The organism is Caulobacter sp. D5, assembly GCF_003185805.1.
In the GTDB taxonomy this organism is placed as follows: domain Bacteria; phylum Pseudomonadota; class Alphaproteobacteria; order Caulobacterales; family Caulobacteraceae; genus Caulobacter.
This window is the reverse complement of the sequence record NZ_QHJY01000183.1, coordinates 1-55,180: the sequence shown is the minus strand read 5'-3', so window position 1 is coordinate 55,180 and position 55,180 is coordinate 1. Positions and strand designations below refer to the sequence as shown.

Genomic DNA, 55,180 nt, shown 5'->3' with positions numbered 1-55,180 from the left:
GGGGCAGGGGCGCGGGCGCACGGACCAGCAGCGACAGCAGGCGGGCGTCGGCCTCGACCATGCCGCCCACGTCGCCCAGCTTGGCGCACAGCGGCTGGTAGTCCTCGGGCACCAGGCCCGAGCGGATCAGCGACTTCTGCAGCGCCGCCAGGGCGGCCAGCTTCACCGACGGGGTGTCGGGACCCTGGCGCATCTCCTTCTCGAAGCGCATCGCCTGGATGTTGGCCGACAGCCAGCGGGCGGCGTGGCGCTTGTTGACCGCGCCCATGACGTTCTCGGCCAGGCGGATCAGCATGACGATCTCTTCGCGCGCCGAGCGGTCGCGGCCCAGCAGGCTTTCGATGAAGTCGCCGTTGAGCAGGGTCTTGGAACGGGTGGTGAAGGCCGCGGTGATGTCTTCGGCCGGCAGGATGCGGCCGGCGGCGGCCGTCAGGCCCATGGCCAGGGCCCGCAGGTGCTCGATCTCGCTTTCGGCGTCGGTCGGCTTCAGGCGGCGCACGCCGTTCAGCTCCTTGAGCACCCGGCGGGCGATCGAGGCGCGGACGGTGGGGAAGGTGTCGCCGGTCAGCCACTGGCCCAGGCGCTTGGCCGTGCCGGACAGCTCGGGCATGCAGGCCCGGACGCTGGCCTCGATCCGGATCAGCGCCTCGACCTGCGCCCCGCCGGCCAGGCGGGTCATGGCGGCCAGGGTGGCGCCCAGGTCGTCGGCGGTGTTGAGCAGGTCGGCCATGCCGGCCTTGGAGCCGATGATCTCGGCCAGAGGGGTCTCGATGGCGGCCAGGGCGGCGGCGCGGGCCTTGGGCTCGGCCGGCGCGGCGTCGGCCAGGTCGAGCAGGCGGGCGATCTTCTCGCTCCAGTCCTTGGCCGGGGCGATCGAGGCGGCGACGCCGGCCCCCAGCAGGAAGGCGCGGTCGGGGTCGGCGGCCAGGCGCTCGGCGGCTTTGGCGAAGCCTTCCTTGTCGAGGTCCGGCAGCTGGCCCTTCTTGAAGGCCTTCATCAGGTTGGCGACCGAGCGCTCGACCAGGCCCTGGAAATTGCGGATCAGCTCGTGGACCGACATGCCCCGGGCCTCGGCCTCGGGAATGGCGATCTTCTGCAGGGCGTGCTGCAGGTCGGTGCCGGAGGCTTCCAGCTTCTCGACCAGGTCGGGCCGGTGCAGCAGCTCGAAGGGCGTGGCCTTGTGGCGGTGCAGCCAGCTTTCCAGCAGGCGGCCGATGCGGTCGCGGGCGTGGGCCGTGTAGAGGTCGGCCGGCTGCACGCACAGCGGCTCCATCTCTTCCACCGGCTTCTTCGGCTTGCCGCCGTCGACCATGCCCTTGGTGAAGATCGAGATGGAGCGATATTCGCGGGTTTCGGGGTCCAGGGTCTCTTTCGAAACCCGCACGGCGACGGCGCGCCCCGAGTTCAGAACCTCCTCGGCCTGGGCCAGGGCGTGGCTGCGGACCTCGGTGGCCATGTCCAGAGTCCATTGCGCGCCGACCTTGCGGCGCACGAATAGCTCGTAATGGACCTGGTCGCTCATGGGCTGATGGGGCTCCTGAGACTCGACTATGGCGTACGAGACCTTAAGGCGAGGTTGAGGGGCCAAGACCGGTGTTTTGCGCTTTCTTCGTATTGGGCTTCGTATCGGGCTTGGTATCGGCGCGGCGGATCGACGCCTCATGTGTGTCCAAGCCCGCCACGCCCCGGCCGCAATAGGGTTAGAAAAGGCCGGATGGAAAGCTTGGCTGCTCCGTGCGTTGTAGCGGAGCGCCAGGGTCGATAGGATCGGCCCACGGATTTTCGGAGGATTACACGGCTTGGCCGAGATCACGCTCATCGACGACGACGAAAACATCGTTGCTTCGGTCTCTCTGGCCCTGGAGAGCCATGGCCACACGGTGAAGGCCTATTACGACGGCGTCTCCGGGCTCGAGGCGGTGGAAAGCAATCCGCCCGACCTCGTCATCCTGGACGTCAAGATGCCGCGCATGGACGGCATGGAAGTGCTGCGCCGCCTGCGCCAGTCGTCCGAGACGCCTGTCATCATGCTGACCTCGAAGGACGACGAGATCGACGAGATCCTCGGCTTCAACCTCGGCGCCGACGACTACATGCACAAGCCGTTCAGCCAGCGCCTGCTGCTGGAACGGGTGAAGGCCGTGCTGCGTCGCGCCCGTCCCGAGGAGGAGGATCCCGCGGCCCCGGCCGCCGGCGCCGCCGGCTCGAAGATGATGAAGCGCGGCAAGCTGACGCTCGACCCGGCCCGCCACGACAGCCTGTGGGACGGCAAGCCGGTGCGCCTGACGGTCACCGAGTTCCTGCTGCTGCAATCGCTGGCCCAGCGTCCCGGCTTCGTGAAGAGCCGCGACAACCTGATGGACGCCGCCTACGACGATCAGGTCTATGTCGACGACCGCACCATCGACAGCCACATCAAGCGGATGCGCAAGAAGTTCCGCCAGGTGGACCCCGAGTTCGATTCCATCGAAACCCTGTATGGCGTCGGCTACCGCTACCGCGAGGCCTGAGCCGGGTCCCGAACCGGCGCCGCGCGAACGGCGCCGGCTGGCCTGGCCGCGCGCTTCGCGGCTGGGGCGGCTGATCATCGGCCTGAACCTGCTGGCCCTGGCCATCCTGGTGGTCGGGGCCCTGGTGCTCAACGAGCTGCGCAACGGCCTGATCAACGCGCGGATCGACAGCCTCAGCACCCAGGGCGAGCTGATCGCCAACATCATCGAACGGGCCGCCACCGTGGGCGAGCCCGAGCCGGCGCTCGACGTGGCGGCGGCCAACGACATCCTGCAATCCTTCTTCGCCGGCCATTCGCAGCGCGCCCGCCTCTATGACGGCCAGGGCCGTCTGCTGGCCGACTCCTACCTCGTCGAGGACCGCGTCGAGTGGAAGGTGCTGCCGCCCGCCCGCAAGGCCGGCGACAACGGCTTCCGGCTGTCGTTGCAGGACAAGGACGCCAAGCCCCGCGCCCTGGAGCGCGCCCGCGCCGAGTTCGAGCAGGAGATCGCCCGCGCCCGCATGGGCGAGACGGTCAAGCAGCAGCGCGTGGCCGAGAACGGCGAGCGGGTGGTGTCGGTGTCGATCCCGATCCAGCACGTCCGCGCGGTTCTGGGCGTCCTGACCGTCGAGGCCGGCGACGTCGACGAGATCATCACCGCCGAGCGCAAGGCCCTGCTGCCCTTCGTGCTGGTGGCCGTGGGCGCGGTGCTGGTCTCCAGCGTGCTGCTGCACCGCCTGGTGGCCCAGCCGGTGTTGCGCATGGCGCGGGCCGCCGACCACGTGCGCCTGGAGGGCGCGCGAGCCATCAGCCTGCCCGACATCTCGCGCCGCAACGACGAGATCGGCGACCTTTCTCGATCTCTTGAAGAAATGACCGAGGCCCTGTCCGAGCGGATGGGGGCCATCGAGCGGTTCGCCGCCGACGTGGCCCACGAGATCAAGAACCCCCTGACCTCGATCCGTTCGGCCATCGAGACCCTGGACCTCGTCACCGAGCCCAAGGCCCGCCAGCGCCTGCTCGGCATCCTGCAGCAGGACGTCGGGCGACTGGATCGCCTGGTCACTGACATCTCCAACGCCTCCAGGCTCGATGCGGAGCTGTCGCGCGAGGCGCCGCGGCCGATCGACCTGGCCCGCCTGCTGACCGAGACGACGGCCATCTATCAGGGCCAGGTGCGCGGCGAGGAGCCGCCGTTCAGCGTCCGCGTCGTGCTGGCTGGCCTGCCGACCGGTCCGGTCCGGGTGCTGGCGCGGGAGATCCCCGTGGGCCAGGTGTTCCGCAACCTGATCGACAACGCCCGCTCGTTCAGCGCCGGCGACGGCGAGGTGCGGGTCGGTCTGGTCCGCCAGAACGGCCGACTGACCACGACGGTCGAGGACGACGGCCCGGGCATCCCGGCCGACAATCTGGAGACCATCTTCGAGCGCTTCTACACCTCGCGGCCCAAGGGCCGGGCGTTCGGCGGCAATTCGGGCCTGGGCCTGTCGATCGCCCGCCAGATCGTCGAGGCGCACGGCGGCAGGATCCACGCCGAGAACCGCCAGGACGAGACCGGCAAGGTGATCGGCGCGCGGTTCGTGGTCGAGCTGCCCGAGCATCGCGACGGCCATCACAATCACGGCCACGGTCATGGAGGCCGCGAGTGATCCGCCACGCCGGGCTGGTGGCCCGCCTGGTCGGCGGCCGCTGGCGCGGGGCGCTGATCGAAGGGGCCTCGGGCGCGGGAAAGAGCGATCTGGCCCTGCGGACCCTGGAGGCGGGCTTTCGCCTGGTGGCCGATGATCGGGTCGTGACCTTCGCTTCCGACGGCCGGCTCTACGGCCGCGCGCCCGATCCTCTGGCCGGTCTGGTCGAGATCCGGGGCTTCGGCGTGGTCTCCGAGCCGGCTTTGCGCCTGGCCGAGATCACGCTGGTGGTGCGCTGCGTCGAGGCCCCCGAACGCGTCGAACGCCTGCCCGAGCCCCGGTTTGAAGTGGTTTTGGGCGTTTCCGTACCCGTCTTCGACCTGTGGCCGCTCGAACCCGCCGCTCCGACGAAGATCGCACGCATGCTGGAGCATCTTGGAGTCGCTCCCTAACAAGCGTATCAAGGCGGCCCGCGCGGCGCCTCCCTGCCGTTTCGGGCGAAGGGGATCCCGTTTGAGAGACCAGGCATGATCGGGCTCGTGATCGTCACGCACGGGCGATTGGCGGAGGAATTCGTTTCCGCCATGGAGCATGTGGTGGGGCCGCAGACCGCGGTGAAGGCCATCTGCATCGGGCCGGAAGACGACATGGAGCGTCGCCGGTCGGACATTCTGAAGGCCTGCGCCGCCGTCGACGACGGCGCCGGGGTCATTCTGCTGACCGACATGTTCGGCGGCACGCCCAGCAACCTGGCCATCTCGGTCATGGAGCAGACCAAGGCCGAGGTCATCGCCGGGCTGAACCTGCCGATGCTGATCAAGCTGGCCAGCGTCCGCACCCGCGACGACCTCGACGCCTGCGTCGCCCATGCCCAGGAGGCTGGACGGAAATACATCTCCGTGGCCTCCTACGTGCTGGCGGGAGAAAAATGAGTCGAACGGCGACAGCCACGGTCGAGATCGTCAACGAGCGCGGGCTGCACGCCCGGGCTTCGGCCAAGTTCGTCAAGCTGGCCTCGGGCTTCGACGCCGAGGTCAAGGTCGCCCGCGAGGGCTCCAGCGTCGACGCCCGCTCGATCATGGGCCTGATGATGCTGGCCGCCGGCATCGGCTCGACCATCGACATCGCCGCCGAAGGTCCCGAGGCCGAAGCCGCCGTGGATGCGCTGGTGGAGCTGGTGGGAAACCGGTTCGACGAGGAGCGCTGAGCTTTCCCTTCTCCCCTTGCGGGAGAAGGTGTCGGCGATAGCCGACGGATGAGGGGTCTCCCGGACATCAAAAACGCCGCGAAAGCTGATCGGCTTTCGCGGCGTTTTGCGTTGGTGCGACCCCTCACCCGACCTCCCTCTGGGAGGCCACCCTCTCCCGCAAGGGGAGAGGGGGTCACGGCAGCTATTTCACCGGCTTGCCGTCGGCGTCGATCACCTGGATGTCGAGCTTCAGGGCCTTGAGCTTGGGCTCGATGACGGCGCGGTCGCCGATGATCACCCAGACCAGTTCGTCCGGCTTGATCGCCTTCCTGGCCGCCGCCGTGACGCTGTCGACGGTCACCGCCCGCACATCGGCCGGATAGTCGTCGAAATAGCTGTCGGGCAGGTCGTAATTGACCAGCTCGCCGATCGAGTCCGAGACGGCCTGGCCGGTTTCCCAGCTGCCGGGCATCGACAGGGTCAGGCTGTTCTGGGCCTTGGCCAGCTCGGCCGGGGTCGCCGGACGCGGGCCGATGATGTCGGTCAGCTCCTTGCGGGCCTCGGCGAAGGACTCGGCGGTCTTGTCGGTCTGCACCGGCGCGCGGATCAGGAACAGCCGCGAGCCGCGAGCGTCGCGCACGCCCGAGACGGCGCCGTAGGACCAGTGCTTGTCCTCGCGCAGGTTCATGTTCAGGCGCGAGACGAAGTCGCCGCCGAACAGGGTGTTGAAGGCGTCCAGGGCGGCCTGGTCCTTCGGATCGCGCGGCGGCACGAGGTTGCCGGCGGTGATCACCGACTGCTGGGCGCCGGGCTTGTCGATCAGATAGACCGCCGCCTTGCTGGGCGCGGCCTGCACCGGCGGCTTCGACTTGGTCTGGGCGCCCTTCCAGCCGCCCAGCTGGGCTTCCAGCTTCGGCAGCAGCTGGGCCAGGGTGGTGTCGCCGACCACGACCAGGGTGGCGCCCTGCGGCTGCAGCCAGGTCTTCTGGAAGCGCACGACGTCGTCGCGGGAGATCGAGGCGATCGAGGCCTCGGTCGTCAGCTGGCCGTAGGGCGAACCGGCGCCGTAGGCCAGGACCGGCAGGATGCGGCCCGACAGCGCCTGCGGGTTCTGCTTGGCCTGCTGGATGGCGGCGATGTTCTGCTTCTTGAACCGGTCCAGGTCCTCGGGCTTGAAGGCCGGGTTCTGCAGCACGTCGGCATAGATCGCCAGGGCCGGGTCGAGCGTCGTGGTCAGGGTGTTGAGCGACACCTGGGTGAAGTCCAGGCCGCTGCCCGAGCCGATGCCCGCGCCCAGTTGGGCCAGTTCGCGGCTGATGGTCAGGCCGTCGCGATGCGTCGTGCCTTCGGTCAGCATGCTGGTGGCCACGCCCGTCAGGCCCGCCTTGTCGCCGGCGCTGGCGGCGAGGCCGGCGTCGAACAGCAGGCCCATGCGGATCTGCGGGGTCTCGTGGCGTTCGGCCAGGATCACCTTGATCCCGTTCGACAGGGTGGCGCGCTCCAGCTTGGCGAAGGCCGGGGCCTTGGTCGCGCCGACCTCGGGCATCGTCTTGCGATCGACGCCGGCGGTGGTCGTGTAGGTCGGGAACGGCGTCACCGTCAGGGTGAAGTCGCCGTCGGTCAGCCAGGCCTTGCCGGCCGCCTGCAGCTGGCCCGCCGTGGCCCCGCGAATGCGCTCCAGGCTCTCCTTGTAGGCGTCGGGCGAGCCCAGATAGACTTGGCTTTCGGCCAGGATGTCGGACTTGCCGCCGAAGCCGCCGATCCGTTCGACCCCGCGCACGAAGTTCGACAGGCTCAGCGTGCGGACCTTGGCCACTTCCTCGGGGGTGGGGCCGTCGCGCAGCAGGCGCTGGAATTCCTCGTCGAAGGCCTTTTCCACCGCCGCCGGGTCGCCGCCCGGCTTGACGGTGATGGTGACCATGAACTGGCTGCCGATCTCGCTGTCATTGACGCCGGCGCCGACATTGACGGCGGTCTGGTCGGTGTAGACGAGGCGCTTGTAGAGCCGCGAGGTCTTGTCCGAGACCAGCACGTCGCCCAGCAGGTTCAGGTAGTCGGACTCGGCCGAGCCGTACTGCGGGATGTTCCAGATCTTGTAGATCCGGGCCTGGGGCACGCGGTCCTGCATTTCGGCGCGCTGGCTGCCGGTGCGCTTGGCCACCCAGGCCTTCTGGCGGGTGACGGGCGGGCCCGAGGGGATGTCGCCGAAGTACTTCTCGACCTTCGCCCTGGCCTCGGCGGGCGTGATGTCGCCGGCCAGAACGAGGGTGGCGTTGGCCGGGCCGTAGTAGTTCTTGAACCAGTCCTTGACGTCGTCCAGCGAGGCCGCGTCGAGGTCTTCCATCTCGCCGATGACCGTGTGCCCATAAGGGTGGTCGGCGTCGTAGGTGCTGGCGGTGATCACGTCCCAGACCTGGCCGTAGGGCTGGTTCTGGCCCTGGCGCTTCTCGTTCTGGACGACGCCGCGCTGCTCGTCGAGGCGGGCCTTGTCGATGGCCCCGACGAGGTGGCCCATGCGGTCGCTTTCCAGCCACAGAACCTGGTCCAGGGCCGCGGTCGGCACGTTCTGGAAGTAGTTGGTGCGGTCCTCGTTGGTGGTGCCGTTCATGTCGGTGGCGCCGAGCTTCTCCAGCGCCTTGAACCAGTCGTCGTTGAAGTTCTCCGAACCGTTGAACATCAGGTGCTCGAAGAGGTGGGCGAAGCCCGTGCGGCCCTTGGGCTCGTTCTTGGAGCCGACGTGGTACCAGACGTTCACCGCCACGATCGGGGCCTTGTGGTCCTCGTGGACGATCACCGTCAGGCCGTTTGGCAGGGTGAACTTGGTGTAGGCGATGTCGACTTCGGGCAGCTGCGCCAGCTGGCCGGTGACCTTGGCGGCCGGCTTTGGCGCGGCTTGGGCCAGCACGGGATTGGCGAGGAGCAACGCCGCGACGGCGGCGGAGGCGAACAGCTTCATGAAAGGCCCCGAATAGGTTCGCGTAAAAGCGAAGATGCCCCGCACCATAGGTTGCGGGGCCTCCGGGACAAGCGAGCGGCGTGCGCCGCCGGATTAAATTTCGTCCAGAAATGCTCGAGCTTGGGGGTGGGCTTGTCGCTCACCCTCACCCGTAAAATCACCGCGAAAGCGGGGACCCAGGCTTTTTCTGAAACCCACAGCGCTCGACGATAAAACACCTGGGTCCCCGCTTTCGCGGGGATTTTACGGAGAGAGTTACTCCGCCGGCACGGCTTCCGGAGCCGCGACCTCGGCCTTCACCATGACCATCGGCTTGAGGTCGAGGTCGTGGAACAGGCGGCTGTCGTCGTCCATGTCCGGCAGGGGCGTGGTCAAGAGCTTGCCGCCGACGAAGATCGAGTTGGCGCCGGCCATGAAGCACAGCGCCTGCAGCTCGCGGCTCATGCCCTCGCGGCCGGCCGACAGGCGGACCATGGCCTTGGGGCAGACGAGGCGGGCGACAGCGATGGTGCGCACGAACTCGATGGAGTCGATGGCCTTTTCGCCTTCCGCCAGGATCTGGTCGCCCAGCGGGGTGCCGCTGATGGGGACGAGGCCGTTGATCGGCAGGCTGTCGGGGTGCGAGGGCAGGGTGGCCAGCTGGTGCAGCAGGCCGGCGCGGTCGCGGCGGGTCTCGCCCATGCCGACGATGCCGCCGCAGCAGGTGCTCATGCCCGCGTCGCGCACATAGGCCAGGGTGTCGAGGCGCTCCTGGTAGGTGCGGGTCGTCACCACGTCCTTGTAGTAGTCCGGGCCGGTGTCGAGGTTGTGGTTGTAGTAGTCCAGGCCCGCGTCCTTCAGCTGCTTGGCCTGTTCGGCGGTCAGCATGCCCAGGGTGGCGCAGGTCTCCAGGCCCAGCGCCTTCACCCCGCCGATCATCTCGGCGAGCTTGGGCAGGTCGCGGTCCTTCAGCTCGCGCCAGGCCGCCCCCATGCAGAAGCGCTGGGCGCCGCCGTCGCGGGCGGCCTTGGCCTTGGCGATGACCACGGCCGGCTCCATCAGCTTCTCGGCCTTCAGGCCGGTCTTGAAGTGGGCGCTCTGGCTGCAATAGCCGCAGTTCTCGGCGCAGCCGCCGGTCTTGACCGACAGCAGCTGCGACAGCTGCATCTCGGAGGGGTCGAACCAGGCGCGGTGAACGCCCGCGGCCTCGAACACCAGCTCCATGAACGGCAGGGCGAACAGGGCCTCGACCTCGGAAAGGGTCCAGTCGTGGCGGGGCTGTGCGGAGATGTTGATCGGCGTCATGGCGCGCAGGTTTGAACTTGGGCGATCCGAATGGCAAGACGGCCCGCGCATGCGCACCGATGTTGCGTTGCGGAAGCCAAACGCCTCCGGGCTGGTTATAGTCGGATCATGGACCGCGAAATCGAACTGAAGTTCCTGATCGCCCCGGAGGCTTCCGACGCGATCCTGGCCCGGCTGGACGGCCGCGAGGCCGTGCGCCGGCTCGACGCCACCTATTACGACACCGCCGACCACGCCCTGCGCCGGGCGGGCTTCGGCCTGCGGGTGCGCGACGGCGACGGCGGCCGCAAGCAGACCCTGAAATCGGCCTCGGCCGGCGGGGTGTTCGCCCGCGGCGAATGGGAGGCCCCGGTCACCGGACCCGGACCCGACCGCGACCTGCTGGACCAGACCCCGGCCGGCCGCATCGTCAACGGCGACGTCCTCGCGCCCGTCTTCGCCACCAAGGTCGAGCGCACCCTGCGCCTGGTCGAGCACGGCGGGGCGACCATCGAGGCGGCGCTGGATCGCGGCGAGCTGCAGGCCGGAACCGACCGCGCCGCCGTCAGCGAGCTGGAGCTCGAACTGAAGACCGGCGCGCCCGCCGCCCTGTTCGCCCTGGCGCGCGACCTGATGGCCCACGCGCCCCTGCGCCTGTCCCTGGTCAGCAAGGCCGAGCGAGGCTACGCCCTGGCCCTGGGTGAAGCGCCCTCGGCGCGGCGCGAAGCGGCCGTTCTGCGCCCTGACATGACCGCCGGCGAGGCCTTCCAGGCCCTGGGCAACACCGCCCTGGGCCGCCTGTGCGTCGCCGCCGAGACCCTGGCCGACCTGCCCGGCCCCGAGGCGGTGCACGAACTGCGCGTCGCCGCCCGCCGGCTGCGCGCCCTGATCAAGCTTTTCCGCCCTTTGACCGGCAAGCTGGCCGCCACGCCGGCGCTCGAGGCGCTGAAGGCCCTGGCCGACGCTCTGGGTCCGGCCCGCGACCTCGACGTCTATATCGCCGGCGTCTGGCGTCCGGCGGTGTCGGCCGATCCGCAGCCGGTCGAGGGGCTGGGCGCGCTGGGCAAGGCGCTGGTCGAGGCCCAGCAGGGCGCCTATGGCCGTGCGGTCGACGCCGCCCGGCCCGAGCGCTTCGGCCCGCTGGCGCTCGACATCGCCGCCTGGCTGGAGACCGGCGACTGGCTGGAAGACCCCGAGCGCGCCGAGGCCCGCCGCACGCCGGCCAAGGCCTTCGCGGCCAGGCAGCTGAACAGGCTGGCCAAGGACGTGCTGAAGCGCGGCGAGGATTTCGACGTCCTCGACATCGAGGCCCGCCACGCCTTGCGCATTCGCGGCAAGGGCCTGCGCTACGCCATCGACGCCCTGGCCCCGCTGTTCCCCGACCATCCCAAGCGGCTGGAGCGGTGGTCGGCGGCGACCCGGCAGATGCAGGACGCGCTGGGCGGCCTCAACGACGCCACCCTGGGCGCGGATCTGGCCCGCGCCGCCGCCCTGGCCGACGGCGATCCCGAAGCCGCCTACGCCGCCGGCCGCCTCTCGGCCGCGCCGGAAGAGGCCGAGAGCCTGACCCGCGAGGCCAAGACGGCGCTGGACGAACTGGCGGGCCTCAAGCCGTTCTGGTGACGGGCGTCGGCGGCTATTGCGTTCCCTTGGGCAGCACGGTCATCCGGTAGGGAATGTAGAGGGCCAGCTCCAGCGGCCCGGACTGGTACCAGGACACCGGCAGCTGCAGGCCCTCGACCGAGACGGCGTATTGCGGTCCGAAGGCGGCCGACGCGCGGCGGGCGTCTTCGGCCACCAGGGCGATGACCTCGCCGCGATGCTTTTGCGGCCCGATCAGGGTCAGGTCCCAGTCTTCGCTCGGCACGATCTCGGCGCGTCCCACGGTGGGGGTCTTGTCCGCGAAGGCCATGATGCGACCGGTCGCGGCGTCGAAGGTGTCGGTCGGGCTGATGCGGGTCTTGATCACCAGCACGGCCTGGCTGGTGTCGGGACGGCTGTCGGGACGGATCACGCTGTCCAGCATCGACTCGTCGAAGCGGCCGATGATTTCCTCGCCTAGGCCCAGCTCGACCCCGGCGGCCGGCGCGGCCTTGATCATGTTGCGCAGGGTGGCCTTCAGCTCGTTGCGCCGCTGGCTGAGGTCGCGCGTGTCGCAAAGCACCCGCACCACCGTGATCAGGTTGTCGGGGCGCTTCTTCAGAGAGACGTAGGGCGTCTTGATCGGGTCGTATTCGGTCAGTCGGGCGGCGGTGACGACGACTTCCGACACGTCTTCGTTCTGAGCCCGGGCCGGCGCGATCGCCAGGCCCAGCGCGACGGCCGTCGCGAGCGCGGCTGTCCGGATCTTCATGTCAGGCTCCCCCCAAAGGATGTTTGCTCCACTTTAGGCGGAGTTGGCGGGGGAGCAATCGCTGTCTGGTGCGTTCTGGCGCGTCGCCTTGAGGCGTCCTATTCGCCCTTCTTCGATCCCTTCTGCGATCCCTTCTTCGGGGCGGCTTGCGTCGTCTGGGTCGTGCGCACCGCCACGCCGTCGCCGCGGGCCTCTGCCACCAGCGAGGCGCAGTCGGCGTCCTTTTCCAGGCCCGGGGTCACGAACGGCAGGATGGCGGCCAGCGGGTTGATCAGCGCGCCCAGCGCCGCGGCGACGCCGCCCTGGGCGAAGGCCCCGCTGGTCTGCAGGCTGATGCGGGGCGCGGCCAGAGGGCCCTTGATCTCGATCGGGATGAACAGCCGCACCAGGCGCGGCTTCTTGCTGTCGCCCTCGATCTGCAGGTCCAGGCGCTCGGTCTCCAGGTTGATCGTGCCCTCGCCCTTGGCCAGCACCACGCCGGTGTCGGCGATGATCTTGTCGGCGCGCATCACCCCGTTCCTGACGTCGAAACTGGCCACGGCGCAGCGCAGGCTGGTCTCCTTGGTGTCCTTCGACAGCAGCATCAGCAGGCCCTTGGAGGCGTTGACGCCCAGGAGCTCGGCGAAGGCCTGGCGCACCTGGCCCTTGGGGGCGACCAGGGTCACCGTGCCGTTCGACGAGGCCGCGGCGCGGTGCACCGAATTGCCGACGCCGCGCAGCTTGGCCCGGGCGACGATGCCGCCCTCGATGGCCGGCTTGCCGCCGCTCTTCAGCGGGATGAAGTCCTCCAGCTTGGCGTTGGTCAGGCGCAGGTCGAGGTCGGTGACCGGCGTCGCCGGCCGCGCGTCCAGCCGCACCTTCCCGGCCAGATCGCCGCGCGAGAAGGTGAAGGCGATCGGATCCATGCTCAGCACGCCCTTGTCGAGCGTCAGGTCCAGCCGGACCTTCTGCAGGGGCAGGTTCGGCGCGTTCACCGCCAGGGCGCGGTAGGTGACCTTGGCGTCCATGGCCCGCACGCGGTCGGTCTGCAGGGTGGCGTCGGGCAGCAGGCGGCCGGTGGCCTCGCGCTGGCCTGCCTCGACCTTCTGGCCGGCCGAGGCGGTCTCGCCCCGACCCGTGGCCGGCGCGGCGCCGACCAGGCTGCCCAGGTCGTCGAAGTCCAGGCGCTTGGAGCGCAGATCGGCCTCCAGATAGGGCCGCTCGCGGTCGACCAGCACGAAGAGGTCGCCGCTGACGTCGCTGTCGCCGATCCGGCCGTTCAGCTTTTCGAAGTCGAACCGGCCGCCCTTGCGCACCAGGTGGCCGCTGATCCTGTAGGGCGGGGTGTTGGGCAGGGTCAGGCCGGTCAGGCCGTAGAGGCGGTTCAGGTCGCTGCCGGCCACCGTCAGGTCGCTCTCGAAGCGGCCCAGGTCGAACGGCTTGGTGATCGAGCCCTCGGCCGTGACCTGGGTCGAGCCGGCGCTGACCTTGGCGTCGAACGGGTAGGGGCGGTTGGGCGAAATGTTCAGCAGCGGCCCGCCGGTCACCCGCGCCAGGAACGGCGAGCGGTTGTACTGGCCCTTGCCCTCCAGCACGAACCGGCCCTTGCCGTCGCCGCTGGCGTGTTCGTTGGAGCTGACCGTGCCGATGAACAGCACGTCGCGCGAGCGGTCCTCGACCCGCAACTGGCCCTCGTTGATCACGAAGTGCTGGATCGCCGGCAGCTTCAGCGGCTTGGTGCTCTTCTTGTTCGGATCGCCGAAGGTCCAGTTGGCGCGGCCCGAGGCCTCGCGCAGCAGGCGCACGTCGGGCCGGTCCACGGCCACCAGCGGCAGGATGACGTCGCCCTTCAGCAGCGGCAGCAGCTTGATCTGCACCGCCACCCGGTCGATGCGGGCCATGTGGCCCGATTGCGGACCGGTCTTGGGCGCCCAGTCGGGCTGGCCGACGAACAGGCCGTAGGCCTCGGCCTTGGGCGAGAACGACCAGGGATGGACGCGCAGGTCGCCGTCGATCCGCACCTGCCGGTGCAGCTGGGCCGAGGCGAAGCGGCCGACCGGGCCGCGCAGCATGTTCCAGTCGAACCAGACGACGAAGGCGATGATCGCCGCCAGGATCAGCAGGGCCGCGCCGATCCCCCAGCGCGCGGCGCGCGGCAGGGCGCGCCACGAGCGGCGTCGCGGCGTGGCGGTGGCCTCGGGCGGAGGCGGCGGCGGGGGTGTAACGGAACCTTCCGGCATCCGCCTACAACGCGTGGGCGGCGCCGTTTCGTTCCAAGGCGGGCTGTTTGCGCCCTGTTTCGTCGGCCCGTTTAGTAGACGAGCTTCAGGCTGCCCACGATGACGGCGGCCGCCACGAAGGCGACGATGGCCACGATTTCATAGGCCTTGAAGAAAGGCCGGCTCGGCGAGCGCATGTTCGGTAGTCCCCCAGATCCCACTTTGACACTTGAGCCGCCTTCGCCCGCAAGCGTCACGCCAGTTCGCTCGAGACGGGTTTTCTTTCGCGCCCCGCGGACATAAGGAAATCTTTATGTCAGTTTGCCACTGTCCGCCGTGCGCGCTATAAGGCGGGCAAGACAATCCCCCGATCCAGGAGCCGACTGTGGCCGACTACATCGTCAAGGACATCTCGCTCGCCGATTTCGGCCGCAAGGAACTCGCCATCGCCGAGACCGAAATGCCGGGCCTGATGGCCACCCGCGCCGAATACGGTCCGGCCCAGGTGCTGAAGGGCGCCCGCATCGCCGGCAGCCTGCACATGACCATCCAGACCGGCGTGCTGATCGAGACCCTGACGGCCCTGGGCGCGGAAGTCCGCTGGGCCTCGTGCAACATCTTCTCGACCCAGGACCACGCCGCGGCCGCCATCGCCGCCGCCGGCATCCCGGTCTTCGCCTTCAAGGGCGAGAACCTGGTCGAGTACTGGGAATACGCCCACAAGATCTTCGAGTGGCACGACGGCGGCTATCCGAACCTGATCCTCGACGACGGCGGCGACGCCACCCTGCTGTGCGTGCTGGGTCCGAAGGCCGAGAAGGATCCGTCGATCCTCAACAACCCGACCAACGAGGAAGAAGAAGCGCTCTACACCGTGATGAAGCGCTACCTGGCCGAAAAGCCGGGCTTCTACTCGGCCATCCGCGACGCCATCGGCGGCGTGTCGGAAGAGACCACCACGGGCGTGCACCGCCTGTACCAGATGGCCGCCAAGGGCGACCTGCCGTTCCCGGCCATCAACGTCAACGACAGCGTCACCAAGTCCAAGTTCGACAACCTCTATGGCTGCCGTGAAAGCCTGGTCGACGCCATTCGTCGCGGCACCGACGTCATGCTCTCGGGCAAGGTCGCGGTGGTCTGCGGCTATGGCGACGTGGGCAAGGGCTCGGCCGCCTCGCTGCGCCAAGGCGGCGCCCGCGTGATCGTCACCGAGATCGACCCGATCTGCGCCCTGCAGGCGGCGATGGAAGGCTACGAGGTCCAGACCCTCGACGACGTCGCCGGCAAGGCCGACATCTACGTCACCGCGACCGGCAACAAGGACGTCATCACCGTCGACCACATGCGGCAGATGAAGAACAACGCCATCGTCTGCAACATCGGCCACTTCGACAGCGAAATTCAGATCGCCGGCCTGCGCAACTTCAAGTGGGACGAGATCAAGCCGCAGGTCCACCACGTGGAATTCCCGGACGGCAAGAAGATCATCGTGCTGTCGGAAGGCCGCCTGGTGAACCTGGGCAACGCCACCGGCCACCCCTCGTTCGTGATGTCGGCCTCGTTCACCAACCAGACCCTGGCCCAGATCGAGCTGTGGACCAACAAGACCGCGTACAAGAACGAGGTCTACACCCTGCCCAAGCACCTCGACGAGAAGGTCGCCTTCCTCCACCTGGAGAAGCTGGGCGCCAAGCTCTCGAAGCTGAACAAGGAACAGGCCGACTATATCGGCGTGCCGGAAGCCGGCCCGTTCAAGCCGGACCACTACCGCTACTAAGAGCGCGCTTGGTATCTTTGATCAGGAGCCTGCCAGCAGGCTCCGGGCGTTCGACGGAAAGCCCGCTCTTCGGAGCGGGCTTTTTTGTTGCGGATCGACCAGTGGACGAGCCGCCGCGGTTTTGCCTTCGTGACGCCCTGTTCAAGTTCCGCAGGCTCGGCTAACTGCTTTGCCCATGCCGCTCGCGCTTCTCATTTCCAGTCACGTCGCCGGCAGCCAGGTGGGCGCCACCGCCCAGGCCGCCGCCCTGACCCAGTTCCGCATCGACACCATGGTGGTCCCCACCGTGCTCTATGGCCGCCATCCCGGCTGGGGCGTGCCCGGCGGGGCGCCGGTGCCGATCGAGGTGGTCGAGGGCATGCTCGACGGGCTGGAGGCCAACGGCCTGTTCGGCCTGACCGACCTCGTCATCACCGGCTATTTCGCCAGCGCCGCCCAGGTGCGCGCCGCCGCTCGCGCCATCGACGCCGTGCGCGCCGCGCCGCGCGACGGGGCCGCCGCTCGCAAGCCGACCATCATCGTCGATCCGACCATGGGCGACGCCGGCAAGGGCCTCTACGTGCCCGGCGAGGTGGCCGACGCCATCGCCGCCGACCTGATCCCCCGCGCAGACATCGTCGCCCCCAACGCCTGGGAGCTGCAGCGCCTGACCGGCGCCGAGGTGCGCGACCCGGCCGGGGCCGTGCGCGCCGCCCGCCTGCTGAACAAGCCGGTGATCGTCTCGTCGGTGCAGCGCGGGAACGAGATCGGCGTGGTCTACGCCGACCGCAAGGAGGCGTGGCTCGCCGCCCACGCCAAGGCCGAGCGCTCGCCCAGCGGCACCGGCGACCTGCTGACCGCCCTGTTCGCCGCCTCGATCCTGGAAGGCCAGACCCTGTCCTACGGCCTGGCCCGCGCCGTCGGCGGCGTCGCCGAGACGGTGACCGCCGCCAACATCTGGAACGCGCCCGAACTGCCGATCGTGGCCATGGCCGCCCGCATCAAGCAGACCTCGCCGACCGTGCGGATCGAGCGGCTGGCTTAGGCGGCGACCGTCCTCTCCCCCCGCCGTCATCCCGGAAAGCGCGCAGCGCTTATCCGGGACCCAGGGGCCGCCGCAATGCGCTGGCCAACGCCGGGTGACAAACCCATCCGCCACGCCCAGTCCCCTGGGTCCCGGCTCTCGGCTTCGCTACGGCCGGGATGACGAGTTTGGAGAGGCGAAATGCCGCTCCAGATTCTCCAGCACCAGCGCCGCCATCGCTTCCCGGGCTTCGATCGTGGCGCTGCCCCGGTGAGGCTGGAGCACGACATTGTCCATCGCCAGCAGGGCCGCCGGAACGTTCGGCTCGTCGTCGAACACGTCCAGGCCCGCCCCGGCGATGGTTCCGTCCGCCAGCGCCGCGACAAGGGCGGCTTCGTCCACCACAGAGCCTCGCGCCACGTTGATCAGCAGGCCGTCGGGTCCCAGCGCCTCCAGCACCGCCGCGTCGACCAGCGGTCCGGCGTCGCCGGGCGTGACGAGGAACAGCACGTCGACCGCCTTGGCCAGCGCCGGCGGACTGGCGTGGTAGGCATATGGGACGCCCTCGACCGGCCGACGGCTGTGATAGGCGATGCTCGCCGCGAAGGGCGCGGCCATCTGGGCGATCGCGCGGCCGATCTGGCCCAGGCCCAGGATCCCGACCGTGCGCCCCGTGGCGCGCCGCGCCAGGGGCAGGCGCTCGGCTTTTGGCCAGCGGCCTTCGCGCACATAGCGGTCGGCCGTGATCATCCGGCGCGACAGCGACAGCCACAGTCCGATGGCCAGTTCGGCGACGTCTTCGGTGAGCACGCCGGGCGTCGTGGTCACGGCCACGCCCCGGGCGGCGGCGAGATCCAGGTCCACCTTGTCGAGGCCGACGCCGTGCACGGCGACGATCTCCAGCGCCGGCAGGCGATCCCACAGCGCGTCGGGCACGCCCAGGTCGCCGCCGGTGACCAGGCCGCGCACGCTGGGGCCGACGTCCGTGATCAGGGCGTCCGGATCGGCGGCGCGGTAGGGGCGGTGGACGACGTAAGCCGCCTCCAGCCCGGCTTCGAGCTGCGGCGACAGGGCCTTGAGCTGCAGGATCTCGGGCTTCATCGGCGGGCTCCGTTACGCGGGGGACTGTCCTTCGGATGACAAACCCCGCGCCGCCGGGCTAGAGCAAAAGCCATGAGCCTCGACATCACCGGCGTCTGCCCCGCCCCGTTCGCCCAGGTCTATGAGGCCTTCGAGGCCAATTTCGATCCGGCCTCGCCGGGCGGCGGCGAGCTCGGCGCGCGCTTTTCCCTGGCCATCGACGGCGAGATCGTCGTCGACCTGATGGCCGGCTTCGCCGATCGCAAGCGTCAGGTGGCCTTCGGCCCCGACACCCTGACGCCGCTGTTCTCGACCACCAAGGCCGTGGCCGCTCTGCTGGTCGCGCGCCTCGTCGATCAGGGCAAGCTGACCTACGACCAGACCGTCGCCTCGGTCTGGCCGGAGTTCGCGCAGAACGGCAAGGAGGCGATCACCGTCGGCCAGGTGATGTCGCACCAGGACGGGCTGTCGGGCTTCCTCGACGAGGTCGATCCGGCCATCTGGTTCGACTGGGAGGCGACGACCGCGAAACTCGCCGCCATGGCCCCGCTGTGGCCGGTCGGCACGGCCAGCGGCTATCACCCGGTGACCTTCGGCTACACGGCCGGCGAGATCTTCCGTCGGGTCGACGGCCGCACCATGGGCACGGCGCTGCGCGAGGATCTGGCCACGCCGCTGGGCCTCGACCTCTGGATCGGCCTGCCCGACAGCGAGCACGCGCGCTGCGCCGACCTGATGCGGCCGACCGCCTTCCCCAAGTTCGGCGAGATCAACGACGCCATCCGCGCCGCCTTCATGACCAAGTGGGCCGCGCCCGGCGGCCGCGGCACGGGCGAGTGGCGACGGGCCGAGATCCCCTCGGCCAACGGCCACGCCACCGCCCACTCCCTGGCTCGCCTGATGGGCGCTCTGGCCAGCGGCGGGACCCTCGACGGGGTCAAGGTGCTGTCGCAGGAGACGATGGAACTGGCCCGGGCTGAGCGCATCGCCGGCCAGGACCTCGTCCTGCCCTACGAGATCAGCTGGGGCGCGGGCTTCATGCGCAACACGCCCAACTTCTTCTACGGCCCGACGAGCGACGCCTTCGGCCACTCCGGCTGGGGCGGCAGTTGCGCCTTCGCCGATCCGAAGACGGGGGTCTCGGGCTCGTACGTGATGAACCGCCAGGGCAACGAGCTGATCGGCGACCCACGCGCGGTGAGCCTGATCAAGGCGGCTTACGCGAGCCTGTGAGGTCGTGAGTGATCCTCGCCCTTCGACAGGCTCAGGGTGAGGATCATGGTTGGCTCAGCGGATCAGTAGAAACCTCATCCTGAGCTTGTCGAAGGACGAGGTTTCGCGCGCTCGGCCCTACAGCCCCAGCCGCCCCTTCAGCCGTTCGGCCACCGCGCCCAGGGTGATGGTCGCCAGGGCTTCCTGCACCTCCAGCGGCACGCCTTCGGGGGCGGCCTGCACCAGCTTGCTGGTGAAGTCGGTGATGGCGGTGATGTGCTGGGCCAGGTGGTCGACCGTGTGCAGTTCCTGCATCACGGCCAGGCGCGATTCCGCCGGCGTGTTTTCGAGGATCTTGCCCAGGGCGCTGTCCAGGTGACCGCAGGCTTCGGCGGCCAGCGACATCTCGACGGAAAGGGCCTCGAGCACGGCGGCGAGGTTGGGCGTGGCGCCAGCATCGGTAGTCATGGTTTCCCCCTGCGAAAGACTGCGGGCATACCTGCAATCGCGTCCGTTGCCGCCGACTTAAGCGCCGGCGGCCATGCGACAAATTGACCAACGTTTTGTCACGCCTGAAGTTCTCAGGCCACAGCGGGCGCGGCCCTGAGCCTTTTCCAGGCGCCGTAGGCGAACACCGCCACCCCCAGCCAGATGAACACGAACGACAGCGCCCGCAGCGGCGTGAAGGCCTCGCCCAGGAAAACGCCGAGCAGGAACTGCAAGGTCGGGGCGATGAACTGCAGGAAGCCCAGCGCGCTCAGCGGCAGGCGGCGGGCCGACCAGGCGAACAGCGCCAGGGGGATCACCGTGGCCGGGCCGGCGACCAGCAGCAGGATCGCCGTGCCGGCGCCTTGGGTGAAGTGCCCCGCGCCGCTGGCCTGCAGATGCCAGACATAGAGCAGCCCCGGAATGGCCAGATAGGCGCACTCGATGAAGAGGCCGGTCTGGGCGTCGGCCTTCACCTGCTTTCGCACGATCCCATAGACGCAGAAGGTCAGAGCGAGGCCTAGAGACACCAGCGGCAGGTGGCCCAGGGCCACGGTCTGGATGGCCACGCCGACGGCGGCGAAGCCGATGGCGACCTTGCCCTCGGTGGTCATCCGCTCGCGGAACAGCAGGGCGCCGGCCGCCATGTTCATCAGCGGGTTGATGTAATAGCCGAGGCTGGCCTCGATGACGTGGCCGGCGTTCACCGCCAGCACGTAGATCGTCCAGTTGCCGAAGATGGCCAGGGTCGACAGGGCCAGCAGGGCCAGGGTCTTGGGCTGGCGCATGACCGCCGCCACCTGGCCGCTCTGCCGGGCCAGAAGCACCAGGCCGCCGGCCCACAGCACCGACCACAGCGTGCGGTGGGCGATCATCTCGAACGAGGTGACGCCAAGCGTCGCCAGGGTGTGGAAATAGAGGGGCAGGAAGCCCCACATCACATAGCAGCCGACGCCGGCCAGATAGGCCGAACGCGCGTCGCTGGAAGCGCTGCTGGTGGAACTTGGGGACATGGACCGCACCTTTCGCGGAGGGATCTGACAGGGAGTCGTCCCGGCGTCCGCCCGTTTTTTGCGGAGGGTGCGAATTGGCCCGAAGGCCGGTTCCGTCGTCCCTCCGCTGGCGGAAGGACGACGGGAAGGTCGTTCTTTAGGCCGGCGTCTTCTGCTTGATCAGGCCCTTGTCGTGCAGCAGCTGGGCGATCTGCACGGCGTTCAGGGCCGCGCCCTTTCGCAGGTTGTCGGCCACGCACCACAGGGCGATGCCGTGCTCGACGGTCGGGTCCTTGCGGATGCGCGACACGTAGACCGGGAACTCGCCCTGGCTTTCCTTCGGCGTGATGTAGCCGCCGTTCTCGCGCTTATCGACCACCACGATCCCTTCGGCGTCGCGCAGGATCTCGCGGGCGTCGTCCTCGTCCAGCGGGCCGGTGAACTCGATGTTGACCGACTCCGAGTGGCCCACCATCACCGGCACGCGCACGCAGGTGGCGACCAGCTGGATCGCCGGATCCAGGATCTTCTGGGTCTCGACGGTCATCTTCCACTCTTCCTTGGTGAAGCCGTCGTCCATGAAGACGTCGATGTGGGGGATGACGTTGAAGGCGATCTGCTTGGTGAACTTCTTCGGCTCGGGCGCGCCCAGGACGAAGACGCCCTTGGTCTGGTCCCACAGCTCGTCCATGCCTTCCTTGCCCGCGCCGGAAACCGACTGGTAGGTCGACACCACCACGCGCTTGATCGGCACCTCGTCGTGCAGCGGCTTCAGCGCCACCACCAGCTGGGCGGTCGAGCAGTTGGGGTTGGCGATGATGTTCTTGGGGATGGAGTTGACGGCGTCCGGGTTCACTTCCGGCACCACCAGCGGCACGTCCGGGTCCATCCGGAAGTGGCTGGAGTTGTCGATGACGATCGGACCGGCCGCGCCGATCTTCTCGCCCCAGGCGGCCGAGATCGACCCGCCGGCGCTCATCAGCACGATGTCGACCTTCGAGAAGTCGAACTGCTCCAGGTCCTCGCACTTGAGGATCTGATTGCCGAACGAGACCTCGGTGCCGATGGATTTGCGCGAGGCGATGGCGTGCATCTTCTCCACGGGGAATTTCACTTCCTCGAGGATGTTGAACATCTCGCGGCCCACGTTGCCCGTGGCGCCGACCACGGCGACCCGGTAACCCATCGCAGTCTCCAATCTTTCAGCCCCGACAAGGGGAAATGCGCCGTCCCGTTACGCCTGGGAACGCCGGTAGGCAAGGGCAGGGTTTTTCAAACAGGGCGGCGTATGGCCGCGCTTGGGGGAATATTTTTGCGGAGGGTGTCTGTCCCGTCTGCGTAAGGGCGCCTCGGACCTTCCGTCCAACTGGACAGCCCGCCCGCTGCGAGCGCATACCCACGCCATGCGCAAGCACGACGCCGACGTCATCATCGCCGGGGCCGGCATGGCCGGAACCACCCTGGCGCTCGCCCTCGCCTCGGCCGGGGTCAAGCCGCTGCTGGTCGATCCGCAGCCCTTCGACGCCCAGCTGGCCCCGACCTTCGACGGCCGCTCGTCGGCGATCGCCTATTCCTCGTTCCGCCAGTGGCGGGCGATCGGCGCGGGCGAGGCCCTTGCGCCCCACGCCCAGCGCATCGAGCAGATCCTGGTCACCGACGGCAAGGCGCCGGGCGCGGCTTCCGGAAAGCCATCGCCCTTCTTCCTGCGCTTCGACAGCGGCGAGATCGCCGACCGCTCGGAAGGCGAGCCCCTGGGCTACCTGATCGAGAACCGCCAGATCCGCGCGGCCCTGTCGAAGACCGCGCTGGACAAGGGTCTGGAAGTCATCGCTCCGGCCGGCGCGGCCGGGCTGGAGGTCGACGCCGCCGAAGCCCGCGTGACGCTCACCGACGGCCGGGTGCTCAGCGCGCCGCTGGCGGTCAGCGCCGAGGGCCGCGGCTCGGCCCTGCGCAAGGCCGCGGGCATCGGCGACATCGGCTGGGGCTATGGCCAGAGCGGCGTCGTCGCCACCGTGAAGATGCAGCACCCGCACGAGGGCGTGGCCCACGAATACTTCCTGCCCAGCGGCCCGTTCGCCATCCTGCCGCTGACCGACAACCGCGCCAGCCTGGTCTGGACCGAGAGCACCGCGCGCGGCGAGGCCCTGCGCAACGCCTCGCCCGAGGCCTTCCACGCCCACCTGATGCGCCGGTTCGGCGACTTCCTGGGGCAGGTCGAGATGGCCGGACCGGTGTTCGTCTATCCGCTGTCGCTGTCGCTGGCCGAGCGGATCACCGCGCCGCGCCTCGCTTTGATCGGCGACGCCGCTCACGGGGTGCACCCGATCGCGGGGCAGGGCCTGAACCTTGGCCTCAAGGACGCCGCGGCCCTGGCCGAGGTGGTGGTCGAGGCGATCCGCAACGGCGAGGACATCGGCGCCGAGGCGACGCTGGAGCGCTACGCCCGCTGGCGCCGGTTCGACAACGTCACCAACGCCCTGGCCTTCGATGGCTTCGTGCGCCTGTTCTCGAACGACAATCCGCTGCTGCGCATCGCGCGCGGCGTCGGCATGGCGGCGGTCAACCGCATCGCCCCGGCCCGCCGGTTCTTCATGCACGAGGCCGGCGGCGGCGTGGGCGACCTGCCGAAGCTGCTGCGAGGAACGGCGCTTTAGGCCCCCTCAGTCGGCTTCGCCGACAGCTCCCCCAGAGGGGGAGCATCTGCGCGGCGTAATCCTCCCCCTCTGGGGGAGGTGGCCCAGAGGGCCGGAGGGGGTCTTACTCCCCGTCCGCCAGGCTGCGCGCCTCTTCCGGCAGCATGATCGGCACGCCGTCGCGGATGGGATAGGCCAGCTTGGCCGTGTGGCTGACGAGTTCGCCGCGGGCGCGGTCGTAGAACAGCGGGGCGCGGGTCACCGGGCAGACCAGCACCTCCAGCAGGCGCGGATCGACATCGACGGGCGGGAGCGGAGGAGCGGCGGTCATGGCGCTGTTCTAGTGCCGGCCGGCGAAATGGGAAAGCCCCGCCGCCGGAACCTCCGATGTGCAGTCGCGGTTGTCGCAGAAGCGATAACAACGATCTTGGATGCAGACATGACCGTCACCGAACGGACCTTCCTGAGCACCGCCGTGGCCGCCAGCGTCATGACCCTCGCCGCCTGTGGCTCTCTTGGCGGCTCTATGGGAGGGGCCGGTTATTCCCCGCGCCTGGCGACCAACGCCGCCGACGAAAAGGCCTTCGCCAGCACCTTCGCCTCGTGCCGCGACGAAGTGCGGGGCGGCAAGACCACCGGCTTCAAGGTGCACCCGGCCAGCGCCACCGCCCGCGACCTGCCGCCCGGCCCCACCGGCCTGGTGCTCAAGGTCCCCTACGACAAGGCCAAGGGCAGCAAGGGCCAACGCGCCGCCCTCGACGAGCGGCACAAGGCGGCCATGGGGCAATGCCTGTCGGAGAACGGCTATCAGGTCGCGTCGTGGGATGCGGTGAAGCCGTAGAAGCGTCCCACTCACGTCATCCCGGCTCTACGCTACGCTCTTGCCGGGATGGCGAACTTGGGCGGCCTGAAGGCCTCTACTGCACCGACGGCGGTTCGTCGTCGTCCTGGGCGGCGTCGATTTCCAGCAGGGTGACCAGGGTGTTGCGGCGGTCGGCCAGGGTGCGGGCCTCCAGCAGGGCCTGCTTCTCCAGCGGATCGAACGGCAGGGCCATGGCCAGGCTGTTGATCAGGGCGTCGGACGGCGCGGCGTGGGCCTCGCCCCAGTCGATGGCCAGGCCGCGGTGGTCGAGATAGCGCCGCAGGGCGTTCAGCAGCGGCGCGCCATCGCCGGCGGGCTCCTGCTGGTCCTCGTGCAGGTCGAGGTCATAGGGCGCGAAGTCGGCCCGCACCTGGCGGTAGGGCGTGCGCACCGGCAGCTCCTCGCCGACCCGGAACCGCGCCACCCCGGTCAGGGTGATCAGGTAGCGCCCGTCGCTGGTCTCGGCGAAGCTGGTCACCCGGCCCGCGCAGCCGACCGGCGCCAGCGACGGCCGCTGCACGTCGCCCCCGGCGCGGGTCTGGACCATGCCGATGATCCGCTCGCCCGACATGGCGTCGTCCAGCATGTTGAGATAGCGCGGCTCGAAGATGTTGAGCGGCAGCTGGCCGCCCGGCAGCAGCAAGGCGCCGTCCAGCGGGAACACGGGTATCACCAGCGGCAGGTCGAGGGTCTTCCGGTATACGCCCGGCATGGCGGCCTCCTTGACTGGATAGTGTGAACGCGCGGCCCCGCCAGGGTTTCCTAGCTGAACAGGATCGCCGACAGACGCTTGCGGCCCTGCTTGGCGATTTCCGAGGTCGGCCCGGCCGCCTCGAACACCGTCAGCAGCTGCTTGCGGGCGGCTTCGTCGTTCCAGGCGCGGTCGCGCTGGATGATGGTCAGCAGGTGGTCGCTGGCCAGGTCCAGGCGGCCGGCGCCGGCCAGGGCCTTGGCCAGTTCGAAGCGGGCCTCGTGGTCGTCGGCGTCGGCGGCCAGGCGCTTTTCGAAGACGGCCGTCTCGGACGGCGCGGCCTCGGCCAGCTTCAGGGCGGCGCGCACGCTTTCCAGGTCCGGATCCTTGGCGGTCTCCGGGGCCATGGCGGCGATCTCGGCCGCGCGCTCCAGGTCGCCGCCGGCCAGGTAGACGCGGGCCAGACCGCCCAGCGCCTTGATGTTGTCGGGCTCCATCTGCAGCACCTGGGCGAAGGCCTGGGCCGCGCCGCCCAGGTCCTCGACGTCCAGGCTCTCCTTGGCCATCGACAGCAGCTCGTCCACCGCGCCGGCGGCCGGCGGGCCCGAGATGCGCTCGACGAACTGCTGGATCTGGCTTTCGGGCAGGGCGCCTTGGAAACCGTCCACCGGCTGGCCGTCGACGAAGGCGTAGACTGTGGGGATCGACTGCACGCGCAGCTGGCCGGCGAAACCCGGGTTCGCGTCGACGTCGATCTTCACCAGCTTCACCGCGCCCTTGGCGGCGTTGACCACCTTTTCCAGGGCCGGGGTCAGCTGGCGGCAGGGGCCGCACCAGGTCGCCCAGAAGTCGACGATCACCGGCTGGGTCTTCGAGGCCTCGATGACGTCGGCCATGAAGGTGGCGTCGGTCCCGTCCTTGATGTGCTCGCTCTTGCCGCCGCCGGCCTGGATGGGGGCGGGCTTTTCACCGATCAGGGACATGGGGTCTTCTCTCACGCGCGGTCGCTCAGCGCCGCAAGATGGTCCTTGCCGGGCCGCTTCGCAATCTTCGCCGCGTCACGAGCGGATCATTGCTGTGAGGACCCCGGCCCCGGCGCCCACCAGGGCCAGCCAGGTCAGGGTGATGCCGATGGCTCGCGGCGGGATCTTCGCCCCCGTCAGCATGCCGATCGCGTGGATCAGCCGGCCGAGGGCGAGAGCGATGGCGCTGGCCAGCACAAGCGCCGTCGGCGCGCCCTCCAGCTCGGCCAGGCCGATGGCGATCAGGCCGATCGGGACGTATTCGATGTAGTTGCCGTGGGCGCGGATGCGGGCGGTCAACACCGGGTCGTCGCCTTTGCCGAGCGTGATCTGCGACTTCAGCCGATAGGTCGCCACCGGCACGCTGAGGGCCACCAGCCCCGCGACGCTCGCCACGCACAAAGCAGAAGTGATCGGCAACCAGGTCATGGCCCCTCCCTCGGGTTTGTTTTGCGGGAAGGATGCGGCCTGTGGTTGTGCCGCGCAAGCCTAGTCCTGGCCGCCCTCGGCCGCCGGCCGCAGTCCGAACCAGCCGCCGTCGGCGTCGAACAGCACCGCGTAGCGGCGCAGCACGTGGCGGCCGGTATTCACGAAGGCCGTGGCCATCGGCGAGTTGACCAGCACCTGGCTGGGGGCGGCCGGGTCGGGCCGGCCCGCCGTGAAGGCGAAGGTCGTGGCCGGCGCGGTCGGCACGGTCACGGTCACCGTCTCGCCGGCCGCCAGCACCTTTGCAGGGGCCTTGTCGTTGTGGTTGGTCTGCGTGACCGTCCGCAGGGCGTCGGGCTTGGCCACGCCCAGATACATGGTCGGGATGCCGGTATCGATCAGCAGCGCGCCGGGCTGGGCGGGCAGGCGTCCGGCCGCGACCCGCATCGGCGCCTGCGGCCAGTCCAGCGGTCCGCCCGCGCCCGGCGGACCCAGCTTGGCGAACCGGAAGCCGGCGGCCAGCGCCGGGGTCAGGCCCGCGTGGACGCCGTCGCGCGTCACCACATAGCCCCGGCGAAAGGTCGCCGGCGCGATCGGCCGGCCGTCGATGGCGACGATGTTGAGCAGCGGGTTCTTGTCGGGCGTGCCCTGCGACTGGCCGTTGCCCTCGCGCCCGAAGCCGACGCCCATATAGGCGATGCCCTTGGGCAGATCGATCCGGGCCTTGGGCGCGGCGCAGGTCCCCGGCGCGGCCTTCACGTCGTAGCCGGGGCAGTTCAGCTCGGTCTCGACGATCAGAACCGGAACCTGCGACCGGGCGACCTCGACGCTGGCCCCATCGAGGAAGGCGACGCTGGTCGGAACCCAGTGGCCGATCCACAGCCGCTTGCTGCTGCTCAGGAACTCCCAGCCGGGCTTGTATCCCGCCGTCTTGGCGGCGCTGTAGCCGGGCAGGTCCGCCGCCGAGATCACCAGGCCCGTCGAGCCGGTGTCCATCACCACCGGCGGCGGCCTGAAGGCGCCCAGCGGTCCGTCGAGGCGCAGGGCCAAGGTCGGCGCCGTCGTGAACGGCGCCTGCCCGGCCGGCCAGGGCGTGAACGGAATGAACCGGGCCTGGTCGAAGGCCTTCAGGTCGGGTCCCGAGGCGGGCTCCGATTGGGCGCAGGCCTGGGTCGTCAGCGCCGCGCAGGCCAGGACCGCGGTCAGGGCGGGTCGGAAAGCCAGATGCATGGAGAGCCTCCTCGAAGGTGGAGTTCGCGCGCCTTCATGCAACTTAAAATGTAGAAGGGCCGTCCGGTTTCAAGCTGAGCTGGAAAAAGGCGGCCGACCTGTCTTAGCCGACTCCTAGCCGACGACGGCCATGGCCTCGAAGTCGACGATCATCGGCTCGATCCCCAGGGCGGCCAGGAACTTGCGGAAGCCGGCCTGGCTGACGGCGGTGGTGGCGTCGTTCTTCAGCGGATGGAAGTTCACCGGATCGGCCTGGCCCAGCGCCTTGTCGAGCACGAAGCGGATGCGGCGCTCTTCGTCGTTGATCAGGCCGAAGGCGGTGACCGAGCCGGGCGTCACCCCCAGGGTCTCGACCATCATCGCCTCGGGGCCGAACGACAGCCGGCCCGAGCCGATCACGTGGTGCAGCTTCTTGAGGTCGATCGTCGTCTCGCCCAGCGCCGAGATCAGCCACAGCTGGCCCTTGGCGTCCTTGAGGAACAGGTTCTTGGTGTGGCCGCCGGGCAGGGCCTTCTTGATCTCCAGCCCCTCCTCGACGCGGAACACCGGCGGGTGGTCGAGGGTGGAATGGTCGACGCCGTGGGCGTCGAAGAAGGCGATGAGGTCGGCGCGGGTCTTCATGCGTCCCTCATAGCCAAGGAGGGGGCGGCCGGTCGAGCCGCCCCCGCGCCGGACGGTTACTTCGGCATGTTGATCGCGATGATCTTTGGGCGCGAGTAGGAGCAGCCGTCGACCACCAGGCGCACGGGCTGGTTGGTGGTGAAGGCCGTCAGCAGGATTGACGCGAACATCTGGGCGCCGCCGATCGCCGGATCGACGATGTAGCCGTCGGTCACCGGGCAGCCGTCCGGATTGTGGAAGGCCGTGGCCAGTTGGACGCGGACGATCGCGTCCGTCCAGCCGCCGCCGTAGAAGGTGATCTGGCTGGTGGGCGTTTCGGAAGGCGTGGCGAGGGCCTGGCCGGAAATAGCGGCGGTCGCCGCCAGCGTGGCGGCGACCAGGCGGATCGGGATGGACTTCATCGAAAGGTTCCGTGCAAGCATCGCCCGTCCAACATGGACGCGCGGCGCGGCAACCTTCGGTCGAGGCGGCCCGCGGTCAAGCTCATTGCGACGCCTGACCGCGTCCGCCTTTGGGCCGCCTACTGGGTCAGCGGACGCAGGATGATCTCGACACGGCGGTTCTGGGCGCGGCCCTCGGCGGTGTCGTTGGTGGCGATCGGCTGGCGCTCGCCCTGGCCGGCCACGAAGACGCGGTCGGGCAGCACGCGGCCGGGGCCGGTCAGATAGCCGGCCACCGAACCGGCGCGGCGCTCCGACAGCGCCTGATTGTAGTCGTCGGGGCCGCTGCTGTCGGCGTGGCCGACCACGTCGATCGTGGTCTGGGGATAGGCGTTCAGGGTGCGGGCCACGTCGTCGAGCACGCGGGTGAACTGCGGCTGCACGTCCGACTTGTCGACGGCGAAGGTCACGTCGCTGGGCATGACCAGCACGATCTGGTCGCCGTTGCGGCGGATGGCGACGCCCGAGCCTTCAAGGCTGCGGCGGAAGTCGGCCTGCTGGCGGTCCATGTAGTTGCCGACGGCGCCGCCGGCCAGGGCGCCGATGCCCGCGCCGATCAGGGCGTTCTTGCGGCCCTGCTCGCCCTTGTTGGTGTTGGTCAGATAGCCCAGCAGCGCGCCGCCCGCGGCGCCGGCCAGGGCGCCCGTGCCGGTGTTGTTGCGCACCGGCATGCCCGTGTACGGGTCGGTGGTGGTGCAGGCCGTCATGGCGCCGGCGCCGATCAGGAGGGCGCCCAAGGTTGCCGCGCGAGAAAGGGCGGTGGCGCGGAAGGCGGTCTTGTTGGTCATCTGCCGTCTATCCCGTGAAGTGTTCGATCAGCGGGTGAAACGCACCCGTTATGGTCAAGTTCCGACAAACGACATGAGCGCGGGATGAACGGCCTTCGTTCCGCCGCCTCTTGGGTGTAGTAAGGCCCGTCTTACTAATCTTCGAAGGCCAACCGTGTCCGCATCCGCCATCGAGCCCGTCTCGTTCACCCTCTACAGCAAGGACTTCGACCGCTTCTCCAAGGAGCTGGGCGCCTCGTTCGAGCGCTATGGCTTCGCGGTGCTCTCGGAATACGACCTGCCGCAGGACCGCATCGACGCGGCGGTGGACGACGCCAAGGCCTTCTTCGCTCTGCCGGTCGACACCAAGAAGCAGTACGCCGGGGTCAAGGGCGGCGCGCGCGGCTACATCCCGTTCGGGGTCGAGACCGCCAAGGGCGCCACGCACCACGACCTGAAGGAATTCTGGCACATGGGCCGCGACCTGCCGCCCGGCCACCGCTTCCGCGCCACCATGGCCGACAACGTCTGGCCGGCCGAGATCCCGGCCTTCAAGCATGACGTCAGCTGGCTCTACAACGCGCTCGACAGCATGGGCGGCAAGGTGCTGGAGGCGATCGCCACCTACCTGAAGCTCGACCGCGACTTCTTCAAGCCGACCGTCGAGAACGGCAATTCGGTGCTGCGCCTGCTGCACTATCCGCCGATCCCGCAGGACGCCACCGGCGTGCGCGCCGGCGCCCACGGCGACATCAACACCATCACCCTGCTGCTCGGCGCTGAAGAAGGCGGCCTGGAGCTGCTCGACCGCAACGGCGACTGGCTGCCGATCAACCCGCCGCCGGGCTGCATCGTCGTCAATATCGGCGACATGCTCGAGCGCCTGACCAACCACGTCCTGCCCTCGACCGTCCACCGCGTGCAGAACCCGCCGCCCGAGCGCCGGAGCGTGCCGCGCTACTCGACGCCGTTCTTCCTGCACTTCGCGTCGGACTACGAGATCAAGACCCTGCCCAACACCGTCACCGCGGAGAACCCGGACCGTTATCCGGAGTCGATCACCGCCGACGAGTTCCTCCAGCAGCGCCTGCGCGAGATCAAGCTGGCCTGATCGGGCCGGCGAGGTCTCCGAACGACGAAAGCCCCGTCCTCGCGGACGGGGCCTTTTTCATGCGCGCTTCGCGGGAGGCGGCCGGCGTCGCTATTGGGCGATCCGCAGCGCCGATATCTGCTGGGAGATGGCCTTGAAGGCGGTCTTCAGCTCGGTGGCGTTGGCCGGGAAGTAGGCGTAGTCGCTGCTGGTGGCGCAGGCGCTGAGCATCGACTTGGCGGTGGCGTCGCTGCCGACGTCGAAGCCCACCGTGTAGATGATGACGTTCTTGGCCTTCATCTTGGTGCACAGCGTCTGGGCCTGGGTGAAGGCGTCGCCGTTGGTGGCCGCGCAGTTGATGTGGTCGGCCGTGCCGCCCGAGCCGGAGCCGGCGTCCTTGGCGATCACGCCCTTGCAGTAGTTGGTGTTGAAGGCGCCGTCGGTCATCAGCACCACCACCTTCATCAGGTCCTCGGCGCCGTAGGCGGCCGGCTTCTGCGAGGTGTTGGGCCACAGGTACGAGAAGTTCGGCGAGACCATGTACCAGCCCCAGGCCAGGCCGATCTGGCCGGCCGTCGAGCCGCCCACCGCCAGGGCGTTGATCTGGGCCTTCAGGGCCGTCTTGTCGGTGCTCAGCGGGGTGATGACGCTGGTCGGGCAGGGGTTGGTCGAGCTGGCCCCATAGGAGGTCGAGGCCGGGTAGTTGCGGCCGACCAGCGAGGTGCTGGGCGCGTCGTCGGTATAGGCGTAGGTCCCCGTGCGCTCGGTGGCGCAGGTGCTGATCGGGAAGCTCTCGCTGGTGCTGCTGGCGCTGGTGAAGTTGAAGAAGGCGCAGCTGATGTCCGAGCGCGAGGTGCTGTAGCACGAGCCCGTGCCGCCGGTTCCGGCTGTGGTGTACGAGGTGCCGACGATGTTGGTGTCGAAGGTCGTCGTGGTCTTGTAGGTGATCGTCGGCGTCTTGCTGTTCAGCGCGGTCATGCCGCTGATGCCGCTCAGCAGCACCTGGTCGCCGGTCTGGAAGTTGTGCGTCGCGGCCGTGGTGATCACCACCGAGCAGGTCGAGGTCAGGCATTTGTAGATCGTGCCCGCCGAACCGGCGCTGGTGATGCTGCTGCTGGGCGTGACCTTGAAGGTGGTCGTCGACGGCACGCTGGTTACGGCCAGGATCTTGGCGTTCAGATAGCTGGAGCCGGTGCCGGTGATGTAGACGTAGTCGCCCACCGCCAGGCCGTGCGTGGCCGAGGTGGTGATCGTCGTCGGCGAGCCCTTGGTGTAGGCCGAGATGGTTTTGGTGGCGCTGTACCAGGCCGCGCTGCTCAGCGTGCTGGACGGAATGGCCCCGCGCACGTTGTCGGCGTAGGTGCTGACATTGACGCCGATCGAGTACGGCACGATCGCGGCCTTGGAATAGTAGGGCGTCTGCACGTCCTGCACGACGGTGTCGATCAGGTCGGCGGCGGCGGTCTTCAGGGCGCCGATGCGGCTGGTGCCGTCCATCGAGCCGGTGATGTCGAGCACCAGGGCCACTTCCAGGTTCTTCGACGAGCGCACGACGTAGGACTTGGCGCTGGTCACCAGGGGCTGGTTGTTGTTGATCAGGCCCAGGATGATCGGCGAGATCGAGATCGAGGCTTCGCCGATGACCTCCTTCTTGGAGTCGACGTAGAACTTCGACGTGGCCGTTGTGGAGCCGAGTTCGGCCTTGAGGGCCGCGCTGCCGGTCGCCGTCAGGGTGCTCTCGTCGGTGGCGGTGGTGCGCGCGGCGATCAGGGTGGCGGCGTCCAGGGCGTCCTGCAGGCGGCGGCGCTCCAGGCTCATCCGGCTGACGTCGACCACGCCGAACACCAGGATCGACAGCGGCAGGATGCTGAGAGCCACCCAGACGGCGATGGCGCCCCGGGTGTTCGAACCGAAGCCGCGCAGGCGCGTGGCGACACGGGCGAACGCCCCGCCCAGGCGGGCGGCGAAGCGGCTGTGGACGGTCATCGGCGGAGTGCCCCTCGTTCTATCGCCGGGCAGCATGACAGCCGACGGTGAACAGGCGGCAAACGCCGGAGAAGATTCAGTTTCCCGCCGGGCTCCCCGTTCTGCGGGCCCGCAGGAAGTCGACGAAGGCCCGCAGCGGGGCGGGCATGTGCCGCCGGCTGGGGTAGTAGAGGAAGGGTCCGTCGAAGGGCGGGTTCCAGTCCTCCAGCACCGGAACCAGCCGGCCGGCGGCCACCGCCGGGGCCAGCAGGCCCTCGAAGCTCATCACCAGGCCAAGCCCCTCCTCGGCGGCGCGGATCTCCAGTTCCGACGACGAGGTGACCAGGGGTCCCTCCGGCGAGACGCGAATGATCTCGCCGTCCTTCTCGAATTCCGGAACGATCATCGCCCCGCTGGGAAAGCGGTGGCGGATGCAGGGCATGGCCAGGAGATCGCGCGGGTGCAGGGGAACGCCGTGGCGGGCCAGGAAGTCCGGCGAGGCCGCGGCCTGATAGCGTTCGGGACCCGACAGCGGCACGGCGATCATGTCCTTCTCCAGCCGCTCGCCGTAGCGCACGCCGGCGTCGGCCCCGGCCGCCAGCACGTCGACGAAGCTGTCCTCGACGATGATTTCCAGCGTAATGCCGGGATTGGCGCGCAGGAACGGGCCGATCAGTTCACCGAGGGACAGCTTGGCGGCCGCGCCCGGCACGTTCAGCTTCAGGACGCCGGTCGGGCTGTCGCGGAACTGGTTCACCGCGTCGAGGGCGCCGGCCACCTCGGCCAGAGCGGGCGAGAGGCGCTCAAGAAGGCGCTCGCCGGCCTCGGTGGCGGTGACGCTGCGGGTGGTGCGGTTGAGCAGGCGCACGCCCAGCGCCGCCTCCAGCCGCCGCACCGCCTCGCTCAGCGACGAGGCCGACACCCCTCGGCCCACGGCGGCTCCCCGGAAGCTGCGGGCCCGCGCCACGGCGGCGAAGGCGTCGAGATCGGCGAGGTCGGGGCTGGCCATTGTGCGAATTTCCGAACGGCTCGTGCATGAGTGAGCGGATTATCGCACAGGTCGCGCGACGGCATAGTCGCCTCGTCAAACACCGCGGCGCTCGGGTCTCCTCAACCGAGCCCGCCCCGCACGAAGGAGATCGCCATGCGCACCCTCAAGCTCGGAACCACCGGTCCCGCCGTCTCGGCCCTCGGCCTCGGCTGCATGGGCATGTCGGATCTCTACGGCCCCGCCGACCGGGCCGAGAGCATCGCCACCATCCACGCCGCCCTGGAGGCCGGGATCACCCTGCTCGACACCGGCGACTTCTACGGCATGGGCCACAACGAGATGCTGATCGCCGAGGCCCTCAAGGGCCAGGACCGCGACAAGGCCGTGATCAGCGTCAAGTTCGGCGCCCTGCGCGGCCCCGACGGCGCCTTCCTCGGCTATGACAGCCGGCCCAAGGCGGTGAAGAACTTCCTGACCTATTCGCTGCGCCGGCTGCAGGTCGATCACATCGACGTCTACCGGCCCTCGCGCCTGGATCCCGACGTGCCGATCGAGGACACCATCGGCGCCCTCGTCGAGCTGCGCGACGCCGGCTACATCCGCCACATCGGCCTGTCGGAGGTGGGCGCCGACACCATCCGCCGCGCCGCCGCCGTCGCCCCGATCAGCGACCTGCAGATCGAGTATTCGCTGCTGTCGCGCGGCATCGAGGAGGCCATCCTGCCCACGACCCGCGAACTGGGCGTCTCGATCACCGCCTATGGCGTGCTGTCGCGCGGCCTGATCAGCGGCCACTGGGACAAGACCGCCCAGCCCGCCGCCCGCGACTTCCGCGCCCATTCCCCGCGCTTCCAGGGCGAGAACCTCGACCGCAACCTGGCCCTGGTCGAGACCCTGCGCGGCGTGGCGCAGGAGAAAGGCGTCAGCGTCGCCCAGATCGCCATCGCCTGGGTCGCCTCGCGCGGCGACGACATCGTCCCCCTGGTCGGCGCCCGCCGCCGCGACCGCCTGTCCGAGGCCCTGGGCGCGCTGGACGTCGTGCTGACCGCCGAGGATCTCGCCGCCATCGAGGCGGCCGTGCCCAAGGGCGCGGCGGCCGGCGAACGCTACGCCCCGGCGATGATGGCCCACCTCGACAGCGAACGCTGACCCGCCAAAGCCTGGTTGGCGCCCTGCCTGGAGCGGTCTAGGCAGGGCGCCGACAAGCATGGGGCGAGGCGAGCATGACCGGGTTCAATCGGCGGACGGTGTTGGGCGGTGCGACCGCGAGCCTGGCGCTGTCGCTCGCCCCCGCCGCTCTGGCCGCCACCGGCAAGGCCAGGGTGCTGATGCTGTCGGACCTGCACTCGGCCTACGGCATCATGCCGGCCCTGCTGGAGGCCATGCGCCGCATCGTCCGCTGTGACGCCACGCCCAGCCTGATCCTGCTGAACGGCGACCTCTTCGAGGCCGGCAACGTCGTGGCCAGGCGCAGCGACGGCGAGCTCGACTGGGCGTTCCTGGAAGCCGTCTCCAGGCTGGCCCCCACCGTCATCAACATCGGCAACCACGACGCCGACCTGGTCGAAGACATCGCCGCCGCCGCCGACCGCGCCCGGGCCCTGGGCATCACCGTGGTCAGCAACATCGTCGACAAGCGCACCGGCCGGCCGATCGCCTCCTCGCGCGCCACGCTCGACCTCGGTTTCCCGGTGCATCTGGTTGGCTGGGCCACCAATTCGATCGACACCTATCCCAAGGCCATCCGGCCCGACCTGTCGATCCCGGCGCCGACGCCGTGGGCGCAGGCCAACCTGCCCTCCGCCCCGCCCGAAGACGGCCTGCTGGTGGTGATGAGCCACGCCGGCCTGCCCGCCGACCGGCCGCTGCTGTCCTCGCTGCCCGACCGCACCCTGTTCCTGGGCGGCCACAACCACCTGACCGTCGAGCACGCGCAGGGGTCTAGCCGCTACGTCCACACCGGCGCCTGGGGCCAGCCCCTGACGCTCGCCACGATCGACCGCGCCCGCAGGGCCGACCCGATCCGCATCTCCCGCGTCGTGGTCGATCCCAACGGTCCGGCCGATGCGGTCCTGAAGCGTCACGTCAAGGAGGTGCTCGCCGCCCGCCTGCAGCCCGAGGAGCGGGCGGCGGTCGCCCGCGTGCCCAAGGCCCTGTCGCTGGGCGACACCGGCCGCAAGGTCGCCGGCCTGATGGCCAGGGCCGCCGGCGCCGACGTCGGCTTTATGGGCCACACGACCATGGGCATGGGCCTTCCGGCCGGCGAGCTGACCCGCTACGCCTACGACTCCGTGGTCCGCTTCGACGGCGTGATCATGAAGGCGGAAATCGACGCGGCGACCCTGGCCGACATCCTGTCGCGCACCGACCAGGATCGCGGCTTCCCGTTCGACAGGCTGACCGGCGACTTCGCCTACGCCAGCGGCCCCACCCGCCCCGACAAGACCCATCTGACCATCGTCACCACCGACTGGTGCGCCGGCCGCCAGAAGGAATATTTCGGCCGCGAGGACCTGGTGTTCAGCAAGACCGACCTGAAGGTGAAGCCGTCGATCCTGGCCGGGCTGGCCCGAAGCTGATCCCTCTCCCCTTGCGGGAGAAAGTGGCCTCCGAAGGAGGTCGGGTGAGGGGTCTCTCAAAAGCAAGACGCCGCGAAAGCTGATCAGCTTTCGCGGCGTTCCTGTCCGTGCGACCCCTCATCCGTCGGCTTTCGCCGACACCTTCTCCCGCAAGGGGAGAAGGGGGTCACTCCACCGTCACCGACTTGGCCAGGTTGCGCGGTTGGTCGACGTCGGCGCCCTTGATGACGGCGACGTGGTAGGCCAGCAGCTGGATCGGGGCCGACATCACCAGGGTCGAGACCAGCGGGTCGCTGGCCGGGGCGGTGACCACCACCTTGGCGCCGGCCGGGGCGTGCTTCACGCCTTCGGTGTCGGTGATGAAGATCACCTGGCCGCCGCGCGCCATGACCTCGCTCATGTTCGACGCCGACTTTTCAAACCAGCTGTCGTGGGGCGCGAGGATGACGATCGGGGTCTTGTCGTCCACCAGGGCGATCGGGCCGTGCTTCAGCTCGCCGGCGGCGTAGCCCTCGGCGTGGATGTAGCTGATCTCCTTCAGCTTCAGCGCGCCTTCCAGGGCCAGGGCCGACATCGGACCGCGGCCCAGATAGAGCACGTCGCGGGCCTTGGCGACGTCGGCGGCGATCTCCTTGATCGCGCCTTCCAGGTGGATGGCCTCGGCGATCAGGCGCGGGGCCTCCAGCAGCACCTTCACCAGGCGCTGTTCTTCCGCCGCGTCGATGGTCCCGCGCGCCTTGGCGGCGGCCACGGCGATGGCGGTCAGCACGCTGACCTGGGCGGTGAAGGCCTTGGTCGAGGCCACGCCGATCTCCGGACCGCAGTGGATCGGCCAGACCACGTCGACCTCGCGGGCCATGGTCGATTCCGTGGCATTGACGACCACGGCGCTCTTCATGCCCTTGGCCTTGCAGTAGCGCAGGGCCGCCAGGGTGTCGGCGGTCTCGCCCGACTGCGACATGGCCACGACCAGGGCGCCCGGCCGCAGGGCCGGCTGGCGGTAGCGGAATTCCGAGGCGATCTCGACGTCCACCGGCAGGTCGGCCAGCTGCTCGATCAGGTACTTGCCCACGACGCCGGCGATGTAGGAGGTGCCGCAGGCGACGATCTGGATGCGCTCCAGCTTGGCCCAGTCGACCTCGCCCGGGATGGCGGTCTTGCTGGTCAGGGCGTCCACATAGGCCGCGATGGTGCGCTGGCACCCCTCGGGCTGGTCGTGGATCTCCTTTTCCATGAAGTGGCGGTAGTTGCCCTTCTCCATCATCACGGCGCTGGCCGGCACCACGCGCACGGGGCGGGTCACCACCGCGCCCGAGGCGTCGAAGATCCGCGCGCTGTCGTGGTCGAGAGCCACGTAGTCGCCCTCGTCGAGATAGATCACCCGGTTGGTGAACGGGCCGACGGCCAGGGCGTCCGAGCCCAGGAACATCTCGCCCTGGCCCTCGCCGACCACCAGCGGGCTGCCGCGGCGGGCGCCCAGCACCAGGTTTTCGGCCCCCTCGATCAGCACGGCCAGGGCGTAGGCCCCGGTCAGCCGGTCGAGCGTGGCCTTGAAGGCGTCCAGCGGGGCAAGGCCCGTGGCCAGCTCGGCGTCGATCAGGTGGGCGATCACCTCGGTGTCGGTGTCGCTGGAGAAGGTGCGGCCGGCGGCGGCCAGCTCGGCCTTCAGCTCGGCGAAGTTCTCGATGATGCCGTTGTGCACCAGGGTGACGCGGCCGGCCGAATGCGGGTGGGCGTTCTTCAGGTTCGGCTCGCCGTGGGTGGCCCAGCGGGTGTGGCCGATGCCGGTGGTGGCGGTGAGAGGCTCGGCGGCCAGCACCTCCTCCAGGGCCTTGATCTTGCCCTTGGCCCGGCGGCGCTCGACCCCAGTTCCGACGACGCCCGCTATGCCGGCCGAGTCGTAGCCCCGGTATTCGAGCCGCTTGAGGCTCTCGACCAGACGCTCGGCGACGGAGGCCTTACCGACGATGCCGATGATGCCGCACATGGGACATGATCCTTTGTAGAACGCGCCGGGAGGATTATTGCTACCCGTACGGGATATTTCGAGCGCGGCCTTTAGCACTCGCGCAGGGACCGGCGACGTAAATCTGCATTTCGGATCGTTTCGCGGTCCAGACTCCGCCCCGGCGAGGCTCTATATGGGCCGCGCAAGTTCACTTAAGCGACATGAAGACCCCCATGAGCAAGCGCGCCTATTTCGGCACCGACGGCATCCGCGGCCAGGCCAACAAGCACCCGATGACCGCCGAAGTCGCCCTGCGCGTCGGCCTGGCGGCCGGCAAGCTGTTCCGCTCGCAGGACGACCGCCGCCACCTGGTGGTGATCGGCAAGGACACCCGCCTGTCGGGCTACATGATCGAGCCGGCCCTGGTCGCCGGCTTCACCAGCGTCGGCATGGACGTGCGGCTGTTCGGCCCGCTGCCCACCCCGGCCGTGGCCATGATGACCCGCTCGATGCGCGCCGACCTGGGCGTGATGATCTCGGCCTCGCACAACAATTTCGCCGACAACGGCATCAAGCTGTTCGGCCCCGACGGCTACAAGCTGTCGGACGAGCAGGAGCTGAAGATCGAGGCCCTGATGGGCGAGGGGCTGCAGGAAGGCCTCGCCGCCCCGCGCGACCTTGGCCGCGTCAAGCGCATCGACGACGCCCAGGCCCGCTATGTCGAGATCGTCAAGGCGACCTTCCCGCGTCACCTCTCCCTGTCGGGCCTGCGCATCGTCGTCGATTGCGCCAACGGCGCGGCCTACAAGGTCGCCCCGACCGCCCTCTACGAGCTGGGCGCCGAGGTCATCAGCCTGGGCGTCGATCCGGACGGCACCAACATCAACGAGGAATGCGGCTCGACCCATCCCGACGCGATGGCCAAGCTGGTGCGCGAGTACCGCGCCGACATCGGCATCGCGCTGGACGGCGACGCCGACCGCCTGGTGATCTGCGACGAGAAGGGCCTGATCGTCGATGGCGACCAGATCATGGCCATCATCGCCGGGGCCTTCGCCCGGGCCGGCAAGCTGAAGGCCGGCGGCGTCGTGGCCACCGTGATGTCGAACCTCGGCCTGGAGCGCTCGCTCAAGGGCCTGGGCCTGACGCTGGAGCGCACCGCCGTGGGCGACCGCTACGTCATGGCCCGCATGCGCGAGGGCGGCTTCAATGTCGGCGGCGAGCAGTCGGGCCACCTGATCCTGTCGGACTTCTCGACCACGGGCGATGGCCTGATCGCCGCCCTGCAGGTGCTGGCGGTGATGATCGAGACCGGCAAGCCGATGAGCGCCCTGGCCCGTCAGTTCGAGCCGGTGCCGCAGCTGCTGGAAAACGTCCGCTTCGCTGGCGGCAAGCCGCTGGAGGCCAAGACCGTGAAGGAAGCCATCGCCGACGGCGAGGCCGCCCTCAACGGCAATGGCCGCATCGTCGTGCGCGCCTCGGGCACCGAGCCGCTGATCCGCATCATGGCCGAGGGCGACGACCCGGCCCTGGTGCGCAAGGTGGTCGGCGACATCGCCTCGGCGGTGAAGGCCGTCTGACGCCCTTCAAGTCTTGGCGAGGCGTTCGGGCGTGACGGCGTAGCGGCCGACCAGGCCCAGGGCCTCGCCCACCGCCTCGTGCTCGGCGCCCAGCAGCTTGGTCAGCTCCTGGATGGCCGGGGTCACCCCGGCCGTCAGCACGTCCCTCAGGCTGTCGGCCTTGATCGGGTCGGGCGAGCGGCCGTGCAGCATGGCGGTCTTGATCCGCTCGGCCTCCTCCAGGCCGCCCTTGACCAGCCCGCCCAGGATCGCGTCCTCGAACAGCTCGAACGGCGGGCAGGTCAGGCACGGCCAGGGGCCGGGCAGCTTGATCTTGTCGATCTCGGCATAGGGAAAGCGCAGCTCGTCGAGCAGGTCGAACAGCGACTGGGTGATCCAGCAGGGGCCGTAGGTCCGCACGATCCAGCGCCGCAGCACCCCGCCCAGCTCCAGGGCCGTCAGGCGCGGGGCGTACTCCTGGAACCCGGGGGTCTGGAAGTGGCTGACGAAGGTCGTGAAATAGAGGCAGCGGGTGGTGTAGCCCGGCGGGCTGAGCCAGCTGGCCAGGTTGATGTAGTAGCGGCTGATCTTGGCCCAGTTGTCGCCGTTCTCGGCCTTGATGTCCCCGATGTTGACGTCGAACCAGTGGTGCCAGGTCGAGTCCGTCGCCACCCGGCCCACCCCGGCCCGGTGGCCGTCATAGACGCTGATCATCGGAAAGCGCGACCGGGCCGGCTGGGGTCCCTTGGAGAAGACGTAGGGCGGCGAGCCCAGGGTTGCGCCGTAGGCGATCACCGTCGGCTCGGGCTTGGGGCCGCCGTTCAGGGCGTCCGGATATTCCGCCTCCTTGCCCTCGCCGAAGTCGTAGGCGGCGTCGAGATCGATCGTGCCGGTGTCGTGGCACAGGCCCTCGTGGGCGTGGTCGGGCATGACGTCGATCGGCCCGAGGGTCGGGTGGCAGAGCACCGGATGGGGCCGCACCTTCTCGAGGAAGACGCTGATCCGCCGGCGCTGCCAGGGCTCCCAGTCGATCGGCTGCGGGGTCAGGTCGCCCTGGTGGGGACCGTTGCCCAGCGCCAGGGGGCCGCCCGGCCAGCCCGGCTCGTAGGCGGGCGAGGGCGGGCGCAGGGTGTCGATGCGGTCGGGCGTGTCGATCGGCGGCACGCCGTCGGCGTTGGTCCAGCGCCGCATCGAGCGGATGCGCGGCATGCGCCAGCACATCGAGGCGCCCAGATAGTCATGGTCGCCGGTGGCGAACAGGCCGCCCTTCTTGGTCTTCATCCACTTGGCCAGATAGGCCAGCTCGGTGTCGGTCGAGGCGGTAGGGTGAGCCTCGATGGGCGCGTCCGAATTGCCGCCGCTGTTGTTCGGCGCGAAGCCGAAGCACCAGATCTGCTCGTAGCGGTCGATGACCTTGGCGGCGCCGTCCTGCATGTCGAACCGGAAGTTGACGTACTTGGCGGCGTAGGGGTCGGCCGGGACGACGACCGCCGGCGTTCCCGCGCCCCGCAGGGCGATGTCGATGCGGAACCTCATGCAGCCGACCTTGGAGGCGCGGATCAGCTCGATGACCGAACCGACGCCGAAGCCCTCGCCGGGCACGGTGGCGATGTTGAAGTCGACCACCACCAGGATGTCGACGATGGTGTTGAGCGCCAGGACCGGCTTGAGCGCCTCGGTCAGCGGGCCGACGAACGCGCGATTGATGCGGGCGGAAGCAAGGAAATCAGAGAACGCCACAGCAACCTCCGATTGATTTATGTTCCAATGCTATCTATGCGCCCATATCGATCGTCGGTAAACCCAGGGCTGTCGGTCGGGGGTGATTTTTGGTGTGGATGCACTAATCTTGGCGGAAAAGCGGCGAAAATTCGCCCGAAAGGCGATGGCCAAGGTTGTGTTTCGTCAGTTTCGTGACATCGTCGAGTCCGTGGTTAACGGCGCGAGCCCCCACAGCGCCGGGCCACGGGAGGATGTTCCAGGTGTTCCACACGCAGGATACGCGGCCCGTCGCCGCGCCCGGACTTTTGCACAGCCGCGACTTCCGCCGCGCCCTGTTCTTCGGCGGCGTGCTCAGCAGCGCCTTCTGGCTGGCCACGGCCTGGCTGGCGGGACGGCTGTTCCTGAACCTCTGACCGTCTAGTCCGAGGCCCGCCCGACCAGGGCGTAGTCTTCGAGGACGTCCGCCGGCTCGTCCGTGCGCCGCCGCAAGGCGTCCAGCAGCAGGTCCAGCGCGCGGGCGGTCATCCGGTCGATCGGCTGGCGCACCGTGGTCAGCGGCGGCCACACGCGAGTGGCCAGCAAGGTGTCGTCGAACCCGGTGACGGCCAGATCGCGCGGCAGCGACAGGCCGCGGCGGTGGGCGACCCACAGCGCGGCGGCCGCCATGTCGTCATTGGCCGCGACGATGGCGTCCGGCAGTTCGGCCAGGGCCAGCAGCCGTTCGGCGGCGGCCAGCCCCGACTCGAAGGTGAAGCGCCCCTCGATCACCCTGTCTTCCGCCAAGTCCAGCCCGTGCGCTTCCAGCGCCTCGCGACAGCCCAGCAGGCGCTCGACGCTGTCGGAATGGTCCTGCGGCCCGGCGATGATCGCGATCCGCCTGCGTCCCCGGGCGATCAGCCGCTCGGTCATGGCGCGCGAGGCGGCGCGGTTGTCGATCCGGACGGTGAACATGTCGGGCAGGGGCGCGGCCGTGGCGATCGACGCCGCCGCCAGGCCCAGGGCCCGGAACGCGGCCGAACCGCTCAGCACCGTGTCGAACGGCGGCAACAGCAGTAGGGCGTCGGCTCCCGATCTCTGCAGGGCGCGGGCGGCGTCCAGCGCCTCGCCCGCCGAGGCGGCCTTGCGGGCCATCAGCTGCAGGCCCCGCTCGGCGCTGGCCACGGCCGCGGCCGCCAGCACCGCGTCGATGAACATGCTGTCGACGCCGGCGTAGAGCAGGCCGATCCTGGCCGGGGTCGCGCCGACCAGCCGCCGCGCGGCCGAGTTGGGCACGTAGCCCAGGGCGTTGATGGCCGCCAGCACGCGCTCGCGGGTCTCGCGGCTGAACTTGCCGGTGTCGTTGAAGACGTTCGACACCGTCATGGCCGAGACGCCGGCGTGGGCGGCCACCTCCTTGATCGTGACCTTGCCGCCCTCGCGGGGGCGTCTTGGAGAAGAGGCGGGCCGTCGCATGACCGTCCGAACACCGTTCGAAAGAGGGTTGTGGTTTAACGATAAACCCAACAACCCTGCGACGCGACTCTCCAGAAGCGAAGCTTGTTCATGACGTCATCCGCCGCCGTTCCTCAGATCAAGACCAAGAGCCACTACGTCATCCTCGACGGCCTGCGGGGCGTGGCCTCGCTGATGGTGGTCGTCTTCCACCTGTTCGAGGCCTATTCCGGCGGCGTCCCGCAGAAGCAGATCATCAATCACGGCTACCTGGCGGTGGACTTCTTCTTCCTGCTGTCGGGCTTCGTGATCGCCTACGCCTATGACGACCGCTGGGAAGGCGGCATGGGGCAGTGGGACTTCTGGAAGCGCCGCCTGGTGCGTCTCCAGCCGATGATCATCATCGGCGGCCTGGTCGGCGCCAGCCTGCTGGCCTTCCAGCACTGGTCGATCTTTCCCAAGCTCGGGACCGCGACGACCTGGCAGGTGATCGGCGTCCTGCTGCTGGGCTTCCTGATGATTCCCCTGCGGCCGTCGGCCGAGATCCGCGGCTGGGGCGAGATCTATCCGCTGAACGGCCCGCAATGGTCGCTGTTCTACGAGTACATCGCCAATTTCCTCTACGCCGTCGGCCTGCGGAAGCTTTCGAACCGCTGGCTGGGCGGCCTGGTCGCCGTGTCGGCCATCGCGCTGGTCTGGCTGCTGGTGCGGGGCCCGCGCGGCGACGTGATCGGCGGCTGGGCGCTGGACGCCAATGGCGTCCAGATCGGGCTTACGCGGGTGATGTTCCCGTTCTTCGCCGGCGTGCTGCTGATGCGCCTGGGCAAGCGGATCAAGGTCGGCCACGGCTTCTGGGTGTGCAGCCTGCTGCTGATCGCCGCCTTCTCCCTGCCGCGCTTCGGCGGGACCGACCGGCTGTGGCTGAACGGTCTCTACGAGGCCGCCTGCATCATCCTGCTGTTCCCGCTGATCGTCGCCATCGGCGCCGGCGAGAAGGACGCCAAGGGCCCCAGCGTCCGGATCGCCCGCTTCTTCGGCGACCTGTCCTACCCGCTCTACATCACTCACTATCCGCTGATCTACATCTACACCGGCTGGGTGATCGACCGGAAAATCCCCGCCGCCCAGGGCGCGCTGGTCGGGGTCGCGGTGTTCGTGGCGGCGGTGGCGATCGCCTGGGCCGCCCTCAAGCTCGTCGACGAGCCGGTGCGGCGCTGGCTGGCGGGACGGGTGCTGGCGCGCGGCTAGCGGGGCCGCTTCCCCAAACGCCCGTCATTCCCTCCCCCTTGATGGGGGAGGGGCAGGGGTGGGGGAGGTGCGGCGTCAGACGTCGCGCCGTCGCCAATTCAGCAGGTCACCCCCATCCCCGACCCTTCCCCCATCGAGGGGGAAGGGGGAGAACCGCAACGCCTCAGAACCCGATCTTCGGGGCCTTCAGGCGGCGCTTGTTGACGTGGCCCTTCGGCGCGGGGGCCTCGATCTCCTCGGGCAGTTCGCCCTTGAAGTAGAAGCGCTGCCAGGCCTCCTTGGTGGCGGCCGGGTCGCGGGCGGCGATGCGGGCGTTGAACTCGCCGCGCTTCTCGGCCCAGACGTCGTACTGCTTGCGGATGTCGGGGTTGGCGTTCATGTGCCGGATCACCGGCTGCACGTTCTCCAGCGGCTTGTCCTGGATCATGGTGATGAAGCAGAACGGCTCGCCCTTGGCGAACTTCACCGTGCCGGGGCGGGTGAAGATCCAGTTCATCGTGAAGGGGAAGGGCAGCCAGTCGGTCTCGACCAGGCCGGCCAGCGGCTGGATGCCGTCCTTGATGTGGTTGGGCGGCCCCATGGTCCAGATCAGCCAGTCCGGCGGCGTGCGGAACAGATAGCCGGTGTGGAAGGTGATCGTCCCGCGCGAGAAGTGCGATTTGACGAAATCGTCGAAGCCCGGGTGCGGGTGGTCCGACTTGAAGGTGATGTCGTTCTGGTGGATCCCGCCGTTCCAGGTGGCCTCGAACCCGACCGGGCACAGGATCTCCCAGCCGGTGGTGTTGGCCATGGTCAGCGGCAGGCAGCGATAGGGATGGCGGTCGGCGAAGTGGTCCATCCAGGCCCGCTGCGGACGCCCAGGCACGATCTCCGGCGGCCGGCTCTCGGTGGGATAGCACTCCAGATACATGCCGCTTCTTTCCCGTTGTTATTGACGACCTTCGTCCTGCCTTAGCCCTTCGGCGGCGCTCCCGTCCAGCCGTCCGCGTCGGCCGGTTCCACCGGCTCGCCGTCGCGACCCTGGCGCTGGGCCAGCTTGCGCAGCTCCTCGTCGCGGGCGGCCGTGTCCCAGGCTCCGCCCATCTCGCCCGGACGCATCCTGGCCAGGTCGGCGGCCAGCAGGCGGTCCATGGTCTGGGCCGCGTCGCGCGAGGCCAGGATGTAGGCCTCTTCCTGGCCCCACATGGGCTTCAGGTCCTCGAAGGTCTTGCGGTCGTGGCGGCGGAAGAAGGACGTGGCCCGGAAGGCCTTGTGGGCGCGGAAGCCCAGCTTCTGCAGGGCCGTCGAGCCCAGGGCCAGGGCCGCCTCGAAGGTCTCGCGCTCGACCGCGTCGGCGCCGTTGGCCAAGAGGTCGTAGGCGTGGCGGCGGTCCCAGGCGCGGGCCAGGATGATCAGGTGCGGGAAGGCGTTGCGGGCCGTCTCGACCAGCTCGGCGGTCTTCTCGCGATCGTCGAGCGCGACGATCAGCATCCGCGCGTGCTCGGCCCCGGCGGCGCGCAGCAGGTCAAGGCGCGTGGCGTCGCCATAGTGCACCCGTCGGCCAAAGCGCCGCAGCAGCTCGATCTGCTCGATGTCGCTGTCCAGAACCGTCGACTTGAAGCCGTTGGCTTGCAGCAGGCGGCCGGTGATCTGACCGAACCGGCCGAAGCCGGCGATGATGATGTCCGGCTCGCCCTCGTCGAAATTGGGGGCCTCGGGCTCGACGTCGGGGATCGAGGCGTTGATCAGTTCGGCGATGCGTTCGTAGAGGATCATGGCCACAGGGGTGAGGGCCATCGAGACGGCGACGGCGGCGGTCAGCAGGGCCGCCAGGTCCGCGCCGATGACGCCGGCCCCGACCGTGAAGCTCAGCAGCACGAAGGCGAACTCGCCGCCCTGGGCCAGGGCCGTGGCCACGGCCGCCGCCCCGCGTCCGGGCGCGCCGGCGAGACGCGCGATGCCGAACATGACCAGGAACTTCAGCACCATCAGGCCCAGCACCAGAGCGATCAGGGTCAGGGGCTGGCGGGCGATCAGCATCAGGTCGATGCCGGCGCCGACGGTGATGAAGAAGAGGCCCAGCAAGAGGCCGCGGAACGGCTCGATGTCGGTCTCCAGCTCGCGGCGGAATTCGCTCTCGGCCAGCACCACCCCGGCCAGGAAGGCCCCGAGGGCGGGCGACAGGCCGACGGCCTGCATCAGGCCCGCCACGCCGACCACGATCAACAGGGCCGCGGCGGTGAAGATCTCGCGCAGGCGGGCCTCGGCGATGAAGCGGAAGATCGGCCGCACGACATAGCGACCGCCGCCGACGACCGCGCCCACCGCGCCCAGCACGGCCAGGCCCTGGGCCCAGGCGGGCAGGTGCGAGATCAGGCTGGCGCCGTGGCCGCCGGCGTCCGCGCCGTGCGCCTCGGGCGCGACGGTGGCCAAGAGCGGCAGCAGGGCGAACATCGGGATCACCGCCAGGTCCTGCAGCAGCAGCACCCCGAAGGCCGCGCGGCCCACCGGGCCTTGCCTCAGACCTTTCTCGTCGAGGGTCTGCAGCACGATGGCGGTCGACGACATGGCCAGCACCAGGCCCACGGCCAGGGCCGTCTGCCAGGGCAGGCCCAGCAGATAGCCGATGGCGGCCACGGCCAGTGAGGTGCCCACCACCTGGGCGCCGCCCAGGCCGAAGATCGTCTTGCGCATCTCCCACAGGGTGGAGGGGCGCACCTCCAGGCCGATCAGGAACAGCAGGATCACCACGCCGAACTCGGCGAAGCGCATGACGTCGCCCTGCTCGCCGACCAGCGACAGCATGGCCGGGCCGATCAGCACCCCGGCGATCAGGTAGCCCAGCACCGAGCCGAGGCCCAGCCGCTTGGCGATCGGCACCGAGATGACGGCGGCGCCCAGATAGACGAGGGTCTGCTTCAGGAACGGTTCCATGGCTTACGCTCCCTCGGCCGCGTGGTCGGCGGTCAGCAGGGCCGACAGCCGCGCCTGGTAGCGCAGGGCCTCGGCCTTCAGCTGCTCGTCGTCCTTCATCGCCGCCCCGTGCACCACGAACGGCGTCTCCCAGACCATGCCGCACAGATAGGCCGTCTGCTCCAGCGGGCGCAGGAATTCGTCCAGGGTGAAGCGGTTGTAGCCCTTGGCGTGATAGGCCTGGGCCGCCCCGCCGGTGGTGCAGGCCACGAACAGGCGCTTTCCGGCCAAGGCGTCGCCGCCCAGGCCGTAGGCGAAGCCGTGCAGCCACACCAGGTCCAGCCACTCCTTCATCAGGGCCGGCGGCGAGTACCAGAACAGCGGGAACTGCAAGGCGATGATGTCGTGCTGGAGCAGCTTCTGCTGCTCGGTCTCGATGTCGATCGCGAAGTCCGGATAGGTCTCGTACAGGTCGTGGAAAGTGACGCCGGAAAGGGCCTTGGCCGCCTTGGCCAGGGCGCGATTGGCGCGCGAGCGTTCAAGCGCCGGGTGCGCCAGGGTCAGCAGGGCGCCGGCGGTGGCGGGCGTCACGAGCGCGGTGTTAGGCTCGCCCGTCACGCGCGCTCACCGATCGAAGTCGCGTGGCGGGAAAATTTATTCATCAAGGCTTGAATTTCTCCGGCCGGCGCTTCAGAGCAGTCGGCGAACGTCGCTCCGGGAGGAACCATGGTCGACAAGGTGAAGTCCGACGCCGCTGAAGCGTTGGCGGGTCTGCTGTTCGACGGCATGACCATCATGGCGGGGGGCTTTGGTCTCTGCGGCATTCCCGAAAACCTGATCGCGGCGATCCGCGAAACGGGGGTCAAGGACCTCACGGTCATCTCCAACAACTGCGGGGTCGACGGATTCGGCCTGGGCATCCTGCTGGAGAACCGTCAGATCAAGAAGATGGTCTCGTCCTATGTGGGCGAGAACAAGCTGTTCGAACAGCTATACCTGAGTGGAGAACTGCAATTGGAGTTCAACCCGCAGGGCACGCTGGCCGAACGCATCCGCGCCGGCGGCGCGGGCATCCCCGCCTTCTTCACGCGCACCGGCTACGGCACCCTGGTGGCCGAGGGCAAGGAGACCCGCGAGTTCGACGGCGAGATGTACGTGATGGAGCGCGGCCTGGTGGCCGACCTGTCGATCGTCAAGGCCTGGAAGGCCGACGCCGAGGGCAACCTCGTCTACCGAAAGACGGCCCGCAACTTCAATCCGATGATGGCCACGGCCGGTAAGGCCACCGTCGTCGAGGTCGAGGAACTGGTCGAGATCGGCGCGCTCGACAAGGACAACATCCACACCCCCGGCATCTTCGTCGACCGCATCATCGCGGGCGCCAAGTTCGAGAAGCGCATCGAGCGCGTCACCACCCGCCCCCGCGAAGAAAAGACGAAGGAACAAGCGTAATGGCCTGGACCCGCGACGAGATGGCGGCCCGCGCCGCCAAGGAGCTGCGCGACGGCTTCTACGTGAACCTGGGCATCGGCATCCCGACCCTGGTGGCCAACTACATCCCCGAGGGCATGCACGTGACGCTGCAAAGCGAGAACGGCATGCTGGGCATGGGTCCCTTCCCCTATGAGGGCGAGGAAGACGCCGACCTGATCAACGCCGGCAAGCAGACGATCACCGAGCTGGACAGCAGCTCCTATTTCTCGTCGGCCGACAGCTTCGCCATGATCCGCGGCGGCCATATCGCCCTGTCGATCCTGGGCGGCATGCAGGTCTCCGAGACCGGGGACCTCGCCAACTGGATGGTGCCCGGCAAGATGGTCAAGGGCATGGGCGGGGCCATGGACCTGGTGGCCGGCGTCAAGCGGGTGGTCGTGGTCATGGACCACTGCGAGAAGTCCGGCGCGCCCAAGCTGCTCAAGGCCTGCTCCCTGCCGCTGACCGGCGCCGGCGTGGTTGATCTGCTGATCACCGAACTGGGCGTCTTCGAGATCAACCGCGGCAAGACCCCGGTGAAGCTGATCGAACTGGCCCCGGGCGTGAGCGTCGACGAGGTCCAGGCCAAGACCGAGGCGGCGTTCGAGGTGGCGATCTAGTTCGGCTGTTTCCATCCCTTTTGGGACCTCTCCCTTCCCGTTGGCGGATGGGGGAAGGGTCGGGGATGGGGGTGACCTGCTGAGCCGGCGGCCGTGCGCGGCTTCAGCCGCCGCATCACCCCCACCCCTGCCCCTCCCCCATCAAGGGGGAGGGGAACTGCGATGGCGAATTGCTCCGCGCCTTGCACCGTCCGCCAAGCTGCGCCATCTGCGCAGCGGGCGGCCCGCAACCCGCCCGCGTTCGGAGCCGACCCCATGCGCGACTACTTCATCCTGATGGCCGGCTACAACGCCTGGGCCAACGCCCGCCTGCACGCCGCCTGCGAGGCCCTGCCGCCCGGCGGGTTCACCGCCCCGCGCGGCGGTTTCTTCGGCTCGATCGCCGGGACCCTGAACCACCTGCTGGTCACCGACCGCATCTGGACCGCGCGCCTCTCCGCAACCCCGCTGCCGTCCTACGGCCTCGACACCCTGCTGTTCGAAGACCTCGCGTCCCTGCGCGCCGCCCGCGACGCCGAGGACGCCGGCCTCATCGCCTATGTCGCCGGCCTCACCGACGAGGCCTGCGCGGCCCAGTTCCGCTGGGTGCGCAAGGCCGACGGGGTCGAGGTGGTCGGTCCGCTGTGGAAGACCCTGGCCCACCTCTTCAACCACCAGACCCATCACCGCGGCCAGGCCCACGACCTGCTGAGCCAGGCCGGGCTCGCCCCGCCGTCGCTGGACCTGCCGGTCTATCAGCGCGAGGCGGGGGTCTGAGGGGAAGAAAAAGGGGGCGGTTGACGTCTGTAGCTCCACCCCCCGGATGTGCTAGATCGCTGCCATGAAACGCGCCGTCGAGCACCGCATCGGGGTCCAGGCCCCCGCCGAGATCGTCTGGGAAGTCGTGTCCGACTTCGACAGCTGGCACCAGTGGAACCCGCTCTACGTCAAGGCCGCCGGCCAGCTGAAGATCGGCACGGCCCTGACGCTGGAAGAGGCGATCGGCGATCGTCCGGTCAAGGTGATCCAGCCGATCGTCCAGGACTGGGTGCCCTACGAGCAGCTGCACTGGCGTTCGCAGCGCCTGGGCGGCTTCGTCACGGCGATCCGCTACATCGAGGTCGAGAACATGGGGCCGACCAACGCCACCTTCTCGAACGGCGAGCTGTTCATGGGCCTGCTGGTCAAGTGGATCGGCAAGGACGAGCGCAAGGCGCTGAAGACGGCCTTCACGGCCATGGGCGAGGCGGTGCGCGACCGGGCCGAGGCCCTCTGGCGCGAGCGTGGCGCGGTCCCATCTGAAGTCGGATGATCGACGATCTCTACAGCGCCCGCATCCTGACGCTCGTGGCCAACATGCCGCGGGCCGGGCGGCTGGCCGCGCCTGACGCCAGCGCCGAGAAGACGGCCAAGCTGTGCGGCAGCCGCATCGTCGTCGACGTGGTGGTCGAGAACGGCAGGGTCGCCGACTTCGCCCAGGAGGTTTCGGCCTGCGCCCTGGGCCAGGCCAGCGCCGCGGTGCTGGGCGCGCAGATCATCGGTACGGATCTTTCCGAACTTGAGTTGGCCCGCGACGCCCTGGCCGCTATGCTCAAGTCGAACGGCCCGCCCCCCGCGGGCCGCTTTGCGGAGCTCGCCGTGCTGGAGCCGGTCAAGGACTATCCCGCCCGTCACGCCTCGACGCTTCTGGCGTTCGAGGCCGCGGTCGAGGCTGTCCGGAAGGCCACAGCTTCCGCCCAAACGCGAACTAGCAGCGCCGGCGCCGCTTGATCGGAGCTTTTCGCGGGTGCGATAAGTCCCCGACTCCGTTCGCGAAAGCGCCGGCATGAGCCTTTATGACCGCACTGTCGACCTGGGCCTGCGCGCCTACAAGTTGACGCTTTCGCCTCTCATCGGGCGCCAGTGCCGCTTTATGCCGACCTGTTCGGAATATGCGGCCCAGGCGCTCAAGGATCACGGACCCGCCAAGGGGTCCTGGCTGGCGCTGCGACGGATCTGCCGATGCAATCCGTTCGGCGGCTCGGGGTACGACCCGCCGCCGCCGCCGCGCGAGCCGCGTAAATGGATGTGTGAAGAATGATCGATCTGGTTTTCCCCGACGGCTCCTCCCGTCAGTACCCCGATGGCGCGACGGGTCGCGACGTCGCGGCCGCCATCTCCAAGTCGCTCGAGAAGAAGGCCCTGCTGATCAAGCTGGACGGCCAGGTGCTCGACCTCGACCGCGCCCTGACGCCCGACCTGCTGGCCGGCGAGCGCAAGTTCGAGATCCTGACGCGCGACGCCCCCGAGGCCCTCGAGACCATCCGCCACGACACCGCCCACGTGCTGGCCGAGGCCGTGCAGGAGCTGTTCCCCGGCACCCAGGTGACGATCGGTCCGAACGTCGAGGACGGCTTCTATTACGACTTCGCCCGCGACGAGCCGTTCAGCCTGGATGACCTGGCGACGATCGAAAAGCGCATGAAGGAGATCGTCGACCGCGACGAGAAGATCACGCGCGAGGTCTGGGATCGCGACGAGGCGATCAAGCACTTCGACGAGATCGGCGAGCAGTACAAGGCCCAGATCATCCGTGACCTGCCGGGTACGGACACGATCACGGTCTATCGCCAGGGGAACTGGAAGGACCTCTGCCGCGGCCCCCACCTGCCGTCGACCAAGCATGTCGGCAAGGCCTTCAAGCTGACCAAGCTGGCCGGCGCCTACTGGCGTGGCGACCAGAACAACGCCCAGCTGCAGCGCATCTACGGCACGAGCTGGGCCTCGGAAGCCGATCTCGAGGCCTATCTGAAGCGTATCGAGGAGGCCGAGAAGCGCGATCACCGCAAGCTGGGCAAGGCGCTGGGTCTCTTCCACATGCAGGAAGAGGGCCGGGGCATGGTCTTCTGGCACCCCAAGGGCTGGAAGCTCTGGCAGACGCTGGAGGCCTATATGCGCCGCAGCCTCGACCGCGCCGGCTATATCGAGGTCAAGACGCCCCAGGTCCTGGACAAGACCTTCTGGGAAAACTCGGGCCACTGGGACAAGTACCGCGCCAACATGTTCGTCTGCGAGACGGTCGAAGGCGAGATCCTGTCCCTCAAGCCGATGAACTGCCCCGGCCACGTGCAGATCTGGAACGTCGGCCAGCGGTCGTACCGTGAACTGCCGATGCGCATGGCCGAGTTCGGCGCCTGCCACCGCTACGAGCCGTCGGGCGCCCTGCACGGCCTGATGCGGGTGCGCGCCTTCACCCAGGACGACGCCCACATCTTCTGCCGCGAGGACCAGATCGTCGAGGAGACCGAGCGCTTCATCCGCCTGACGCGGATGATCCACGCCGACCTCGGCATGACGACCAAGTACATCGCTCTGGCCACGCGTCCGGAGCTGCGCGCCGGTTCGGACGAGTTCTGGGACAAGGCCGAAGGCATGCTGGCCGAGGCCGCGCGCCTGGCCGGCGTCGAGCCGGTGATCGCCGAGGGCGACGGCGCCTTCTACGCGCCCAAGCTCGATTTCATCGTCCAGGACGCCATCGGGCGGGAGTGGACCTGCGGCACGCTGCAGCTTGATTATGTTTTGCCGGAACGTTTGGGCGCCGAATACGTTGCCGAGGATGGATCCAAGAAGCGGCCGGTGATGCTGCATCGCGCGATCCTGGGGTCGTTCGAGCGGTTCATCGGGATTCTTTTGGAAAACTACGCGGGCCACCTGCCGCTTTGGCTGGCGCCGACCCAGGTCGTCGTGGCCACGATCACGTCGGACGCGGACGACTATGCGCGCACCGTGGTCGAGCGGTTGATCGCTATGGGATTGCGCGCGGAAGTCGATCTTCGTAACGAGAAGATCAACTACAAGATTCGCGAGCATAGCCTCGGCAAGGTTCCGGTGATCGCAGTGGTCGGGCGTAAGGAAGCGGAGACGGGGCAGGTCGCCCTGCGTCGCCTCGGCGGCGAAGGGCAGCAGATCCTGTCGCTCGACGACGCGCTCGTCGTGCTCGGCCAGGAAGCCACCCCGCCCGACCTCGCGCGGGCCAAGGCGCCGCAAGACGTTCGAGAGCCTGCGCAGGTCTGATGAACAGCATTCTCCCGTCCTTTACGGTCCTCGCCGCAGGCGCACGTCCCGCCAAGCCTTTGGTTTCGGTGGTGATGGTCGTCTATTGGACGGGAGAAGCGCTGGTCGACAGCATCCGCCACGTGCTGGCCGAGCCGATGGTCGACGAGTTCGTCATCGTCGATAACGGCTCCTCGCCGTCGGACGCCGAGATGCTGCGGGCTCTGGGCCTGACGGAGCCGCGCATCCAGCTGGCCCAGGGCCACGGCAATGTCGGCTTCGCCCGGGGCGCCAATCTCGGCGCCTCGATCGCCCAGGGCGAATACCTGATCTTCGTCAATCCGGACGCCAACCTGCAGTCGGACTGCGTGCCGGCCATGGTCGCGGCCTTCCGCGACCAGCCTGTCCCCACCGTGGTCGGCGCCCGGGTCATGAACGTCGACGGCACCGAGCAGCGCGGCGGCCGCCGGGGCGAGGTGACGCCGGTCACCACCCTGATGAGCCTGTCGCAGCTCAGCCAGAAGGTGAAGCGCTTCGCCCGCTTCGAGATCCACCGCGAGCACGAGCCCCTGCCGGCCGAGCCCGCGCCCGTGCCGACCATCTCCGGCGCCTGCTTCGCCCTGCGTCGCCCCGACTTCCAGGCCCTGGCCGGCTTCGACGAGGGCTATTTCCTGCACGTCGAGGACATCGACCTGTGCTGGCGCGCCCGCCAGGCCGGCGGCCAGGTGCTGTTCCATCCGCAGGCCCGCGTCATCCACCTGGGCCACACCAGCCTGGAGCACCCGGTCAAGGTCGAGTTCCACAAGGGCGTGGGCCTGTCGCGCTACTTCATCAAGCGGGCCGACACCTGGCAGCGCTATGTCGTCGCCGTCATGCTGGCGCCGCTGATCCTGCTGCTGTCGATCTGCCGCCCGGCCCTCAATCCCCGTCTGCGTAAGTCATGAGGCGCCGCCTGATCGGCGTGCTGGACCGCCTGGGCCTGGCCGACGCCGCCTTCGCCATCTTCCAGCACCTGCAGGCCCTCAAGCCGGCGGCCGAGGACGTCGCCGTCGAGGACCTGCCCGTCCCGCCGGCCTATCTGCGGGTGATGACCGCCGGTCACGCCGACGCCGCGGCTTTCCTGGCCCAGGGGCGCACCGCCGCCGACCTGATCGAGGCCGTCGCCGCCCGCCACGACCGGCCGCTCTCCGAGCATCCCGACGTGCTGGACTTCGGCTGCGGCTGCGGGCGGGTGTCGCGCTATCTCGGCGCCGCGGGCCCGGCTGTCGGGCTGCGACATCAACGGCAAGCTGATCGACTGGGCCGCGGCGAACCTGCCCGGCCGCTTCGTGCTGTCGCGCCAGACGCCGCCCCTGCCCTACGAGGCGGCCGCCTTCGACCTCGTCTACGCCACCTCGGTCTTCACCCACATGACCGAAGAGCCGCTGAAGGCCTGGCTGGCCGAGCTGGCCCGGGTCGTGCGGCCCGGCGGGCTGGCCCTGCTGTCGTTCTTCGACGAAAAGATCCCGGCCGCCGCCGAGTTCGCCGACCGCCTGGCCGCCGACGGCTTCCTCATCCGCCAGCGCGGGGCCGAGGGCTCCAACCTGCTGTGCGGCTACATGACCGCCGAAGGCTTCGCCCGCCGCGCCGCTCCGGCCTGGCGCCTGGTCGAGACCATCCCGAGCGACGTCTCCGGCGTCGGCCAGGCCATGGCGGTGTTCCGGCGGATCGACGCCTAGGTCCTGATCGACATTCACCGGCCTGAGCTCATTTTTCACCGAGCCTCCCCGCGAAGGCGGGGATCCAAGCCGAGGTTGGAAACGATCCACGGTCGCGCCTCATCCTGAAATCCGGCTTGGGTCCCCGCCTTCGCGGGGATGCGCGGATTTGAAAGTCGCGAATAGCTGAATATCGATACGCCTTAATGCTCGCCGCCCAGCCGCCCGGCGTAGCCGAACACCACGCCCAACCATGGATGGGCCACCAGCACCCGGAAGCGATAGGTCCCGTCGCGGGCGAAGGTGTAGGCCCGCACGCGCGGACCCCAGGCGGCCGGCAGGGGCAGGGGGCCCAGCCGCCAGCTTTCGAAGATCCACGAAAAGCCCCCGCCACGCGCCGCCGCGTGGAAGCGGAAGGTCAGCGGACCGACCGTCTCCTCGAAGGCGAACGGATCGTCGGCCGCCGCGGCGATCCGCGAGCGGAAGGTCCGCGCGCCGAAACGCCGGCTCCAGATCTCGGCGCCGGCCTCAGGCGTGATGCTCACCGCCAGGGTGTGGGTCCCGGGCGCAGGCAGGCCTTGCAGCCGCCGGGCCAGGGTCGCCGGTCCGCGTCCGCCCCGGGCGCGCGCCCGGC

Annotated in this window: 53 protein-coding genes (1 of these 53 cut by a window edge); 26 read left to right on the top strand and 27 right to left on the bottom strand. The window is 69.1% G+C overall.

The features are described from left to right. Positions 1-1,522, bottom strand: the 5' portion of a protein-coding gene (locus DMC18_RS13320; protein WP_110133001.1) for a hypothetical protein. Its footprint begins 185 nt before the window's first position; only the first 1,522 of its 1,707 coding nucleotides appear in the window; the start codon lies at positions 1,520-1,522; its stop codon lies off the left edge, out of view. A gap of 277 nt (positions 1,523-1,799) precedes the next feature. On the opposite strand from DMC18_RS13320, the gene DMC18_RS13315 reads away from it, so the two are divergent. From DMC18_RS13315 to DMC18_RS13295, 5 genes are all read left to right on the top strand, one after another. Further along, positions 1,800-2,510, top strand: coding sequence for a response regulator transcription factor (locus tag DMC18_RS13315; RefSeq protein ID WP_110119894.1), 711 nt, complete (start codon positions 1,800-1,802; stop codon positions 2,508-2,510). Then, on the top strand, positions 2,479-4,140 hold the full coding sequence (locus DMC18_RS13310; RefSeq protein ID WP_110119893.1) for a sensor histidine kinase: 1,662 nt from the start codon (positions 2,479-2,481) through the stop codon (positions 4,138-4,140). Before DMC18_RS13315 ends, DMC18_RS13310 begins: the two co-directional genes overlap by 32 nt. Continuing rightward, complete coding sequence (locus tag DMC18_RS13305; RefSeq protein WP_110119892.1) at positions 4,137-4,571, top strand: HPr kinase/phosphorylase; 435 nt, start codon at positions 4,137-4,139, stop codon at positions 4,569-4,571. The genes DMC18_RS13310 and DMC18_RS13305 overlap by 4 nt, the downstream gene beginning before the upstream one ends. Positions 4,572-4,646: 75 nt before the next feature. Then, positions 4,647-5,051, top strand: coding sequence for a PTS sugar transporter subunit IIA (locus tag DMC18_RS13300; RefSeq protein ID WP_058348726.1), 405 nt, complete (start codon positions 4,647-4,649; stop codon positions 5,049-5,051). Next, a complete protein-coding gene (locus tag DMC18_RS13295; RefSeq protein ID WP_110119891.1) occupies positions 5,048-5,326 on the top strand; it encodes an HPr family phosphocarrier protein in 279 nt (92 codons plus the stop codon). The genes DMC18_RS13300 and DMC18_RS13295 overlap by 4 nt, the downstream gene beginning before the upstream one ends. Positions 5,327-5,510: 184 nt before the next feature. Here DMC18_RS13295 and DMC18_RS13290 read toward each other — a convergent pair whose 3' ends face one another. After that, entirely contained in the window at positions 5,511-8,264 is a 2,754-nt protein-coding gene (locus DMC18_RS13290) for a M16 family metallopeptidase (RefSeq protein ID WP_370444021.1), read from the bottom strand. 255 nt (positions 8,265-8,519) lie between these two features. Further along, positions 8,520-9,548, bottom strand: a complete 1,029-nt coding sequence (gene bioB / locus DMC18_RS13285; protein WP_110119889.1) for a biotin synthase BioB — start codon at positions 9,546-9,548, stop codon at positions 8,520-8,522. A 108-nt stretch (positions 9,549-9,656) separates the two neighbouring features. Here bioB and DMC18_RS13280 point away from each other — a divergent pair, with 108 nt between their 5' ends. Further along, positions 9,657-11,150, top strand: a complete 1,494-nt coding sequence (locus DMC18_RS13280) for a CHAD domain-containing protein (RefSeq protein ID WP_110119888.1) — start codon at positions 9,657-9,659, stop codon at positions 11,148-11,150. Between the two features lie 13 nt (positions 11,151-11,163). Here the strand turns inward: DMC18_RS13280 and DMC18_RS13275 are convergent, their stop codons facing one another. Continuing rightward, a complete protein-coding gene (locus DMC18_RS13275) occupies positions 11,164-11,880 on the bottom strand; it encodes a hypothetical protein (protein WP_110119887.1) in 717 nt (238 codons plus the stop codon). A 98-nt stretch (positions 11,881-11,978) separates the two neighbouring features. Further along, the gene (locus DMC18_RS13270; protein ID WP_110133000.1) at positions 11,979-14,099 is read right to left on the bottom strand and encodes an AsmA family protein; all 2,121 of its coding nucleotides are present in this window, start codon (positions 14,097-14,099) and stop codon (positions 11,979-11,981) included. Between the two features lie 364 nt (positions 14,100-14,463). Here DMC18_RS13270 and ahcY point away from each other — a divergent pair, with 364 nt between their 5' ends. Both ahcY and DMC18_RS13260 read left to right on the top strand, forming a co-directional pair. Then, positions 14,464-15,855, top strand: coding sequence for an adenosylhomocysteinase (gene ahcY, locus DMC18_RS13265; RefSeq protein ID WP_110119885.1), 1,392 nt, complete (start codon positions 14,464-14,466; stop codon positions 15,853-15,855). A gap of 175 nt (positions 15,856-16,030) precedes the next feature. Further along, on the top strand, positions 16,031-16,879 hold the full coding sequence (locus DMC18_RS13260; RefSeq protein ID WP_110132999.1) for a PfkB family carbohydrate kinase: 849 nt from the start codon (positions 16,031-16,033) through the stop codon (positions 16,877-16,879). A 147-nt stretch (positions 16,880-17,026) separates the two neighbouring features. Here the strand turns inward: DMC18_RS13260 and DMC18_RS13255 are convergent, their stop codons facing one another. After that, on the bottom strand, positions 17,027-17,959 hold the full coding sequence (locus DMC18_RS13255) for a 2-hydroxyacid dehydrogenase (RefSeq protein WP_110119884.1): 933 nt from the start codon (positions 17,957-17,959) through the stop codon (positions 17,027-17,029). A 72-nt stretch (positions 17,960-18,031) separates the two neighbouring features. On the opposite strand from DMC18_RS13255, the gene DMC18_RS13250 reads away from it, so the two are divergent. Further along, complete coding sequence (locus tag DMC18_RS13250) at positions 18,032-19,171, top strand: serine hydrolase domain-containing protein (RefSeq protein ID WP_110119883.1); 1,140 nt, start codon at positions 18,032-18,034, stop codon at positions 19,169-19,171. Positions 19,172-19,288: 117 nt separating this feature from the next. On the opposite strand, the gene DMC18_RS13245 is transcribed toward DMC18_RS13250, so the two are convergent. The 3 genes from DMC18_RS13245 to DMC18_RS13235 form a co-directional block, all read right to left on the bottom strand. Next, positions 19,289-19,618, bottom strand: coding sequence for a hypothetical protein (locus DMC18_RS13245; protein ID WP_110119882.1), 330 nt, complete (start codon positions 19,616-19,618; stop codon positions 19,289-19,291). 113 nt (positions 19,619-19,731) lie between these two features. Beyond that, positions 19,732-20,649 carry an EamA family transporter RarD gene (gene rarD, locus DMC18_RS13240; protein WP_110119881.1) on the bottom strand — a complete coding sequence of 306 codons (918 nt, stop codon included), beginning with the start codon at positions 20,647-20,649 and terminating at the stop codon, positions 19,732-19,734. Between the two features lie 136 nt (positions 20,650-20,785). Beyond that, the gene (locus DMC18_RS13235) at positions 20,786-21,814 is read right to left on the bottom strand and encodes an aspartate-semialdehyde dehydrogenase (protein WP_058348404.1); all 1,029 of its coding nucleotides are present in this window, start codon (positions 21,812-21,814) and stop codon (positions 20,786-20,788) included. Positions 21,815-22,031: 217 nt separating this feature from the next. On the opposite strand from DMC18_RS13235, the gene DMC18_RS13230 reads away from it, so the two are divergent. After that, on the top strand, positions 22,032-23,282 hold the full coding sequence (locus DMC18_RS13230) for a UbiH/UbiF/VisC/COQ6 family ubiquinone biosynthesis hydroxylase (protein ID WP_110119880.1): 1,251 nt from the start codon (positions 22,032-22,034) through the stop codon (positions 23,280-23,282). Positions 23,283-23,385: 103 nt separating this feature from the next. Here the strand turns inward: DMC18_RS13230 and DMC18_RS13225 are convergent, their stop codons facing one another. Then, complete coding sequence (locus DMC18_RS13225) at positions 23,386-23,592, bottom strand: Trm112 family protein (protein ID WP_110119879.1); 207 nt, start codon at positions 23,590-23,592, stop codon at positions 23,386-23,388. Positions 23,593-23,700: 108 nt separating this feature from the next. Here DMC18_RS13225 and DMC18_RS13220 point away from each other — a divergent pair, with 108 nt between their 5' ends. Further along, a complete protein-coding gene (locus DMC18_RS13220) occupies positions 23,701-24,102 on the top strand; it encodes a hypothetical protein (RefSeq protein WP_110119878.1) in 402 nt (133 codons plus the stop codon). A 76-nt stretch (positions 24,103-24,178) separates the two neighbouring features. Here DMC18_RS13220 and DMC18_RS13215 read toward each other — a convergent pair whose 3' ends face one another. The 7 genes from DMC18_RS13215 to DMC18_RS13185 form a co-directional block, all read right to left on the bottom strand. Beyond that, positions 24,179-24,835: an LON peptidase substrate-binding domain-containing protein gene (locus DMC18_RS13215; protein WP_110119877.1), complete on the bottom strand. Its 657-nt coding sequence runs from the start codon at positions 24,833-24,835 to the stop codon at positions 24,179-24,181. Positions 24,836-24,885: 50 nt separating this feature from the next. Then, the gene (gene trxA, locus DMC18_RS13210) at positions 24,886-25,797 is read right to left on the bottom strand and encodes a thioredoxin (RefSeq protein WP_110119876.1); all 912 of its coding nucleotides are present in this window, start codon (positions 25,795-25,797) and stop codon (positions 24,886-24,888) included. Positions 25,798-25,872: 75 nt separating this feature from the next. Further along, positions 25,873-26,265 carry an MAPEG family protein gene (locus DMC18_RS13205; RefSeq protein WP_110119875.1) on the bottom strand — a complete coding sequence of 131 codons (393 nt, stop codon included), beginning with the start codon at positions 26,263-26,265 and terminating at the stop codon, positions 25,873-25,875. 60 nt (positions 26,266-26,325) lie between these two features. Next, the gene (locus DMC18_RS13200; protein ID WP_110132998.1) at positions 26,326-27,492 is read right to left on the bottom strand and encodes a hypothetical protein; all 1,167 of its coding nucleotides are present in this window, start codon (positions 27,490-27,492) and stop codon (positions 26,326-26,328) included. A gap of 114 nt (positions 27,493-27,606) precedes the next feature. Next, complete coding sequence (locus DMC18_RS13195) at positions 27,607-28,113, bottom strand: prolyl-tRNA synthetase associated domain-containing protein (protein WP_110119874.1); 507 nt, start codon at positions 28,111-28,113, stop codon at positions 27,607-27,609. A gap of 56 nt (positions 28,114-28,169) precedes the next feature. Continuing rightward, positions 28,170-28,514 (bottom strand): hypothetical protein, encoded by a 345-nt coding sequence (locus DMC18_RS13190; RefSeq protein ID WP_110119873.1) that lies wholly within the window; start codon positions 28,512-28,514, stop codon positions 28,170-28,172. 119 nt (positions 28,515-28,633) lie between these two features. Next, complete coding sequence (locus tag DMC18_RS13185) at positions 28,634-29,260, bottom strand: OmpA family protein (protein WP_370444020.1); 627 nt, start codon at positions 29,258-29,260, stop codon at positions 28,634-28,636. Positions 29,261-29,495: 235 nt separating this feature from the next. On the opposite strand from DMC18_RS13185, the gene DMC18_RS13180 reads away from it, so the two are divergent. Continuing rightward, positions 29,496-30,431 (top strand): isopenicillin N synthase family oxygenase, encoded by a 936-nt coding sequence (locus tag DMC18_RS13180; RefSeq protein ID WP_110119871.1) that lies wholly within the window; start codon positions 29,496-29,498, stop codon positions 30,429-30,431. A 90-nt stretch (positions 30,432-30,521) separates the two neighbouring features. On the opposite strand, the gene DMC18_RS13175 is transcribed toward DMC18_RS13180, so the two are convergent. Continuing rightward, positions 30,522-32,396: a TadE/TadG family type IV pilus assembly protein gene (locus tag DMC18_RS13175; RefSeq protein WP_110119870.1), complete on the bottom strand. Its 1,875-nt coding sequence runs from the start codon at positions 32,394-32,396 to the stop codon at positions 30,522-30,524. A gap of 76 nt (positions 32,397-32,472) precedes the next feature. After that, a complete protein-coding gene (locus DMC18_RS13170) occupies positions 32,473-33,384 on the bottom strand; it encodes a LysR family transcriptional regulator (protein WP_110119869.1) in 912 nt (303 codons plus the stop codon). A 135-nt stretch (positions 33,385-33,519) separates the two neighbouring features. On the opposite strand from DMC18_RS13170, the gene DMC18_RS13165 reads away from it, so the two are divergent. Next, positions 33,520-34,515, top strand: coding sequence for an aldo/keto reductase (locus DMC18_RS13165; RefSeq protein WP_110119868.1), 996 nt, complete (start codon positions 33,520-33,522; stop codon positions 34,513-34,515). Positions 34,516-34,589: 74 nt separating this feature from the next. Continuing rightward, positions 34,590-35,945 carry a metallophosphoesterase gene (locus DMC18_RS13160; protein WP_110119867.1) on the top strand — a complete coding sequence of 452 codons (1,356 nt, stop codon included), beginning with the start codon at positions 34,590-34,592 and terminating at the stop codon, positions 35,943-35,945. Positions 35,946-36,111: 166 nt separating this feature from the next. Here DMC18_RS13160 and glmS read toward each other — a convergent pair whose 3' ends face one another. Then, a complete protein-coding gene (gene glmS / locus DMC18_RS13155; protein ID WP_110119866.1) occupies positions 36,112-37,932 on the bottom strand; it encodes a glutamine--fructose-6-phosphate transaminase (isomerizing) in 1,821 nt (606 codons plus the stop codon). 194 nt (positions 37,933-38,126) lie between these two features. Here glmS and glmM point away from each other — a divergent pair, with 194 nt between their 5' ends. Then, positions 38,127-39,473 carry a phosphoglucosamine mutase gene (glmM, locus tag DMC18_RS13150; RefSeq protein WP_110119865.1) on the top strand — a complete coding sequence of 449 codons (1,347 nt, stop codon included), beginning with the start codon at positions 38,127-38,129 and terminating at the stop codon, positions 39,471-39,473. Between the two features lie 6 nt (positions 39,474-39,479). On the opposite strand, the gene DMC18_RS13145 is transcribed toward glmM, so the two are convergent. Then, positions 39,480-41,192 carry a hypothetical protein gene (locus DMC18_RS13145; RefSeq protein ID WP_110119864.1) on the bottom strand — a complete coding sequence of 571 codons (1,713 nt, stop codon included), beginning with the start codon at positions 41,190-41,192 and terminating at the stop codon, positions 39,480-39,482. Positions 41,193-41,434: 242 nt separating this feature from the next. Between DMC18_RS13145 and DMC18_RS26040 the strand changes: the two genes are divergently transcribed. After that, on the top strand, positions 41,435-41,587 hold the full coding sequence (locus tag DMC18_RS26040; RefSeq protein WP_158285907.1) for a hypothetical protein: 153 nt from the start codon (positions 41,435-41,437) through the stop codon (positions 41,585-41,587). Positions 41,588-41,591: 4 nt separating this feature from the next. On the opposite strand, the gene DMC18_RS13140 is transcribed toward DMC18_RS26040, so the two are convergent. Then, complete coding sequence (locus tag DMC18_RS13140) at positions 41,592-42,626, bottom strand: LacI family DNA-binding transcriptional regulator (protein ID WP_110132997.1); 1,035 nt, start codon at positions 42,624-42,626, stop codon at positions 41,592-41,594. A gap of 90 nt (positions 42,627-42,716) precedes the next feature. On the opposite strand from DMC18_RS13140, the gene DMC18_RS13135 reads away from it, so the two are divergent. After that, entirely contained in the window at positions 42,717-43,853 is a 1,137-nt protein-coding gene (locus DMC18_RS13135; RefSeq protein ID WP_110119862.1) for an acyltransferase, read from the top strand. 163 nt (positions 43,854-44,016) lie between these two features. On the opposite strand, the gene DMC18_RS13130 is transcribed toward DMC18_RS13135, so the two are convergent. Genes DMC18_RS13130 through DMC18_RS13120 form a run of 3 tightly spaced genes read right to left on the bottom strand, consistent with a single transcriptional unit; the run spans position 44,017 to position 47,363 of the window. Beyond that, positions 44,017-44,763 carry a DUF6065 family protein gene (locus DMC18_RS13130; RefSeq protein ID WP_110119861.1) on the bottom strand — a complete coding sequence of 249 codons (747 nt, stop codon included), beginning with the start codon at positions 44,761-44,763 and terminating at the stop codon, positions 44,017-44,019. A 41-nt stretch (positions 44,764-44,804) separates the two neighbouring features. Continuing rightward, the gene (locus tag DMC18_RS13125; protein WP_110119860.1) at positions 44,805-46,766 is read right to left on the bottom strand and encodes a monovalent cation:proton antiporter-2 (CPA2) family protein; all 1,962 of its coding nucleotides are present in this window, start codon (positions 46,764-46,766) and stop codon (positions 44,805-44,807) included. A gap of 3 nt (positions 46,767-46,769) precedes the next feature. Next, a complete protein-coding gene (locus DMC18_RS13120) occupies positions 46,770-47,363 on the bottom strand; it encodes an NAD(P)H-dependent oxidoreductase (RefSeq protein WP_199228449.1) in 594 nt (197 codons plus the stop codon). Between the two features lie 108 nt (positions 47,364-47,471). Between DMC18_RS13120 and DMC18_RS13115 the strand changes: the two genes are divergently transcribed. The 8 genes from DMC18_RS13115 (at position 47,472) to DMC18_RS13080 (ending at position 53,793) form a co-directional block, all read left to right on the top strand. Next, positions 47,472-48,197 (top strand): CoA transferase subunit A, encoded by a 726-nt coding sequence (locus tag DMC18_RS13115; protein ID WP_110119858.1) that lies wholly within the window; start codon positions 47,472-47,474, stop codon positions 48,195-48,197. Next, the gene (locus tag DMC18_RS13110) at positions 48,197-48,838 is read left to right on the top strand and encodes a 3-oxoacid CoA-transferase subunit B (protein ID WP_110119857.1); all 642 of its coding nucleotides are present in this window, start codon (positions 48,197-48,199) and stop codon (positions 48,836-48,838) included. The genes DMC18_RS13115 and DMC18_RS13110 overlap by 1 nt, the downstream gene beginning before the upstream one ends. 255 nt (positions 48,839-49,093) lie before the next feature. Then, positions 49,094-49,594, top strand: a complete 501-nt coding sequence (locus tag DMC18_RS13105) for a DinB family protein (protein WP_110119856.1) — start codon at positions 49,094-49,096, stop codon at positions 49,592-49,594. Between the two features lie 64 nt (positions 49,595-49,658). Next, complete coding sequence (locus DMC18_RS13100) at positions 49,659-50,129, top strand: SRPBCC domain-containing protein (RefSeq protein WP_110119855.1); 471 nt, start codon at positions 49,659-49,661, stop codon at positions 50,127-50,129. Continuing rightward, positions 50,126-50,587 carry an iron-sulfur cluster assembly scaffold protein gene (locus DMC18_RS13095; protein ID WP_110119854.1) on the top strand — a complete coding sequence of 154 codons (462 nt, stop codon included), beginning with the start codon at positions 50,126-50,128 and terminating at the stop codon, positions 50,585-50,587. Before DMC18_RS13100 ends, DMC18_RS13095 begins: the two co-directional genes overlap by 4 nt. Positions 50,588-50,642: 55 nt before the next feature. Beyond that, the gene (yidD, locus tag DMC18_RS13090) at positions 50,643-50,897 is read left to right on the top strand and encodes a membrane protein insertion efficiency factor YidD (protein ID WP_110119853.1); all 255 of its coding nucleotides are present in this window, start codon (positions 50,643-50,645) and stop codon (positions 50,895-50,897) included. Then, positions 50,894-52,870 carry a threonine--tRNA ligase gene (thrS, locus tag DMC18_RS13085; protein WP_110119852.1) on the top strand — a complete coding sequence of 659 codons (1,977 nt, stop codon included), beginning with the start codon at positions 50,894-50,896 and terminating at the stop codon, positions 52,868-52,870. Before yidD ends, thrS begins: the two co-directional genes overlap by 4 nt. After that, entirely contained in the window at positions 52,870-53,793 is a 924-nt protein-coding gene (locus DMC18_RS13080) for a glycosyltransferase family 2 protein (RefSeq protein WP_110119851.1), read from the top strand. Before thrS ends, DMC18_RS13080 begins: the two co-directional genes overlap by 1 nt. Here the strand turns inward: DMC18_RS13080 and DMC18_RS13075 are convergent. Then, positions 53,706-54,128: a hypothetical protein gene (locus DMC18_RS13075; RefSeq protein WP_146218066.1), complete on the bottom strand. Its 423-nt coding sequence runs from the start codon at positions 54,126-54,128 to the stop codon at positions 53,706-53,708. The genes DMC18_RS13080 and DMC18_RS13075 overlap by 88 nt on opposite strands. Here DMC18_RS13075 and DMC18_RS13070 point away from each other — a divergent pair. Continuing rightward, on the top strand, positions 54,043-54,567 hold the full coding sequence (locus DMC18_RS13070; RefSeq protein ID WP_110132995.1) for a class I SAM-dependent methyltransferase: 525 nt from the start codon (positions 54,043-54,045) through the stop codon (positions 54,565-54,567). The genes DMC18_RS13075 and DMC18_RS13070 overlap by 86 nt on opposite strands. 182 nt (positions 54,568-54,749) lie before the next feature. Here DMC18_RS13070 and DMC18_RS13065 read toward each other — a convergent pair. Next, positions 54,750-55,180: DUF4166 domain-containing protein (locus tag DMC18_RS13065; RefSeq protein ID WP_146218065.1), on the bottom strand; the 431-nt coding region annotated here is incomplete at its 5' end.

Bases quoted from the DNA above. Each gene is read 5' to 3' on its own strand.
- DMC18_RS13125 (WP_110119860.1), bottom strand. From the start codon at position 46,766: ATGGAACCGTTCCTGAAGCAGACCCTCGTCTATCTGGGCGCCGCCGTC.
- DMC18_RS13275 (WP_110119887.1), bottom strand. From the start codon at position 11,880: ATGAAGATCCGGACAGCCGCGCTCGCGACGGCCGTCGCGCTGGGCCTG.
- DMC18_RS13165 (WP_110119868.1), top strand. From the start codon at position 33,520: ATGCGCACCCTCAAGCTCGGAACCACCGGTCCCGCCGTCTCGGCCCTC.
- thrS (WP_110119852.1), top strand. From the start codon at position 50,894: ATGATCGATCTGGTTTTCCCCGACGGCTCCTCCCGTCAGTACCCCGAT.
- DMC18_RS13075 (WP_146218066.1), bottom strand. From the start codon at position 54,128: ATGTCGCAGCCCGACAGCCGGGCCCGCGGCGCCGAGATAGCGCGACAC.
- DMC18_RS13270 (WP_110133000.1), bottom strand. From the start codon at position 14,099: ATGCCGGAAGGTTCCGTTACACCCCCGCCGCCGCCTCCGCCCGAGGCC.
- DMC18_RS13245 (WP_110119882.1), bottom strand. From the start codon at position 19,618: ATGACTACCGATGCTGGCGCCACGCCCAACCTCGCCGCCGTGCTCGAG.
- DMC18_RS13195 (WP_110119874.1), bottom strand. From the start codon at position 28,113: ATGAAGACCCGCGCCGACCTCATCGCCTTCTTCGACGCCCACGGCGTC.
- DMC18_RS13140 (WP_110132997.1), bottom strand. From the start codon at position 42,626: ATGCGACGGCCCGCCTCTTCTCCAAGACGCCCCCGCGAGGGCGGCAAG.
- DMC18_RS13295 (WP_110119891.1), top strand. From the start codon at position 5,048: ATGAGTCGAACGGCGACAGCCACGGTCGAGATCGTCAACGAGCGCGGG.
- DMC18_RS13135 (WP_110119862.1), top strand. From the start codon at position 42,717: ATGACGTCATCCGCCGCCGTTCCTCAGATCAAGACCAAGAGCCACTAC.
- bioB (WP_110119889.1), bottom strand. From the start codon at position 9,548: ATGACGCCGATCAACATCTCCGCACAGCCCCGCCACGACTGGACCCTT.
- DMC18_RS13255 (WP_110119884.1), bottom strand. From the start codon at position 17,959: ATGAAGCCCGAGATCCTGCAGCTCAAGGCCCTGTCGCCGCAGCTCGAA.
- DMC18_RS13115 (WP_110119858.1), top strand. From the start codon at position 47,472: ATGGTCGACAAGGTGAAGTCCGACGCCGCTGAAGCGTTGGCGGGTCTG.
- DMC18_RS13185 (WP_370444020.1), bottom strand. From the start codon at position 29,260: ATGACGGCCTGCACCACCACCGACCCGTACACGGGCATGCCGGTGCGC.
- DMC18_RS13280 (WP_110119888.1), top strand. From the start codon at position 9,657: ATGGACCGCGAAATCGAACTGAAGTTCCTGATCGCCCCGGAGGCTTCC.
- DMC18_RS13205 (WP_110119875.1), bottom strand. From the start codon at position 26,265: ATGACCTGGTTGCCGATCACTTCTGCTTTGTGCGTGGCGAGCGTCGCG.
- rarD (WP_110119881.1), bottom strand. From the start codon at position 20,649: ATGTCCCCAAGTTCCACCAGCAGCGCTTCCAGCGACGCGCGTTCGGCC.
- trxA (WP_110119876.1), bottom strand. From the start codon at position 25,797: ATGTCCCTGATCGGTGAAAAGCCCGCCCCCATCCAGGCCGGCGGCGGC.
- DMC18_RS13250 (WP_110119883.1), top strand. From the start codon at position 18,032: ATGAGCCTCGACATCACCGGCGTCTGCCCCGCCCCGTTCGCCCAGGTC.
- DMC18_RS13215 (WP_110119877.1), bottom strand. From the start codon at position 24,835: ATGCCGGGCGTATACCGGAAGACCCTCGACCTGCCGCTGGTGATACCC.
- DMC18_RS13110 (WP_110119857.1), top strand. From the start codon at position 48,197: ATGGCCTGGACCCGCGACGAGATGGCGGCCCGCGCCGCCAAGGAGCTG.
- DMC18_RS13100 (WP_110119855.1), top strand. From the start codon at position 49,659: ATGAAACGCGCCGTCGAGCACCGCATCGGGGTCCAGGCCCCCGCCGAG.
- DMC18_RS13290 (WP_370444021.1), bottom strand. From the start codon at position 8,264: ATGAAGCTGTTCGCCTCCGCCGCCGTCGCGGCGTTGCTCCTCGCCAAT.
- DMC18_RS13200 (WP_110132998.1), bottom strand. From the start codon at position 27,492: ATGCATCTGGCTTTCCGACCCGCCCTGACCGCGGTCCTGGCCTGCGCG.
- DMC18_RS13190 (WP_110119873.1), bottom strand. From the start codon at position 28,514: ATGAAGTCCATCCCGATCCGCCTGGTCGCCGCCACGCTGGCGGCGACC.
- DMC18_RS13175 (WP_110119870.1), bottom strand. From the start codon at position 32,396: ATGACCGTCCACAGCCGCTTCGCCGCCCGCCTGGGCGGGGCGTTCGCC.
- DMC18_RS13170 (WP_110119869.1), bottom strand. From the start codon at position 33,384: ATGGCCAGCCCCGACCTCGCCGATCTCGACGCCTTCGCCGCCGTGGCG.
- DMC18_RS13095 (WP_110119854.1), top strand. From the start codon at position 50,126: ATGATCGACGATCTCTACAGCGCCCGCATCCTGACGCTCGTGGCCAAC.
- DMC18_RS13260 (WP_110132999.1), top strand. From the start codon at position 16,031: ATGCCGCTCGCGCTTCTCATTTCCAGTCACGTCGCCGGCAGCCAGGTG.
- DMC18_RS13105 (WP_110119856.1), top strand. From the start codon at position 49,094: ATGCGCGACTACTTCATCCTGATGGCCGGCTACAACGCCTGGGCCAAC.
- DMC18_RS13080 (WP_110119851.1), top strand. From the start codon at position 52,870: ATGAACAGCATTCTCCCGTCCTTTACGGTCCTCGCCGCAGGCGCACGT.
- DMC18_RS13220 (WP_110119878.1), top strand. From the start codon at position 23,701: ATGACCGTCACCGAACGGACCTTCCTGAGCACCGCCGTGGCCGCCAGC.
- DMC18_RS13300 (WP_058348726.1), top strand. From the start codon at position 4,647: ATGATCGGGCTCGTGATCGTCACGCACGGGCGATTGGCGGAGGAATTC.
- DMC18_RS13230 (WP_110119880.1), top strand. From the start codon at position 22,032: ATGCGCAAGCACGACGCCGACGTCATCATCGCCGGGGCCGGCATGGCC.
- DMC18_RS13235 (WP_058348404.1), bottom strand. From the start codon at position 21,814: ATGGGTTACCGGGTCGCCGTGGTCGGCGCCACGGGCAACGTGGGCCGC.
- DMC18_RS13225 (WP_110119879.1), bottom strand. From the start codon at position 23,592: ATGACCGCCGCTCCTCCGCTCCCGCCCGTCGATGTCGATCCGCGCCTG.
- DMC18_RS13310 (WP_110119893.1), top strand. From the start codon at position 2,479: ATGGCGTCGGCTACCGCTACCGCGAGGCCTGAGCCGGGTCCCGAACCG.
- DMC18_RS13160 (WP_110119867.1), top strand. From the start codon at position 34,590: ATGACCGGGTTCAATCGGCGGACGGTGTTGGGCGGTGCGACCGCGAGC.
- yidD (WP_110119853.1), top strand. From the start codon at position 50,643: ATGAGCCTTTATGACCGCACTGTCGACCTGGGCCTGCGCGCCTACAAG.
- glmM (WP_110119865.1), top strand. From the start codon at position 38,127: ATGAGCAAGCGCGCCTATTTCGGCACCGACGGCATCCGCGGCCAGGCC.
- glmS (WP_110119866.1), bottom strand. From the start codon at position 37,932: ATGTGCGGCATCATCGGCATCGTCGGTAAGGCCTCCGTCGCCGAGCGT.
- DMC18_RS13130 (WP_110119861.1), bottom strand. From the start codon at position 44,763: ATGTATCTGGAGTGCTATCCCACCGAGAGCCGGCCGCCGGAGATCGTG.